Genomic DNA, 55631 nt, shown 5'->3' with positions numbered 1-55631 from the left:
CAGCGCGCCGCCGAGCGGGCCGCACAGGCACGCCGGCTGCGGGATCTCGCAGGCCTCGGCGAGTAGCCGCGGACGGGGCTCAGGCCGCCGTCACCAGTACCGCCACCGTCGGGTGACCGGGCAGCGCCCCGGACACCACCGCACGGACCTCCAGGGCCACCTCCAGCGCCCGGTGGTCCGTGCGCACGGCGATCTCCACGCGCACGTGGCGGTGCGCCAGCGCTCCTTCTCCCGGCCGCTCCTCGATGTGCACCGCCCGGCCCAGGCCCCGCGTCAGCCGGACCACGCCCGCGACGGCCAAGGCGGCCGCGGCCACCCGTTCCTCGTCGCCGCCCGAGGGTTCAGGTGCCGCCGGTACGGACGGTTCCGGCGCCGGCGCGGGCTCCGGATCCTCGTCCAGCAGGGCCGTGACCCGCAGATCCACCTCCGCGACCGTCAGACCGAGCCGCTGCGTCGCCGCGGTCGTCAGCGCCTCCCGCAGGCGGTCCGCCGCCGTCGGCAGCGCCTCGGCCGCCGTGGCCGCGAACTCCGCCGTCACCCGCAGCGGACCGGGCGGCAGCGCGCTCGGCGGCGCCGGTACGGCACTGTCGTACGCCTGGTCCGGATCGGCGAGCGCGATCCGCAGCCCCTCAAGGCGTACCCCGCGCAGACCGCCGGCCGCGTGTCGCAGCACCGACCCGGCCGCCTCCTCCGTGATCCACGCGCCGTCGCGCGGGCCGCCGAGGGGCAGCAGTCTGCCGAGCCCGAGCCGATGCCGTACCGCGTGCGCCCACTGATCCGCCGTCATTGCCCCAGCCTGCCGCATCCCCGGGGCGCGGTGGGGCAACCCCACATACGGTGGTTCAAGGACGATGACCGGAAGGGACGTACGGCCATGACCGACATGACGGAGCAGGCCCGGGTGCAGGCCGGGGAGAACTCGGGCCAGGTGCAGACCCGTAAGCCCACCAAGCGTGGTGGCGGGGATCCGGGCTCGCGCGGGCGGACGACGATCGCCGACGGCGTGGTGGAGAAGATCGCCGGGCTCGCCGCGCGGGACGTCCTGGGCGTCCACGCGATGGGCAGCGGGCTCAGCCGGACCTTCGGGGCGGTGCGCGACCGGGTGCCCGGTGGTTCCAAATCGGTGAGCCGCGGGGTGAAGGCCGAGGTCGGCGAGGTGCAGACCGCGCTCGACCTGGAGATCGTCGTCGAGTACGGCGTGTCGATCGCGGACGTCGCGCGGGCCGTGCGGGAGAACGTGGTCGCCGCGGTGGAGCGGATGACCGGTCTAGAGGTCGTCGAGGTCAACATCGCCGTGAGCGACGTGAAGCTGCCGGACGAAGAGGACGACGAGCCGGAGCCCCGGATCCAGTGACGGGGGCGAATGAGCGGAGGAGAACACCATGAGCATGGCCGTGGTGGGCATGATCGCCGGGATGGCACTGGGATTCGCCGGGTACTTCGGCGGTTTCGGGGCCTTCCTCCTGGTGGCCGCCTTGGGCGCGATCGGTTTCGTCGTCGGCCGGTTCCTGGAGGGGGACCTGGAGATCGGGGACTTCTTCCGCACGCGTGACGACCGGCGGCGGTGACGTCCATGGGCGCGGGGACCGAGTCCGTCGGCAGCGGACGGGCGGCCGTCCCGCCCGGTGAGCGTGGGGCGACCCGGATCGCCGACCGGGTGGTCTCGAAGATCGCCGCCCAGGCGGCCCGCGAGGCCCTCGGCCCGCTGCCGCCCGACGCCGTGTCCCCGCACGCCACCGTCGTGGTCCGCCAGAACGTCGCCCACGTACGCGTGCACGTCGAACTCGACTATCCGAGCGACATCGGGACCCGGTGCGCGGATGTGCGTCACAACGTGGTCGAGCGGGTAGTCGCGTTGGTGGACATGGAGGTGCCCGAGGTCGCCGTGCACGTGGAACGGCTGCATCCGACACCCCACGGCGTGGGACAGGGGAGGACGCGATGAGCGAGCCTCAGGGCTCCGAGGGCGAAGGAACCACACAGCGGCTGCCGGTGATCGAGAAGGCACCCGGTACCGAGGGCGACGGTTCGGCGGCCGAGCACTGGCCACCACCCCTGCCCGAGGGCGAGGACACGGGCAAGGAGGTCGACGTCAAGGGCGGCGGACAGGGCCGCTTCTGGTCGGCGCGGCGCGTTCCCGCGACGCTTGTCGCCCTGCTCCTCCTCGCCGTGACCGGCCTCTTCCTCTACGACGTCGCGGCCGTGCGCGCGGACCGGCCCGCCATGCACTGGCGCCGCGAACTCGCCCGCCAGCTCGCCGAACGGCCGCTGGACGACACCGCGGTGCTCGTCGGCGCCGGCGTCGCCGCGGCCCTCGGCCTCTGGCTGATCGTCCTCGCCTGCACGCCCGGCCTGCGCGCGGTGCTGCCTATGCGGCGCGTGCACACCGACGTGAGCGCCGGCCTGCACCGCAACGCCGCCGCCCTGGTGCTGCGCGATCGCGCCATGGAGGTCTCCGGCGTCCAGTCGGCACGCGTGCGTGTGCGCCGTACCCGCGCGGACGTCCACGCCGTCTCCCACTTCCGTGAACTGGACGAGGTGCAGGACGACCTGGACACCGCCCTCGACGAGGCGGTCAAGGGTCTGGGGCTGGCCCGCCCGCCGCTCCTGTCGGTCCATGTCCGGCGCCCCGGGAAGAAGGGATGACCGCGATGCTCAGGATCGTCAACCGCGTACTCGTCGGCCTGGTCGGTCTCGTCCTGGTCGTCCTCGGCGGCTCCGTGCTCGCCGTCGGACTGGGCGTGCGGCCGCCGTCCTGGTGGATCCACGACGGCCGGCACGACGTGCTGCTCAGCGACGCCGACCGCATCCGCTGGCGGGACTCCGGCTGGTGGTGGCCGACCGTCATCGCCGTGCTCGCCGTCCTCGTGCTGCTGGCCCTGTGGTGGATCACCGCCAACCTGCGCCGCCACCGGCTCGCCGAGGTCCTCGTCGACACCGGCGACGGCGAGGGCGCGCTGCTGCGCGGCCGGGCCCTGGAGGGCGTGCTCGCGGGCGACGCGGGCGCCCCGGACGGCGTGGCCCACGCCCATGTCCACCTCACGGGCACCCGGACGGCGCCCCAGGCCCGCGTACAGCTCCTCCTGGAGCCGCACGTGGACCCGGCGACCGCCCTGCACCACCTCACGGACGAGGCCCTGACCCACGCCCGCACCTCGGCGGGACTGGCGAAACTGCCGGCCGAGGTCCGCCTCAGCGCGGTCAAGCACCGGGCGGAACGGGTCAGTTGAGGCAGCCGGGGGCCGGCCGGCCACGCCACCGACGACCGGGCACCGCCTACGCCACCGAGCCGCGCCCCGCACCGCCTTCACGCGGGCTCGCGGGGTGTGCGGCACTCGAAAGCCGTGCCGCAGCCCCCGTCCACCGACGGCGGGCGCTGCCCACGCTCTTGGCGATCGTGCACCGACCCACGCCCCCGCACCGGCCTCACGCGGACTCGCGGGGCGGGCGTGCGGTGTTCAGAAGCCGTGCCGCGGGGCGTGACCCGGTCCACCGGCGGCGTGGCGCGGCGGGCGCTGCCCACGCCCTTGGCCACCGTGCACCGACCCACGCCTCCGCACCGGCCTCACGCGGACTCGCAGGGCGGGCGTGCGGTGTTCAGAAGCCGTGCCGCATGCCCCCGTCCACCGGCAGCATGACGCCGGTCAGATAGGAAGCGGCCGGCGACAGGAAGAACGCGGCGGCCCGCCCGAACTCCTCGGGGCGTCCGTACCGGCGCAGCGGAATCCGCGACTCGTTGGCGGCCCTGGTCGCCACCGGGTCCGCCGACAGGCCGTCCAGCTCGCGCACGCGGTCCGTGTCGATACGGGCCGGCAGCAGCCCCACGACCCGGATGCCCCGCGGCCCCAGCTCGTCCGCGAGCGACTTCGCGAAACCGGCGAGGCCCGGCCGCAGCGCGTTGGAGATCGTCAGTCCCGGAATCGGCTCGTGCACCGACGTGGACAGCACGAACCCGATGACACCGCCCTCCGGCAGCTCCGCGGCGGCGGCCCGGGCCAGCCGGACCGCGCCCAGGAACACCGACTCGAACGCCGACTGCCACTGCTCGTCCGTGGTGTCGGCGACGAAGCCGGCCGGCGGTCCGCCCACGCTGATGAGGATTCCGTCGAAGCGTCCGAACCGCTCCCGCGCGAACGCGATCAGGCGTTCGGCCGCGTCCGGCTCCGAGTTGTCGACGCCCACCCCGGCCGCATCGGGCCCCAGTTCGGCCGCCGCGTCGGCGGCCCGCTTCTCGTCCCGCCCGGTGACGACCACCTTCGCGCCGTCCGCGACGAGCTCGCGCGCGGTCGCGTTGCCGAGGCCGCGGGTGGCCCCGGTGACGACGTACACCCGGTCCTTCAGTCCAAGATCCATGACCCCTATCCTGCCCCCTCCGCCCCGAACAGAGCGAGGGCGGTGCTCACCAGACCGATGTGACTGAAGGCCTGCGGGAAGTTGCCGAGCAGGCGGCCGGAGGCGGGGTCGTACTCCTCGGCCAGCAGCCCCACGTCGTTGGCGAGCCCCACCAGCCGTTCGAACAGCTCGCGCGCCTCCTTCGTACGGCCCGTCAGATGCAGCGCGTCCGCGAGCCAGAACGAGCAGACCAGGAAGGTGCCCTCGCCGCCCGGCAGGCCGTCGACCGGGGACTCCTCGGCGCTGTAACGGCGCATGAAGCCGTCGTGGCCCAGCTCCGCGCGGACCGCGTCCACGGTGCCGATCACGCGCGGGTCGTCGGGCGGCAGGAAGCCGACGCGGGGAATGAGTAGCAGCGAGGCGTCGAGTTCGACCGAGCCGTAGGACTGCGTGAACGTGTTCCGCGCCGGGTCGTAGCCCTTCTCGCACACCTCGCGGTGGACCTCGTCCCGCATCGCGCGCCAGCCGTCCAGGTCGCCGGGGAGGTCCGGGTTCTCCTCCAGCGTGCGCACGGCGCGGTCGGCGGCCACCCACACCATCACCTTGGAGTGCACGAAGTGGCGCCGCCCGCCGCGCACCTCCCACAGCCCCTCGTCGGGCTGGCGCCACGCGGTCTCCAGGAACTCCATCAGGGTGCGCTGGAGCGCCCACATGTGCGGCTTCGTGTTCAGGCCCGCGTGCCGGGCCAGCCACAGCGAGTCCATCACCTCGCCGTACACGTCCAACTGGAGCTGGTCGACCGCCCCGTTGCCGATGCGTACGGGTGCCGAGGCGCCGAACCCGGACAGCCACGGCAGTTCGAACTCGGGCAGCCGGCGCTCGCCCGCCAGGCCGTACATGATCTGAAGGTCCGCCGGGTCGCCCGCGACCGCCCGCAGCAGCCACTTCCGCCAGGCCTCGGCCTCCTCCTGGTAGCCGGCCGACAGCAGCGCGCCCAGGGTGAGCGTGGAGTCACGCAGCCAGCAGAACCGGTAGTCCCAGTTGCGGACCCCGCCCAGCTCCTCGGGCAGGGAGGTGGTCGGGGCGGCGACGATGCCGCCGGTCGGCCGGTACGTCAGGGCCTTGAGGGTGATCAGGGAGCGCAGTACGACGTCCCGGTGGGGGCCGTCGTAGCGGCAGCGGTCGGCCCAGGCCTGCCAGTCCTCGACGCTGACGCGCAGCGCCTCGTACGGGTCGACAAGGTCCGGGCGGCGCTCGTGCGAGGGGTGCCAGGTGAGGACGAACGCCACCTTCTCACCCTCCTCGACGGTGAACTCCGACACCGTGCTGAAGTCCTCGCCCCAGGTCCGCACCGGCGGTTCGCTGCGCAGCCACGCCGAGTCCGGCCCCGCGACGGCCACCCGATGGCCGTGCACCTTGCGCACCCACGGCATGACCGAGCCGTAGTCGAAGCGCAGCCGCAGGGTGCTGCGCATGGTCACACGTCCGTTGACGCCCTCGACGATGCGTACGAGGTCGGGGGCGCGGTCGCGCTGCGGCATCAGGTCGGTGACGCGGACCGTCCCCTCGGCGGTCTCCCACTCGGTGTCCAGGACGAGCGTGCCGGGACGGTAGGCGCGCCGGGCGCAGGGGCCGTCGGCGTCCTTGGGGGCGACGCGCCAGTGCCCGTTGTCCTCGTCGCCGAGCAGTCTGGCGAAACAGGCGGCCGAGTCGAAGCGGGGCAGACACAGCCAGTCGACCGAGCCGTCCCTGCCGATGAGGGCGGCGGTCTGCTCGTCGCCGATGAGCGCGTAATCCTCGATACGGGGGTGCACGGGGTGCGGGTTCCCGGCCGGAGGGTGCGGCAATCAAGGTGGAGGGCCGGGGGAGTGACACATCCCGCGGCTGCACCACAGCAGGCGGCTACACCGCTGCGGGCTCCGCCTCCGGCACGCTCTCCTTGGCCGCCGCCTCCGCACGGTCACGGACCTCGCGGCGGACCAGGAACCACCAGCCCACCGGGACGGCCGCGGCGAACAGCCACCACTGGATCATGTACGCGTAGTTCAGCGGGGCGTCCTCGCTGCCCGGGTCGGAGATCTGCTCCGGGCTGCCGCCCTTCGGCGCGGGCCCGGTCTGCTGGATGTAGCCGCCGAGCACCACCTTGCCGAGCCGCCGGGCCTGTTCCTCGCTGTTGATCAGCATGATCTGCCGGTCCGGCAGACCCTTGAGGTCCTTGATGCCACTGGCCGCGGTCGTCTCGTCGGCCATCAGCCGCCCCTTGACGGTGACCTGGCCCTTGGGCGGCGATGGCACCTTGGGGTAGGCGGTCTGGCTCGCGGTCGCCGGGATCCAGCCGCGGTTGACCAGCAGCACCTTGCCGTCGGTGAGGACGAACGGGGTCAGGACGTGGAAGCCGACCTCGTCGTCGGAGTTGGTGCGCCGCCGCACGACGACCTCGTCCGCGGTGTCGAAGGTGCCGGTCGCGGTGACGGTGCGGTACTTCTCGTCGCGGGTCACCGCGTGGCCGGCGGTGGTCACCCTCTCCACCGGGACCGGTTCGGCGTGCAGGGCGTGCGAGACGAGGTCGTTGCGGGCGGTGCGCATCTCGTAGCGGTGCATCTGCCAGATGCCCAGCCTGATCATCGTGGGGATCAGGAGCAGGGCGATCAGGGTGAGGATCACCCACTGCCGGGTCATCAGGAAGCGGTACACCCCACGACCGTACAACTCGGGCCGCGGGGTGCTTTCGCAGGGGTGTGGTCAGACCTTGTCGACGATGCCGGCCCTCCCCTCGGCGCGGGCGCAGTGGCCGCCGCAGTACCAGTGCCCCTCGACCTCGACGCCCTGCCCGATGATCTGCACCCGACAGTGCTCGCAGATCGGCGCCATGCGATGGATCGCACAGGAGAAGCAGTCGAAGACGTGGATCGCGCCCTGCGCGTGCACCTCGAAGGACATGCCGTAGTCATTGCCGCACACTTCACATCTCGCCATGCGCCACAGGGTGAGCCGTCACCGCCCCACGGGCGAGCGGGCGCCGGGCGCGTCGCACGGCAATCACCCGTCCGTACGGCTCACCCGTCGGCGTCCTCGACGTCCCGCAGCAGCTGCCCGAACGCCGCCTCGTCGACGACCGGGGTGCCGAACTGCCGGGCCTTGACCACCTTCGAGGTGCCCGAGTCCGGGTCGTTCGTGACGAGCAGGCTGGTCAGCCGGGACAGGCTCGTGGCGACGTGCAGCCCCGCCTCGACCGCGCGGTCCTCCAACAGGTCGCGCTCGACCGACGTGTCCCCGGAGAACGCCACCCGCATGCCCTGCTTGAGCGGCTTGCCGTCCTCGTAGCGACCGGGGTTGGGATACGGGCACGCGGGCCGCCTGCGCGCGGGGCGCCAACTGGTCGGCCGATAGCTGCCGTACCCGCCGCCGCCCGACTGCTGCCCGATCACCGCCGCGGGCCGGTCCGTCCACTCGGTCAGCGGACGGCACTCGTGCAACGGCAGCCGTACGCCCTCCGCCGCCGCGGCCAGCAGACTCGGCCGGAACGCCTCCGCCAGCACGCGCGCGTCGTCCAGCGCGTGGTGCGCCCGCCGCTGCACGACGCCGAAGTGCTCGGCCAGCGTCGCCAGCTTGTGGTTGGGCAGCGGCAGCCGCAGCTCCTTGGAGAGCACGATCGTGCACAGCCGCTGCCGCACCGGCGCCTCGCGCCGGGCACGCGCGTACTCCCGGGCGATCATCTGCCAGTCGAAGACCGCGTTGTGCGCGACGAGCACCCGGCCCTCCAGGCGGGTCGAGAACTCCTCGGCGATGTCCTCGAAGAGGGGCGCGCCCTCCAGTACGTCACTCGTCAGACCGTGGATCCACACCGGGCCCGGGTCGCGCTCCGGATTGACCAGCGTGTACCAGTGGTCCTCGACTTCGCCGCGCGCGTCCAGCCGGTAGACGGCCGCCGAGATTATCCGGTCGTCCCGGGCGAGGCCCGTGGTCTCCACGTCGACCACCGCGTACCCCTGGGGATACGAGGACGGCCACGAAGTGGGAGAGGACACTGCGGTCGTCTGGTCATCGAGCATGGTCCCTGAGGATACGGGCCGCGACTGACACTCCCGTCCGGCCCCCTGTCCGTCAGCTCCCGTGCCGGGCCCACGTGTTCGAGCACGGCCGGCGTCCCGAACGTCTGCGCACACGGCTATGGACCTTTTCGCCGCCCGGTGCAAGCGTGCTGCCCGCCCGGCGTGTGACGGTCGACGGAAGGGCGGTACGGCGGATGGCACGCGTACGGTACGGCGCACGGACCGAGGCGGAGATCGCCGCCGCGCGCACGGCGAGCGCGAAGCTCCCCGACATCTGGTCCACCGGAGTGGTGGCTCTCTGGGAGAGCGACCCGGACGCGGTCGCCGCGGTGCTGCCACCGCCGCTGAAACCCACCGGGCGGCCCCTGGTCCGGGTGAACATCAGCAAGGTCCAGCTGCCCGGATACCCGCTGGGCGCGGGCTCGTTCGCGGTCGCGGCGGCCCACGACGGCGTCGAGGGCTGGTACCCGCTCGTCATGCCGATGACCCACGAGCGGGCCCTCACCGGCGGCCGTGAGGTCTTCGGCGAACCCAAGAAGCTCGGCGAGGTCGTCGTCGACCGCGAGGGCCTCATGGTGCGCGCCTCGCTGGCCCGGCACGGCATCGCCTTCGTGGAGGTGCGCGGCGCGGTCACCGAGCGACTGCCCCTGCCCGAGCCCAGCCGGAAGACCGACTTCTACTTCAAGTTCCTTCCGGCGGTGGACGGTTCGGGCTTCGACACCGAGCCGGTGCTCGTGCACTGCGTGCGCCACGAGAAGGTGCGCAAGCTGGAGCGGATCACCGGGGACGTCGTCCTGCGCGAGTCGATGTACGACCCGGTGGCCGACCTGCCCGTGCGCCGGCTCGTCGAGATCACCCTCGGCGAGAAGACCAGCGACCAGCGCGGAAAGGTCGTCGAACGGGTCGACGCGCAGGCCCTGTTGCCGTACATCCACCAGCGCTACGACGACCCCCGGCAGATCCTGGACGGCCCGCCCGAGGGGAGCGTCTGATGGAGCTGCGGGCCGGACAGGTCGCCGTCGTCACCGGGGCGGCGAGCGGGATCGGACTGGCGATGGCGCGACGGTTCGCCGCCGAGGGGCTCAAGGTGGTCCTCGCCGACGTCGAACAGGGCGCCCTCGACAAGGCGGCGGCGCTGCTGCGGGACGAGGGCGCCGAGGTGCACGCACGCGTGGTGGACGTCGGCGAGCGCCAACAGGTGCTGGATCTGGCCGAGTCGGCGTTCGAGACGTACGGCGCCGTCCATGTGCTGTGCAACAACGCCGGGGTCGGCTCGGGGGCCGAGGGCCGGATGTGGGAGCACGAACCGAACGACTGGCAGTGGGCCTTCGCCGTCAATGTGTGGGGCGTCTTCCACGGCGTCCAGGCGTTCGTGCCCAGGATGATCAAGTCGGGTCAACCCGGTCATGTCGTCAACACGTCCTCTGGCGACGGTGGCATCGCCCCCCTGCCCACCGCCTCCGTGTACGCCGTCACCAAGGCGGCCGTCGTGACGCTGACCGAGTCCCTGTACGCCCATCTCAGGGCGGAGCACGCGCGCGTGGGCGCCTCCGTCCTCTTCCCGGGACCGCACATGCTGCGCACCGGCCTGTGGGAGTCGCACCGCAACCGGCCCGCCCGGTACGCCAAGGAGCGGCCTCGTCGGACGCCTTACCGCAGCCTCGACCAGTGGGAGACCGCGATGAAGGCGGCGGGCAAGGAGGTCGCCTTCACGCCCGTCGAGGAGGTCGCCGAGCTGGTCGTCGACGGCATCCGCGCGGACCGGTTCTGGCTGCTTCCTGTGAGTGAGCGCAGTGACGCCCAGATCCGGGCGCGGGCTCAGTCGATGCTCGACCGGGTCAACCCGTCGTACCTCGAAAGCTTCATCCTGGACTGAGGGGGCTGTTGTGACCGACCAGGACCCGTACCTGATCATCTCCTCCGACTGCCACGCCGGACTGCCCACCGAGGAGTACCGGCCCTATCTGGACGCCCGCTTCCACCGGGACTTCGACGGCTTCCTCGCCGGGCGCGAGCGGCGCCGGGAGGAGATGACCCGGCTCGGCATCCGCAACGAGGCCTTCGCGACGAAGTGGTTTCAGGACAACGAGGAGGGCCTGCGCGGGGGTTGGGACAGCGCGCAGCGGCTCAAGGAACTGGACGGGGACGGGGTGGCCGCCGAGGTCGTCTTCCCGGACGCCGACGCCGTGGACAGCCGGACGGCCGCGCCCTTCGGGGTCGGTCTCGGCCTCTCCGGCGACCACGACCCCGAGTTGGGGATGGCGGGCGCCCAGGCGCACAACCGCTGGCTCGCCGACTTCGTGTCGCAGAACCCCGAACGGCACTGCGGCGTCGCCCTGTTGCCGGTGACGGCTCCCACGGAGAAGGTCGTCGCGGAGATCCACCGCGCCAAGGAGTCCGGCCTCGGCGCCCTGATGATCCCGTCCATGTGGGTCGACAAGGAGCCCTACCACGACCGCCGTTACGACCCGGTGTGGGCGGCCGCCGCCGAGTGCGCGATGCCGGTCCTGACGCACTCCGGGGCGGCCCCGCGGCACGAGTACGGCGACCACCTCGGGATCTACGTCTCCGAGGTCACCTGGTGGCCCGCCAGGCCGCTGTGGTTCCTGCTCTGGTCGGGCGTCTTCGAACGCCACCCGGGCCTCAGGTTCGGTGTGGCGGAGTCGGGTTGCTGGTGGCTGCCCAACCTCCTCTGGTTCATGGACCGCCTCTACCTGGGCGCGCACGGCGGCAAGAAGCTGTCGCCCTTCGGGGAGCTGAAACGGCCGCCGCACGAGTACCTCGACCGGCAGGTCTTCATCTGCGCCACCAACACCAAGCGCCGTGAACTGGCCCAGCGCTACGAGATCGGCGTCGACAACATCCTCTGGGGCAGCGACTTCCCGCACCCCGAGGGCACCTGGCCCGACACGCGCGCGTGGCTGACGCGCACCTTCCACGACATCCCGGTCGACGAGACCCGCCGCATGCTGGGCCTGGCCGCGGCCGACGTCTTCGGCTTCGACGTGGCCAGGTTGACCCCGCTGGCCCACCGCATCGGCCCCACGCCGGCCGACCTCGGCCAGCCCGCCGACCAGACGGCCGTGGCGGCCTCCTGGGCGCGCTCGCGCGAGGTGGGCCGACACTGGCTGACCGACCACGACTTCCCGGTGCTGGGGGTGACGCCGTGACCTCCACGGGCTCCCCGGGCTCGACGAGCGAGGACCGGTACACGGTCATCTCGGCGGACTGCCACGCGGGCGCCGATCTCCTCGACTACCGGCCCTACTTGGAGCAGCGCTTCCACGACGAGTTCGACGCCTGGGCGGCCACCTACGTCAACCCGTACGAGGACCTGCTCGCCGACACGGCCGACAAGAACTGGAACTCCGCACGCCGGACAGCGGAGTTGGAGGAGGACGGCATCGTCGCCGAGGTCGTCTTCCCGAACACCATCCCGCCGTTCTTCCCGTCCGGCTCCCTGATGGCGCCCGCGCCGACCGCCGAGGACCTCGACCGGCGCTGGGCCGGACTGCGCGCCCACAACCGCTGGCTGGCCGACTTCTGCGCGGCGGCACCGGGCCGCCGGGCGGGCGTCTTCCAGGTGCTCCTCAACGACCCGGAGGAGGCGGTGCGCGAGATCCGGTGGGCGGTCGAAGCGGGCCTCAAGGGCGGCCTGTTGCTCCCGGGCACCCCACCGGGCTCCGGCCTGCCCGAGCTGTACTCCTCGGCGTACGACCCGATCTGGGCCGTCTGCGCCGAACTCGGCGTCCCCGTCAACCACCACGCGGGCTCGGCCTCCCCGCCGCTGGGCGACGAGCCGGCGGCCCGCGCGGTCTTCATGGTGGAGACGACGTGGTTCTCGCATCGCGCGCTGTGGCACCTGGTCTTCGGCGGTGCCTTCCGCCGCCACCCGGACCTCAGGCTGGTCCTCACCGAGCAGGGCTCCGGTTGGATCCCCGGAGTCCTCGACATGCTGGACTACTACCACGGGCGGCTGGTCACGGCCGCGACGAGGGCGGCCACCGCGGAGTCCAAGTTCGGTGCCGGACTCGCCGCCCGCATGGGCAAGGCGCCCTCCGAGGTGTGGCGCGACAACTGCTTCGTCGGCGCCAGTTTCATGCGGCCCCACGAGGTGCCGCTCCGGGACCGGATCGGCGTCGAGAAGATCATGTGGGGCAGCGACTACCCGCACGACGAGGGCACCTACCCGTACTCCCGCGAAGGCCTGCGCTGCGCCTACGCGCGCGTGCCCCGTGAGGAGGTCGCCGCGATGGTGGGCGGCAACGCGGCCCGCGTGTACGGCTTCGACCTCGACCGACTGGATCCGATCGCGGCGAAGGTGGGACCGACGGTCGAGGAACTCGCGCAGCCGCTCGCCGAACCGCCCGCGGACGCGACGAGCCCGGTGTTCGCCAAGGGAGCGTCGGTGCGGGTGTGGTGACGCGTACGGCGTGATCCAGAGTGGCATCCTCCCCGTGTGACGGAACCGACGAACGGCACGGACGGCCAAGGGCAGGACGAGGCGGACCGGGAAGCGCGGGACGAGGCGCACGGCGAGGCGCACAGCGAGGCGCACGACGGGGCAGACGGGGAAACGCAGGGCGAGACGCACGACGAGGCGCACGGCGGTGCGCTCGGCTCGCGGCTCAACTGGCTGCGGGCCGCGGTCCTCGGGGCCAACGACGGCATCGTGTCCACCGCGGGTCTCGTCGTCGGCGTGGCCGGCGCCACCGACGACCGCTCCACGCTGCTCACGGCAGGGCTCGCGGGCCTGCTCGCCGGGTCGATGTCGATGGCCGCGGGCGAGTACGTGTCCGTCTCCACCCAGCGCGACTCGGAGATGGCCGCCCTGGCCTACGAGAAACGCGAACTGCGCGAGCAGCCGGAGGCCGAGCTGGAGGAGCTGACGGAACTGCTGGAGGGCCGCGGCCTGACCCGGGAGGTGGCCCGTGAGGCCGCCGTCCAGCTCACGGAACGCGACGCGCTCAACGCGCACGCACGCGTGGAGCTCGGCATCGACCCCGACGAGCTGACCAACCCCTGGCACGCGGCGTGGGCGAGCTTCCTGGCGTTCACCGTGGGGGCGCTGCTGCCGCTCCTCGCGATCGTGCTCCCGCCGGCGGGGTGGCGGCTCCCGGTCACCGTGGTGTCCGTCCTGGCGGCCCTCGTCCTCACCGGCTGGAGCAGCGCGCGCACGGGCGGCGCCGACCCCGGCCGGGCCGTGCTGCGCAACGTCCTGGGCGGGGCGCTGGCGATGGGCGTCACCTACGCGGTCGGGACGCTGCTCGGGGCGGCGGGAGTCTGACCACCGGCGCGGCCACGAGGGGTAACCGCTGGTCGGGGGCCCTCGATGCGCGACGTGCCGCCCGGTCGGCGTACCGTGAAGTGCGCCCGACCACCCCCCGGGCGCACGCACCGCACACCCGCACGAGAGGGACCCTCGCCATGCGCGCCACCACCATCCACGCCCCGTTCGACATGCGCGTGGAGGACGTGCCCGAGCCGATCGTGCAGCTGCCCACGGACGCCGTGGTGCGGGTGCTGCGCGCCTGTATCTGCGGCAGCGACCTGTGGGCCTACCGCGGCGAGTCGGTCCGGCAGCCGGGGCAGCGGATCGGGCACGAGTTCCTCGGCGTGGTCGAGGCGACCGGCTCCGAGGTGGGCACCGTCCGGGTCGGTGACCTCGTCGTCGCGCCCTTCATGTGGTCCGACGGCGTCTGCGACTACTGCCGCGAGGGTCTGACCACCTCCTGCGAGCACGGCGGCTTCTGGGGCGCGGTCGGCCACGACGGCGGCCAGGGCGAGGCCGTGCGCGTGCCCTTCGCCGACGGCACCCTGGTCCAACTGCCCAAGGAGGCCGCCTCCGACGACCACCTGCTGTCCGCCCTGCTGACCCTCTCCGACGTCCTGGGCACCGGCCACCACGCGGCGCTCGGCGCGGGCGTCCGCCCGGGAGCCACCGTCGCCGTCGTCGGCGACGGAGCCGTCGGCCTGTGCGCGGTGCTCGCCGCCAAGCGGCTCGGCGCGGAGCGGATCATCGCGCTCGGCCGGCACGAGGTCCGCACCGACATCGCGCGCGGCTTCGGCGCCACCGACGTCGTCGCGGAGCGCGGTGAGGCGGCCGTCGAGGCCGTACGCCGGCTCACGCGCGGACAGGGCGCGCACGCGGTCATCGAGGCCGTCGGCACGGAGCAGTCCATGCGTACGGCGGTCGGCATCACGCGGGACGGCGGTGCGATCGGCTACGTCGGTGTGCCGCACGGCAGCGGCACCGGTCTCGACCTCGGCGTCATGTTCGACCGGAACATCGCGCTGCGCGGCGGTGTCGCGCCGGTCCGCGCGTACATCCCCGAGCTGCTGCCCGACGTCCTGGACGGCACGGTCGACGCCTCGCCCGTCTTCGACCTGACGGTCGGGATCGAGGGCGTTCCCGACGGCTACAAGGCGATGGACGAGCGGACGGCGCTGAAGGTGCTCGTCGTCAACGACTGAAGGTCCTTGCCGTCAACAGTTGATCGGCCCTGTCACCTTGATCGGCCCTGTCAACCCATCAACATCGTCACGACCAGCGGATCGGCAACGGCAGCGCCGTGAGCAGCCCCGACAGGGCGACCACCACCCCCAGGGCGACGACCTCCGCCCGCGCGGGCGAACACGCGGTCAGCGGATCGGCGGCGCGGCGCAGCCGGTACCGCGCCCACAGGGCGAGCACGGCGACGGCGGCCACGAGGATCACCTTGGCGAGCAGGGTGCGCCCGTACGCCGTCGTCGTCAGCTGATCCAGGATCGTGTGCGAGGGCATGCGCCGCAGCGAACTCCACACCCCGGTCGCCGTGATGGCGGCGAGCAGCACGGCCGCCACCCGCGCGTAGAGCCCCAGCAGGGCCGCGCCCGGTGCACCGGGTCCCCATCGCCGCAGCGTCCGCAGCGCGTGCAGCAGGCCGCCCACCCACAGCGTCGCGCACGTGAGATGCACCAGTGTCAGTCCCGACCCGAGCAAGGGGTTGTGCTCGGTCGTGGGGTGGGCGCGCAGGGCCTCCGCCACGACCACCGCGGCCAGCGGCCACAGCTGGGTCGCCGGACGGAGCGAACGGGCGCACAGGGCGGCCACCAGGAAGGCGTTGACCTCGACCAGGGCGAGCTTGCCGTCGCGTGAGTCGTAGAGGCCGCCGACGTCGATCTCGGCGAGGCCGTGCGGCACCAGGTTGCCCGTGGCCACGACCGAGGCCAGACCCAGCGCGGCGACGAAACCGGCGCCGGCCGCGTACGGCGCCCAGCTGCGGGGCGCGTCGGCGGGGGCGCCGGGCAGCCGCCGGGCCAGTCGGTTCACGAACACCTCGCCCACCTGCACGCACAGCGCGGCGAACAGCACCGCCCGCAGCAGCCCGATGCCTTCGGTGCCGGGCGCGCGGGCCTCGCCGGTGCCGTGCAGCGCGGCGGACGGGCCGAGCAGCGGTATGAGCGCGGCGAGCGTCACGAGGACGAGCACGGCGACGGCCCGGCCGGCACCGGGACGCCGTACCGGCCCGCTCGCGTCGGCCACCTCGGACGTAGGTCGTATCAAGGTCACCTCAAGATCTTCACCAGCCGTCGCAGAACCGGGCAACTGCAGTAAAACAACTGGCGGTACGGCTTTCGCCCGATGGGTACGTTTTCGGTCGCCCCGGGACTCATGGCCTCCGGTCGTCCAAGAGCCGCCCGTGCCTCACACCCAGCGCGCGGGATCCGTCCCCCAGGGCGCCGGCGGCCGGGCCCAGTCGGTCGGCCCGCCCGCGAAGGACACCGGCGACCGCGCGTACCGCAGCCGCCCGAGCGCGCTGTCGGTCTCGGCGAGCCAGGGTCCCGGATCGTCGTACGGGAGGCCATCCCTCGTGCGGACGCCCCTGGCACCCTGTGCGTCACCCGCGTCATCCGCCCCGACGCCGTTCACGAGCCACTCGGCCGTTCGCGCGAGCGACAGCCGCACGCACCGGCTGCCGCCCTCGTACGACTGCTCGGTCAGCGCCCGCAGCACGGCCGCCGCCAGCAGATAGCCCGTCCCGTGGTCCAACGCCTGCGCGGGCAGCGCGCCCGGCCGCTCCGTCGAACCCTCCAGCGCGGCGATCCCCGTGGCCACCTGCACGAGGCTGTCGAAGCCCCGCCGCCCGCGCCAGGGCCCGTACGCGCCCCACGCCGACAACTGCGCCACGACCACCCCGGGCCGCCGCTCGGCGAGCGCCTCGGGAGACAGTCCGAACCGGTCGAGGGCGCCCGGCCGGTACCCGGTGACCACCACGTCCGCCGCCGCGAGCAGCTCCTCGAAGGTGCGCCGGTCGGTGGCCAGGTCCAGCCGGGCCGACCGCTTCCCGAAGCCTGTGTCGGTGTGCTGGTCGGGGAGTTCGGGCAGCTGCGGGGCGTCCACGCGCAGCACGTCGGCGCCGAGCAGGGCGAGCGTGCGGGTGGCCACGGGGCCGGCGATGACCCGGGTCAGGTCGAGGACACGCAGTCCTGCGGCGGGCAGCAGGGGAGCGCCCGCGACCGGAGCGGTTCCTGTGATCGGGTCGAGCACGCGCGCGTGGGCGGTGTCGAGTCGCTCGCGCTCGACCAGCGGGCGCGCGGCCACCGCGACCGCCTGCTTGTGCGCGGCCCACTCCTTCGCCGTGCGCAGGGCGACGGCCAGGCCGCCCGCCGCGTACACGGTCTCCTCGACCTCGGCCGAGGAGCGTTCGGCGAGCGCCGCCGCCACGGCGTCGACATCCTCCGGCACGCCCAGCGCGGCCAGCAGCCGGGCCTGGTGGTGCGGGTAGTTGGCGTGCGTGCGGACCCAGCCGTCCGAGGTCCGCCAGAAGCGGGACAGCGGTGCGAAGGTCTGCGGTGCGCGGCCGTCGACGAGGAGATGCCGTTCACTGACGAACGCCGTCGCGACGGCCCCGTCGTCCACGCGTACCTCGGGCACCTCGGGTACGTCCGTCGTCCCGGTCCGCCGTGCCGTCAGCTCGGCCGCGGCCAGCGCGCACGCTCCGACGCAGGCCCGCGCCAACTCCCGTACGGGAAGGCGCCCTTGGAGAGCGCCCTCCCGCGTCACGGTCGTCACCCGCGGGAGCAGGGCGGGATCGCCGCCCAGCGCGGACCATGCGAACGTCAATCCAGTCATGACTGCACTATGCAGTATTGACTGAATCAATATGGATGCGTGCTACCTCAATTACCTCGTGACCGCGTCCAGTGCGTCCACAGTGCCCCAGCCGTAGAAACCGTTGCGGTTCTTCGACCCCTCGCACACCGCGTCGACCTTGCCGTCGCCGTTGATGTCGTACGGGTCCGTGCACGCCGTGGCGTCGGCCTCGGCGTACAGGAGGGCCTTGACCAGGGCGGCGGAGGCGTGCGGATGGGTTGACTTGATCAATGCGGCCACCGCGGCCACGTGCGGTGACGCCATCGACGTACCGGACATGTAGCCCCACCTGCCGCCGGGCAGCGTGCCCAGGATCGAGCCGCTGGTGGCCGGCGGGGCCGGGGGCTGGTAGGCGGTCGCGTCGCCGCCGGGTGCGGCGACGTCGATGACACCGCGGCCGTAGTTGGAGAAGGACGACTTGAGGCCCTTCGCGCCCGTGGCCGCGACCGTCACGACACCCGGCAGCTGCGTCGGTATGTCGAAGCACTCGGACGGGTCGATCACCCGGTCCGAGGGCGTGCCGTCGTTCGGGGAGACCGGGTCGGTGATCTCGTCGGCGGCGAGGTCGTAGTTCTCGTTGCCGGCCGCGGCGACGTTGACCGTGCCCTTCTTCTCCGCGTACCGCGAGGCCCGGGTGATGGCGTCGACGAGCGCCTTCTGGTCCGGGTCGTCGGTGCAGTTGAAGTACCACGGGTCGGTGTAATAGCTGTTGTTCGTGACGTCGACGCCGTGCTCGGCCGCCCACACGAAGCCGCAGACCACGGCCTCCGTGTAGAAGTAGCCGGCGGTCGTGGACACCTTGATGCCGGCGACCTTCACGCCGGGCGCGACGCCCGTCATGCCGACGCCGTTCTTCGCGGCGGCGATCTCGCCCGCCACGTGCGTGCCGTGCGGGCTCTCCGCGGCGGTCGGCCGCCAGGCGCCGTCGGCCGTGTCCGGCTTGCCCGTCACACAGTTGACCGAGGCCTGGCGGTCGAAGTTCGGCGCGATGTCGGGGTGGGTGTCGTCGACGCCGGTGTCGATCACGGCGACGGTGACCTTCTTGCTGCCCAGCGTCTTCTCGTGCGCCTTGTCGGCCTTGATGGCCGGCAGGTCCCACTGCAGGGGCTCCAGCGGGTCCTGCCCGTCGACGGCCTGGACACTCGCCAGCTCGTCGGCGGTGAGCGCCTTGGGCGTGCCCTCGTCGTTCGTCGACTGGGCGGGCAGCGGCGCGTTGCGGGTGTTGCCGGCCGACTGGACCCCGCGCACCTCGCGGATGGTCTTCGCGAAGTCGGCGTTCGAGGAGTGGACGACGATCACGCCGATCCGGTCGTACGACGTCACGATCGTGCCGCCGGCCGCGGCGATCGCCTTCCTCAGGTGGGCCGAAGGGCCGTGTCCGGGACGGATGTTGACGACGTAGCTGAGTGCGGTCGCGTCGGCCGCGACGGTGGCCGACGGGGTGTCCGTGGCGGCCGTCGCGGCGCTGGCGGTGACGTTCGGCAGGAACGCGAGGCCCGTCGCCATGGCCATCCCGAGCGGGATCGCGAGGGCGCGACGGAAGCGCGGGTGAGGCGCTGTCATGTGTCAGGTTCTCCAGTTCGTTCGCGGTTCGCGCGGACTGTGCGGGGAGCCGGGAGGCACGGTGTCCTGTCCTCCGGGCGGGCGGGCCGCGATCACGAGCACCACTTCACCGTGATCGCGGCACCGCCACTACTCGACTGTCAGTGCTCGACCGTCACTACTTGACCGCGCGCAGCGCGTTGACGATGCCGGCGCCGAAGAACCCGTTGACGCGCTTGCCGCCGACGCAGGTGGCGTCCACGATGCCGTCGCCGTCGCCGTCGTAGGGCTCGGTCGGGCAGCCCGGGTTGTTCGCCTGCGCCTTGAGGAGCGCCTGCAGCTGGGCCGGGGAGGCGTGCGGGTGGGTCGACTTCAGGAGCGCGGCGACGGCGGCCACGTGCGGCGAGGCCATCGAGGTGCCCTGAAGGAAGCCGTACTGGTTGTTCGGCAGGGTGGAGAGGATGCGGCCGTTGGCCGACGGCGTGTCCGGGATCTGGAACTTGTCGCCGCCCGGCGCCGCGACGTCGACCACGCCCTTGCCGTAGCTGGAGTAGTACGACTTGGTGCCCTTGACGCCCGTCGCGCTGACCGTCACGACGCCCGGCAGCTGGGTCGGCACGTCGAAGCACTCGTGCGGATCGACCGTACGGGTGACGGGGGTCGAGTCGTCGGGGCTGGAGTCGTCGACCAGGGCGTCCGAGTCGAGGTCGTCGTTGGAGTTGCCCGCCGAGGCGACATTGAGCGTGCCCTTGTGCTGTGCGTACAGCTGGGCCCTGTTGACCGAATCAACGATGGCACGTTGATCGGGGTCGTCCATGCAGTTGTACAGCCAGGGATCAACGTAGTAGCTGTTGTTCGTGACCTCGACGCCGTGGTCGGCGGCGAACACGAAGGCGCACACGACGCTCTCCGGGAAGAACAGCGAGTTCACGTCCGGCTGGGCCACTGTGATGCTCGCGACCTTCACGCCGGGCGCCACGCCCGCGACACCGATGCCGTTGCGGGCCGCGGCGATCTCGCCGGCCACGTGCGTGCCGTGGTAGTGGTCGGCGTCCACCGGCCGCCAGGCGCCGTACGTCGTGTCCGGCTTGCCGCTCACGCAGTTCGCGGACTGCGAGGCGGAGAAGTTCGGCGCGATGTCGGGGTGGGTGTCGTCGACGCCGGTGTCGATGACGGCGACCGTCACCTTCTTGCTGCCCGGGTTGATCTTCGCGGCCTTGTCGGCGCCGATCGCTTCGAGGTCCCACTGGTCGGCCTCGAGCGGCTCCTCCCCGGCCGCCGAACCCTTGGCGGCCTTCGCCGCCTGGGCCTTTGAGAGGTACTGCACCGCACCCTCGTCGGTCGTGCCCGCCGCGGTCACCGGCGAGGTGCGCGAGGCGCCCGCCGACTGCACTCCGCGCACCTTGCGTATCAGGGTGGCGAAGTCGGGGTTGGCGGAGTGCGCGACGATCACACCGATCTTGTCGTACGTCACGACAACGCTGCCGCCGGCCTTGGCGATCGCCTTCTCGACCGACTTGATCGTGTGACGGTCCGTCCTGGTGTTGACGAGATACGCGAAGCTGTCCGCACTGGCCGCCTGGGCCGTGGGCTCCGTGTAGGGGGCGGCCTGCGCAGCCGCCGGCAGGAAGCCGAGCGAGGCGGTCAGCGACAGCGCTACCGGCACGGCGAGGGCGAGCCGACGTCTGGAACGCAGATGAGCCATGGGGTCTCCACATCATCCGGATAAGAATCCGCCCGAGGCACAGGTGCTGCTCGGGCAGGTACATGACGGGTGGTGCAGCCCGAAGCTATCTCCCGAAGTCGCTGGCCAGCAATGACCTACCGGAGCCGACTTCGGAAAGAGGGCAGGGGAGTTGAACCCGCCCTCGCGTGGCGCCGTGACCTTGGACAGGGAGCACGAGCACGATCGAGCCCCCCACATCGATGAGGAACCGAGCAGCCATGTCCGCCGTACCCAACCCGTCCCCGCCCCCCGAGCAGAGCCCGTCAACCGTCGCAACAGCACCCGCAACGCGAGGAGACTCCGTGGCCACCGAGACACCGCCCCCCTCGAAGACCCCAGCCCAACTCCCCTCCACCGAGGAGTTCGTCGCGGTGCAGGAGAGTGCGGAGTTCGGCGAACTGCGCCGCTCCTACCGCGGCTTCGCCTTTCCGCTGACCGTCGCCTTCATCGCCTGGTACCTGCTGTTCGTCCTGCTGTCCAACTACGCGGGCGACTTCATGGGCACCAAGCTGTTCGGCAACATCAATGTCGCGCTCGTGCTGGGCCTGGCCCAGTTCCTGACCACGTTCCTCATCGCCTGGTGGTACGCGCGTACCGCCGCCGCCAAGTTCGACCCCAAGGCCGAGGCGATCAAGTCCCGGATGGAGGGCGGCGAATGAGCCCCGCGATCAACACCGCGATCAACCCCACGGTCACGCTCGCGGCAGGTGAGGCCAGCGAGCACCGGACGCTGATCATCATCTTGTTCTCGATCTTCGTCGCCGCGACCCTCGTCATCACCGTCTGGGCGGGCCGCCAGACCAAGGACGCCGCCGACTTCTACGCCGGCGGCCGGCAGTTCACCGGCTTCCAGAACGGCCTCGCCGTCTCCGGCGACTACATGTCCGCCGCGTCCTTCCTCGGCATCGCGGGCGCCATCGCCCTCTTCGGCTACGACGGCTTCCTGTACTCCATCGGCTTCCTGGTCGCCTGGTTGGTCGCCCTGCTCCTGGTCGCCGAACCGCTGCGCAACTCCGGCCGCTACACCATGGGTGACGTGCTCGCGTACCGCATGCGCCAGCGCCCGGTCCGCACGGCGGCCGGCACCTCCACCATCGTCGTGTCGATCTTCTACCTGCTGGCCCAGATGGCGGGCGCGGGCGTCCTGGTCTCCCTGCTGCTGGGCATCACCAGCGACGCGGGCAAGATCAGCATCGTCGCCCTGGTCGGCGTCCTGATGATCGTCTACGTCACCATCGGCGGCATGAAGGGCACCACCTGGGTCCAGATGGTCAAGGCCGTGCTGCTGATCGCGGGCGCCCTGCTGCTGACCTTCCTGGTGCTGCTGAAGTTCAACTTCAACGTCTCCGACCTGCTCGGCACGGCCGCAAGCAACAGCGGCAAGGGCTCGGCCTTCCTGGAGCCCGGCCTCAAGTACGGCGCCACCGGCACCACCAAGCTGGACTTCATCTCCCTGGGCATCGCCCTGGTCCTCGGCACCGCGGGCCTGCCGCACATCCTGATCCGCTTCTACACGGTGCCCACCGCCAAGGCCGCCCGTAAGTCGGTCCTCTGGGCCATCGGCCTGATCGGCGCCTTCTACCTGATGACCCTCGCCCTCGGCTTCGGCGCGGCGGCACTGATCAAGCCCGACGAGATCATCGCCTCCAACAAGGCGGGCAACACGGCCGCGCCACTGCTGGCCCTGCATCTGGGCGGTGTCGACTCCAACTGGGGCGCCATCCTCCTGGCCACCATCTCGGCCGTCGCCTTCGCCACGATCCTCGCGGTCGTCGCGGGCCTGACCCTGGCGTCGTCCTCGTCCTTCGCGCACGACATCTACGCCAACGTCATCAAGAGGGGCACCGCCACCGAGAAGCAGGAGATGTCCGCGGCCCGCTACGCCACGGTCGGCATCGGCGCCGTCTCCATCCTCCTGGGCGCCCTCGCCCGCGACCTGAACGTGGCCGGACTGGTCGCGCTGGCCTTCGCGGTCGCCGCCTCCGCCAACCTGCCCACGATCCTCTACAGCCTCTTCTGGAAGCGGTTCACCACCTCCGGAGCGCTCTGGTCGATCTACGGCGGCCTGGTCACCGCGGTCGGCCTGGTGCTGTTCTCGCCGGTCGTCTCGGGCAAGCCCACGTCGATGTTCCCCGACGTCGACTTCCACTGGTTCCCGCTGGAGAACCCCGGCATCATCTCGATCCCGGTCGGCTTCCTGCTGGGCATCGTGGGCACCTACCTGTCCAAGGAGGAGCCGGACACCGGCAAGTACGCGGAGCTGGAGGTCAGGTCCCTGACCGGCACCGGAGCCCACTGACGGCCCCTGTACCGACCCCTGCAAGACCCCCGTACCGCCCCCTGGAACGCGGCCGCGTCGTAGGTCCCTACGACGCGGCCGCGTCGTACCTCGTCGGATCGGGACCTGTCGATGTCAGTGCGGTCGCGTAGGCTCGCAAGTGACGGAAAACGATTCATCGACACGCGAGGGAGGGGCCCCACGTGCTCATCGACACCTATGGCCGGGTGGCCACCGACCTGAGAGTCTCCCTGACCGACCGGTGCAATCTCCGGTGCACGTACTGCATGCCCGAAGAGGGCCTGCAGTGGCTCGGCAAGCCCGACCTGCTCACGGACGACGAGATCGTCCGCCTGATCGACATCGCCGTCACGTCCCTGGGCATCACCGAGGTCCGCTTCACCGGCGGGGAGCCTCTGTTGCGTCCGGGCGTGGTCGGCATCGTGGAGCGGGTCGCCGCCCTGGCCCCGCGGCCCCGGATGTCCATCACCACCAACGGCATCGGTCTCAAGCGCACGGCGGCGGCCCTGAAGGCGGCCGGCCTGGACCGGGTCAACGTCTCCCTGGACACCCTGCGCCCCGACGTCTTCAAGACCCTCACCCGCCGGGACCGCCACAAAGACGTCATCGACGGCCTCGCGGCCGCCTCGGCCGCCGGTCTGGTCCCGGTCAAGGTCAACGCGGTCCTGATGCCGGGCCTGAACGAGGACGAGGCCCCGGACCTGCTCGCGTGGGCCGTGGAGCACGACTACGAGCTGCGCTTCATCGAGCAGATGCCCCTGGACGCCCAGCACGGCTGGAAGCGCGAGGGCATGGTCACCGCCGGCGACATCCTGGCCTCGCTGCGCACCCGCTTCGACCTCACCCCCGAGCAGGCCGACGAGCGAGGCTCGGCGCCCGCCGAGCGCTGGCTGGTCGACGGCGGCCCGCACCGCGTCGGCGTCATCGCCTCCGTCACCCGCCCGTTCTGCGCGGCCTGCGACCGCACCCGGCTCACCGCCGACGGTCAGATACGGACCTGTCTGTTCGCCCGCGAGGAGACCGATCTGCGCGCCGCCCTGCGCGCGGACGCCCCGGACGAGGAGATCGCCCGCATCTGGCGCCTGGCGATGTGGGGAAAGAAGGCCGGTTCCGGTCTGGACGACCCGAGCTTCCTTCAGCCGGAGCGGCCGATGTCCGCGATCGGCGGCTGAACCCGGGTGACGACGGCGAGGAGCGAGAGCCGCTCAGGACTCCTGGGCTTCCCACTCCGTCAGCGGCACGACGTCCTTCAGGAACCCTCGTACTCCGAGGAACTGCGACAGGTGCTCCCGGTGCTCCTCGCACGCCACCCACGTCTTGCGCCGGTCCGGCGTATGGACCTTCGGGTTGTTCCACACGAGCACCCACACGGCGTCGTCGCGGCAGCCCTTGGCGGAGCAGATGGGGGTCTCGTCACTCACAGGTTCATCTCGCAAAGGGGCTGAACAAGGCGGCTCATCAAGGCACTGCGGCCCGCAAACAAGGCGACGCCGAGCAGCCACGGGGGGAGCTGCCCGGCGTCGGTCTGTCGCTCCGACGGGGGATGCGGAGCGCCTACGAAGTATGTCACGGGTACGCCGCCGCCCGGCACTGGAACAACATGATTGATCTGAGCTTTTCTTGAGCTTGGCGCGGAGCGGAATTCCGCTTAGGGCCCGCTCACCGAGGTCATGACCGGTCGTGCGGCTCGCTTCGTGCGCCCGGTGCGGACTCGGTCGTGACATCTTCCGGGACGGGTTCCGCGAAACCGTCATTCGTCCGCGGAGAGGCAATCATCGGACGCGTCGGCACGGTCACGAACGTCGTCGGCAGCGAGGTCGCGTTCTCCCGTCCGGCGTTCGCGATCACCACCGCGACATAGGGCAGCGCCACGCCGAGCACCAACGCCACGATCGCGACGTGCCGTTCGACGTTCCACAGCGTGGCCGCGAGGATCACCGCGACCGTACGGATGGACATCGAGATGACATAACGGCGTTGCCGGCCGCGCACGTCCTCTTCGAGGCCGGTCCGAGCTCCGGTGATCCGGAACACCTGGCCGTTGCCACCGGCATGCTGCTTCCGCATCCCATTCCACCATCCGCCCGCATCGGACTCTCCCCGGCCCCGGTCCGGTGCACCCCGCTCGGGAGGCGGCACCCGGACTCGTCCCACGTTACGCCCCGCCTGCGTCGGCTACGAGAGCGGGGCACCTCCGGCCTGGGCGACCGGGCTCAGCCGTAGCACGTACGGGCGTACCCGACGTGCGCCGTACGGCGCACGGGCCGACACTCGACGTAATGCTCACGTAGAGCCGTACTAGGAGGCAGCCATGGGCTGGTTGTGGGCGATCATCGTCGGATTCGTGCTGGGGCTGATCGCCAAGGCGATCCTTCCGGGCAAGCAGCACAGTCCGCTCTGGCTGACCACCATCTTCGGCATGCTGGGTGCGATCGCGGGCAATGCCATCGCCCGTGCGGCGGGCGTCGACGAGACGTCGGGCATCGACTGGAGCCGGCACGCGTTCCAGCTGGTCGCAGCGATCATCATCGTGGCCGTGGGCGACATGCTGTACATGGCGACCCTGGGCAAGCGCAAGCAACGGGCGTAAACAGCAGCGCCCGTAAGGGGCGCGGGGAACTGCGCGATCAGCCACGACGAACTCGCGGCCCGCAACGAACCCCACGCCCCTACGGCGCTTACGCTCCGGTCACCTCAACTGCGGCAAGGTTCTTCTTGCCCCGCCGCAGCACCAGCCAGCGCCCGTGCAGCAGTTCCTCCGTCGCCGGGACGGTGTCCTCGGAGGCGACCTTCACGTTGTTCACGTAGGCCCCGCCCTCCTTCACCGTCCGCCGCGCAGCGGACTTGCTGGCGACCAGGCCGACCTCGGCGAGCAGGTCCACGACCGGAGCCAGCTCGGTGACCTGGATGTGCGGCACCTCGGAGAGCGACGCGGCCAGCGTCTTCTCGTCCAGCTCCGCCAACTCGCCCTGGCCGAACAGCGCCTTGGACGCGGCGGTCACGGCGGCCGTCTGGTCCGCCCCGTGCACCATGGTCGTCAGCTCCTCGGCCAGCGCCCGCTGCGCGGCCCGCGCCTGCGGCCGCTCCTCGGTCTGCTTCTCCAACTCCTCGATCTCCGCACGGGACTTGAAGGAGAAGATGCGCAGGAACTTGGAGACGTCCCGGTCGTCCGCGTTCAGCCAGAACTGGTAGAAGGCGTACGGCGTCGTCATCTCCGGGTCGAGCCAGATCGTGCCGGACTCCGTCTTGCCGAACTTGGTGCCGTCGGCCTTGGTGATCAGCGGCGTGCCCAACGCGTGCACCGCGGCCTCGGGCTCGACCCGGTGGATCAGGTCCGTGCCCGAGGTGAGGTTGCCCCACTGGTCGCTGCCACCGGTCTGCAGCGTGCAGCCGTACCGCCGGTACAGCTCCAGGAAGTCCATGCCCTGGAGGATCTGGTAGCTGAACTCGGTGTAGCTGATGCCCTCCTGGGACTCCAGGCGCCGGGAGACGGCCTCCTTCGCGATCATCTTGTTCACGCGGAAGTGCTTGCCGACGTCCCGCAGGAACTCGATGGCCGACAGACCCTGGGTCCAGTCCAGGTTGTTGACCATGACCGCCGCGTGCGGCCCCTCGAAGTCCAGCAGCGGGGCGATCTGCTCGCGCAGCCGCTCGACCCACTGGGCGACGACCTCCGGCGCGTTCAGCGTGCGCTCCGCGTTCGGCTTCGGGTCGCCGATCAGGCCCGTGGCGCCCCCGACCAGGCCCAGCGGGCGGTTGCCCGCCTGCTGGATCCGGCGCATCGTCAGGATCTGCACCAGGTTGCCGAGGTGCAGGCTGGGCGCGGTCGGGTCGAAACCGCAATAGAACGTGACGGGACCGTCCGCGAACGCCTTGCGCAATGCGTCCTCGTCAGTGGAGAGGGCGATCAGCCCACGCCACTGCAGTTCGTCGACGATGTCCGTCACGGTTCTCGTATCTCCTTGGATGATCTTCGAGCGGTCGAGCGACCACGGCTACGAGGTTATACGCCCTGACTGACAGAGCTCATATTGAAGTCGGGCACCCGCAGCGCGGGCATCGCAGCCCTAGTGAACCAGTCGCTCCACTCCCTCGGCAGCGTCTTTTCCGTGCGCCCGGCCTCGGTCGCCCGGCCCAGCAGACCGACCGGTGACTCGTTGAACCGGAAGTTGTTGACCTCGCCGCTCACCTCGCCGTTCTCCACCAGGTAGACGCCGTCCCGGGTCAGACCGGTGAGCAGCAGCGTCGCCGGGTCGACCTCGCGGATGTACCAGAGGCAGGTCAGCAGCAGCCCGCGCTCGGTGTTCGCGACCATCTCCTCGAGCGAGGTGTCGTCGCCGCCGTCCAGGATGAGGTTGTCGATCGTGGGAGCCACCGCGAGCCCGGTCCGGGCCGCGGTGTTCCGGCTGGTCGTCAGCCGGGCCAGCTCGCCCTGGCGCACCCACTCGGTGGCCGTGAGCGGCAGACCGTTGTCGAAGACCGACTGGTCGCCGTCGGAGGAGTGCGCGATCACGAACGGCGCCGACTCCAGGCCCGGTTCGTTCGGGTCGCTGCGCAGGGTCAGCGGCAACTCGGTGAGCCGCTCGCCCACGCGCGTGCCACCGCCCGGCTGGGAGAACACCGTCCGCCCCTCGACCGCGTCCCGGCCCGACGCCGACCACATCTGGTAGATCAGCAGGTCCGCGACCGCGGTCGGCGGCAGCAGCGTCTCGAACCGCCCGGCGGGCAGCTCGATCCGCCGCTGCGCCCAGCCGAGGCGTACGGCGAGTTCGGCGTCCAGTGCGGCCGGGTCGACGTCCTTGAAGTCACGCGTGGAGCGGCCCGCCCACGCCGAGCGCGTGCGGTCGGGCGACTTGGCGTTCAGCTCCAGCGTCCCGTTGGGCTGGTCGTGCCGCAGGCGCAGCCCCGTCGACGTACCGAGGTAGCTCGACACCAGCTCGTGGTTGGCGAAGCCGTACAGCTCGCGTCCGCCGGCACGCGCGCGTGCGAAGGCCTCGCCGAGGGCCGGCGCGAAGTCGGCGAACACGGCGGAGGTGGTCTCGGCGGGCGCGTCCGTGAAGTCGGGCGCCTGCGTCACGCCGGTGACCAGCGGCTGCGCGTCCTCGGCGGGACCCGCGCCGCGCGCGGCGGCCTCCGCGGCCCGTACCAGGGGCTCCAGCTCGTCCAGGGTGACGGCCGAGCGGGAGACGACACCGGAGGCGGTGCCCTCCTTGCCGTCGACGGTCGCGACGACGGTGAGCGTGCGCCCGCGCGTGACGCCGTTCGTGGTGAGCGCGTTCCCGGCCCAGCGCAGGTTGGCGGTCGAGTGCTCGTCGGCGATCACCACGCACCCGTCGGCGGTCGACAGCTCAAGGGCCCGCTCGACGATCTCGTGCGGCTTGCTCGTACGCGCGCTCATCGCCCGGCCTCCTGCGTGGTGTTGAGGATGTTGACGCCCTTGAAGAGCGCGGAGGGGCAGCCGTGCGAGACGGCGGCGACCTGGCCCGGCTGTGCCTTGCCGCAGTTGAAGGCGCCCCCGAGGACGTACGTCTGCGGACCGCCCACCGCGGCCATGGAGCCCCAGAAGTCGGTGGTCGTCGCCTGGTAGGCGACGTCCCGCAGCTGCCCGGTGATCCGTCCGTTCTCGATCCGGAAGAACCGCTGGCCGGTGAACTGGAAGTTGTAGCGCTGCATGTCGATCGACCAGGACCGGTCCCCGACGACGTAGATCCCGCGGTCGACCCCGCCGATCAGGTCCTCGGTACCCATCCCCGCGGGGTCCGGCTGCAGCGACACGTTGGCCATGCGCTGCACGGGCACGTGCCCGGGGGAGTCGGCGTACGCGCAGCCGTTGGAGCGCTCGAAGCCGGTCAGCTTCGCGATCCTGCGGTCCAGCTGGTAGCCGACGAGCGTGCCGTCCTTCACCAGGTCCCAGGACTGGCCCGCGACACCCTCGTCGTCGTAGCCGATGGTCGCCAGGCCGTGCTCCGCGGTGCGGTCACCGGTGACGTTCATCAGCTCGGAGCCGTACCGCAGCTTGCCCAGCTGGTCGAAGGTGGCGAACGAGGTGCCAGCGTACGCGGCCTCGTAGCCGAGCGCGCGGTCCAGCTCGGTGGCGTGGCCGATCGACTCGTGGATGGTCAGCCACAGGTTGGAGGGGTCGACGACGAGGTCGTACAGGCCCGGCTCGACGCTCGGCGCGCGCATCTTCTCGGCGAGCAGCTCCGGGATCCGCTCCAGCTCGGAGTCCCAGTCCCAGCCGGTGCCCGTCAGGTACTCCCAGCCGCGTCCGACCGGCGGCGCGATTGTGCGCATCGAGTCGAACTCGCCGCTCGACTCGTCGACCGACACCGCGTTCAGCTGCGGGTGCAGCCGCACACGCTGCTGCGTGGTCACGGTCCCCGCGGTGTCGGCGTAGAACTTGTTCTCGTGCACGGTGAGCAGCGAGGCGTCGACGTGGTTGACCCCGTTCGCCGCCAGCAGCCGCGCGCTCCAGTCGCCCAGCAGCGCCGACTTCTCCTCGTCGGGCACGGAGAAGGGATCGATCTCGTACGACGAGATCCAGGTCCGCTCCTCGTGTACGGGCTCGTCGGCCAGCTCCACGCGCTCGTCCGACCCCGCGGCCTTGATCACCTGGGCGGACAGCTTGGCCATCGCGATCGCCTGCGAGGCGACCTTGGCGGCCGCGTCCATGGTCAGGTCCACGCCCGACGCGAAGCCCCAGGTGCCGCCGTGCACGACCCGCACCGCGTACCCGAGGTCGGTGGTGTCCGACGAGCCGGCGGGCTTGGCGTCCCGGAACCGCCAGGACGCGCTGCGCACCCGCTCGAACCGGAAGTCCGCGTGCTCCGCCCCCAGCGCTCGCGCGCGGGCCAGCGCGGCGTCGGCGAGGGCGCGTAGAGGCAGTGCTGTGAAGGCTTCGTCGATGGTATGAGGCACCGAGGTCTCTCCTTGATTCTCCGTTGACCGGTTGCCCGGCTGACGTGACGCGTGGTCGAAGCGGCGGCTGCTCCGATCATGTCGCGCGGTCGGGCCCGTGGACCACAGGTTTCGGTCCGGTGCGAGGAACTTTCTGTAGGGATCCGACAGTGAGTCCCCTGAGCCACTGTCGGTGCCCGATTGTCCGCGCACCGGACGAGACCGATAGGTTTCAGAGGAAGCCGCCTGTCATCCAGGTGTTCGGGCGGGGGTACCAAGACCGCTATCGAAAGGGTGATCCGTTGAGCCGCTCGGTTCTCGTCACCGGAGGCAACCGGGGCATCGGCCTCGCCATCGCCCGTGCGTTCGCCGACGCCGGCGACAAGGTCGCCATCACCTACCGCTCGGGAGAGCCGCCGGCCGGCTTCCTCGCGGTCAAGTGCGACATCACCGACACCGAGCAGGTGGAGCAGGCCTACAAGGAGATCGAGGCCGAGCACGGCCCGGTCGAGGTCCTGATCGCCAACGCCGGCGTCACCAAGGACCAGCTCCTGATGCGCATGTCCGAGGACGACTTCACCTCGGTCATCGACACCAACCTCACCGGCACCTTCCGTGTGGTCAAGCGCGCCAACCGCGCCATGCTGCGCGCCAAGAAGGGCCGCGTCATCCTGATCTCGTCGGTCGTCGGCCTCATGGGCGGACCCGGCCAGGCCAACTACGCCGCCTCCAAGGCCGCCCTGGTCGGCTTCGCGCGCTCCCTCGCGCGTGAGCTGGGCTCCCGCAACATCACCTTCAACGTCGTCTCGCCCGGCTTCGTCGACACCGACATGACCAAGGTGCTCACCGACGAGCAGCGCGCGGGCATCGTCAAGCAGGTGCCGCTGGGCCGGTACGCGCAGCCCGAGGAGGTCGCCGCGACGGTGCGGTTCCTCGCCTCGGACGACGCCTCGTACATCACTGGAGCCGTCATCCCTGTTGACGGCGGACTGGGAATGGGTCACTGAACACCATGAGCGGAATTCTCGAGGGCAAGCGCGTCCTGATCAGCGGGGTGCTGCTGGAGTCCTCCATCGCCTTCCACGCCGCCAAGCAGGCCCAGGAGCAGGGTGCGGAGATCATCCTGACCGCGTTCCCGCGGCCCACGCTGACCGAGCGCATCGCCAAGAAGCTGCCCAAGCCCACCAAGGTCATCGAGCTCGACGTGACCAACGACGAGCACCTCGCGCGCCTCGCCGACGTCGTGGGCGAGGAACTGGGCGGCCTGGACGGCGTCGTGCACTCCATCGGGTTCGCGCCGCCGGACGCGCTCGGCGGCAACTTCCTCAACACGCCGTTCGAGTCGGTCGCCACGGCCATGCACGTCTCGGCGTTCTCCCTGAAGTCGCTGACCATGGCCTGCCTGCCGCTGATGCAGAACGGCGGCTCGGTCGTCGGCCTCACCTTCGACGCGTCCTTCGCCTGGCCGCAGTACGACTGGATGGGCCCGGCCAAGGCCGCCCTGGAGGCCACCAGCCGCTACCTCGCCCGCGACCTGGGCAAGCAGAACATCCGCTGCAACCTGGTCTCCGCGGGCCCGCTCGGCTCGATGGCCGCCAAGTCCATCCCGGGCTTCGACGAGCTGGCCGCCGTGTGGGACGACCGCTCCCCGCTGGAGTGGGACCTCAAGGACCCGGAACCGGCCGGCAAGGCCATCGTCGCACTGCTGAGCGACTGGTTCCCGAAGACCACCGGCGAGATCGTCCACGTGGACGGCGGCCTGCACGCCATCGGCGCCTGACGCCGCCGCTGAGGCTCGACCTCTTCAAACACCGGGCTCAGCCTCTCCACGCTGAAGCTCGGCCTCTTAAAGAGGGCCCGCATCCCCTGGACGCGGGCCCTCTTCGCGTCACCCGTTCGGCCCCGTTGGCCGGGCAGGGACGGGCCCCAACCGCGCACCCTGGATTACGGGTTCACCACGCCATTCCCTCCCGAGCTCGGCCGAGGAGGTCTGCCTTGTGCGTCTGTCCCGAAGCCTGGCCTCAGTGACCGTCGCCGTCGCGCTCGTACTCTCCCTGCCCTACGAGGCGGTGCCCCACGCGCGCGTGCACAAGCCCGCTCCCGCGCAGCCGTTCGGCGCCGAGTGCCGCACCAAGGTGACCGGCTCCCATGTGACCGCGTACTGCCACAACCCCTATCCGGGGACCGACCGGGTCCGCCTGCACGTCGAGTGCGACCGGTGGTGGGACCTCGACACCGACGGCGCGCCCGTCGACACCGGACCGGCGATGACCGTACGGCTCACCGGGCGGTGCTGGAAGGACGTCGGGTCGGCCTGGGTCAGCCACCAGAAGCGGTGAAGCGCCCCGGGCGGCACAGGAACGGATAGCTCGCCGCCTCCGTGCCCGCCGCCTCGGCGTCCCCCGCGCGGATCGCGTCGACCAGGCGCGCGTGGTCCATGTGCGTCTCCGGCGTCAGCTCCTGGCCGACGTCCTCGCGCAGCCAGTCCCGCAGCACCTCGCCGAGGTCCGCGTACATCGCCGTCATCACGTCGTTGTGGGACGCGGCCACCACGGCCAGGTGGAAGGTCGCGTCGGCGGTCACGAAGGCCTCGATGTCACCGGACTCCCAGATCTCCTCGCGCCGCACCAGCAGCGCGTCGAGCTGCTTGAGGTCCTTCTCGGTGCGCCGCTCGGCGGCCAGCTTCGCGGCGGACGACTCAAGGGCGGCGCGCAGTTCGGCGATGTGCTGCGGATCGGCGCCGGCGAAGCGCCGCTGCATCACGCCGGCCAGCTCGCTGGTCGCCACCACGTAGGTGCCGGAGCCCTGGCGGATGTCCAGCAGGCCGTTGTGCGCGAGGGCGCGGACGGCCTCGCGGACCGTGTTGCGGGCCACACCGAGCTGCTCGACCAGCTCCGGTTCCGTCGGGATGCGCGAGCCGACCGCCCACTCGCCCGAAGTGATCTGGTTCCGCAGCGCGGCGATGACCTGCTCGGACAGCGCCGAACGGCGGGGATGGCTCAGGGGCATGGCACACCTTCGCACGGGACGGGCGGGGAGGACGAGCGGGACGGGCGGGCCGAGCGGGACCGACCGGCACGACAGGTGCGACCCGGGGATGGACAACCAATCATCCCATGATTCTATGATGGTGGCATGGCAAGCGAGGAGACCCGGACACTGAAGTCCACGACGAACATCGGCGACCCGACAGCGAGCGACTCCCCGGAGCCGCCCGTGGGAGCCGCCACGCGCGCGTGGACGATGCGGCTGGTCGTCGTCGGCATCGTGCTGTCGGCCCTGAACCTCCGCCCCGCCATCACCAGCCTCGGCGCCCTCCTCGAAGACGTCCGCGACGGCCTCGGCATGAGCGGCAGCGTCGCCGGACTGCTCACCTCCGTGCCCCCGCTGTGCTTCGCCGTCTTCGGCGTCATGGCCCCGCGCCTGGCCCGCCGCTTCGGCCCGAGCGCCGTCGTCTGCGCGGGCATGGTCGCGATCACCACAGGCCTGCTCATCCGGCCCTACATCGGCGGTACGCCCGGCTTCCTGGCCGGCAGCGCGCTCGCCCTCATGGGCATCGCGGTCAGCAACGTCCTCATGCCGGTGATCGTCAAGCGCTGGTTCCCGGACCGCGTCGGCTCCATGACCGGCCTCTACTCCATGGGCCTCGCCCTGGGCACCGCCGCCGCGGCCGCCGTCACCGTGCCCATGGCCGCGACGCTGGGCGACAGTTGGCGCTCCGGCCTGGCCGCCTGGGCGGTCCTGGCCGCCGCGGCGATCGTGCCGTGGATCGCACTCGTACGACACCGGGAGGCGCCCGACGGCGAAGCGGCACCCGCGCGCGAGGCGCCCGAGCGGGAGACCGAGCCGAAGCCCGAACTGCGCATCACCCGCAGCCGTACCGCCTGGGCGCTCGCCGTCTTCTTCGGGCTCCAGGCCACCGCCGCCTACATCACGATGGGCTGGATGGCACAGATCTTCCGGGACGCGGGCGTGAGCGCCGGCACCGCCGGACTGCTGCTCGCCGTGACGATGGTGATGGGCGTGCCGCTGGCCTTCGTCATCCCGCGCCTGGCCACCCGGCTCCCGCACCAGGGGCCGATCGTGATCGCGCTCGGTCTGTGCGGCCTCGCCGGTTACGCCGGCCTGTACCTCGCGCCGGCCGCCGGCGCCTGGGCCTGGGCGCTGCTGCTCGGCATCGCCAACTGCGCCTTCCCGCTGGCCCTGACGATGGTCGGCATGCGGTCCAGGACCGGCGCGGGCGTGGCCCAGCTGTCAGCCTTCGCGCAGAGCACCGGCTACCTGATCTCCATCCCGGGACCGCTCCTGGTGGGCGTCCTCTACGAGAGCAGCGGCGGCTGGGGTCTGCCGATCGCCCTCATGGCGGGGCTGATGATCCCGCAGATGGTGGTCGGCGTGCTGGCGGGACGCGACCGCACGGTGGAGGACGAGGCGGCGGCGCACTGACCCCGACGCCGGGCCGACCTCACCCCGACGGCTTCGGCGCGGGGGAGGAGTGCGAGACTTGCGGCATGCCAGTTCTCGATCCGAACCCCCAGAACGGCCAGAAGAAGATGCTGATCGTCTTCGGCTCCTTCTTCGCCATCTTCGTGATCATCGCCGTCATCGCGACGATCGCCTCGCCGTGAGGCGATGAGCCCTTCACCGTGATCCCGTGACGGGTTCTCCGGGACCCCGCGACCGAGTTTCCCGGACCCCGTGACCCGGTTTCCGGGTCGATGGTGGGGCTAGCACCACCATCCCCTAGGGGGTGGGTGTCAGGGTCAAGTGGGTGGATCTCCGGATGGGTTGAGGGCGCCGGGTTCCGTACCTTCGAAGTGTGACCGCGAGGGGCGGATCACGGAGGACTCGAAGACCACGGAGGAAGCCATGTCGGCCACCACGCACACCCCGCCCCGCCCGGCGACCTCCGGTGGCGTCGACAGCCGTCTGCCCTGGTGGGCCCTCGCCCTGCCGGCCCTCGCCTTCATCGTGCTGCTGGCCCTGATGCTCAACCCGACGGACGCGCACGCGGCGGCGAGCGACCCCGTGATCGCCCACCTCTTCGAGCGGGCGCAGGAGTTCATAGCGGGCTGAGCACCGGTCCGGTCACAGCGTGCCGGACACCGCTCCGGCCACCCGTCAACTCCCCCTCCTCATGGCCTGTTTTCATGCGAAGCTGGGTTCCATGAGCGTCGCAGAACCCCGCAGGATCGTCCTTTTCCGGCATGCGAAAGCCGACTGGCCGGAGGTGACCGACCACGAGCGCCCACTCGCTGAGCGGGGCCGCACGGACGCCGCCGTCGCCGGACGCAGGCTGGCCGACACCGGCATCCCCTTCGATCTGGCCCTGTGCTCCACGGCGACCCGGACCCGCGAGACCTGGAAGCTGGCCGTCCACGAACTCCCGCACCGGCCGAAAACCGTCTACGAGGAGCGGATCTACGACGCCTCTCCCGGCGAGTTGATCGCGCTCCTGAACGAGACCCCCGACGACGCGCGCGACGTCGTCCTGATCGGCCACAACCCCGGTATCCAGGGCCTGGCCGACGTGCTCGCCGGCACGGCCGAGGGCGACGCCCGCGAGCGGATGAACCGGCGCGGCTTTCCCGCCGCAGCCTTCGCGGTCCTGTCCTTCGACGGCTCCTGGAAAAGCCTGGAGCCGAGCGTCGCCAAGCTGACCGACTACTGGGCCCCGTCCGAATAACCCGCGCAGCCCGAGCAATTCGCGCAGCCCGAGCAATCCGCGTAACCCGAGTGATCCGCTTGGCCCGCGTAGCCCGCGCCGCCCGTCCGTCGGCTGCGGACGCTCACTCCTCGTCGTGCGTGTCCGCAGCCTCGACCTCTTCGCGGGTCACGCCCAGCAGATACAGCACCGTGTCCAGGAACGGCACGTTCACCGCCGTGTGCGCCGCCTCCCGGACGACCGGCTTGGCGTTGAAGGCGACACCGAGACCGGCCGCGTTGAGCATGTCCAGGTCGTTGGCACCGTCGCCGATCGCGACGGTCTGGGCGAGCGGTACGCCCGCCTCGGCGGCGAAGCGACGCAGCAGCCGCGCCTTGCCGGCCCGGTCCACGATCTCGCCGGTGACCTTGCCGGTCAGCTTCCCGTCGACGATCTCCAGCGTGTTGGCCTGCGCGAAGTCCAGCCCGAGGCGGTCGCGCAGATCATCGGTGACCTGGGTGAACCCGCCGGAGACGACGCCGACTTGGTAACCGAGCCGCTTCAGCGTGCGGATCAGGGTGCGCGCGCCCGGCGTCAGCCGGACCTCGCTGCGTACCTTGTCCACCACCGAGGCGTCGAGGCCCGCCAGCAGTGCCACGCGCGCGTGCAGGGACTGCTCGAAGTCCAGCTCTCCGCGCATCGCGGACGCCGTCACCTCGGCGACCTTGTCCTCGCAGCCGGCGTGCGCGGCGAACAGCTCGATGACCTCGTCCTGGATGAGCGTCGAGTCGACGTCCATGACGACCAGCCGCTGGGCCCGTCGGTGCAACCCGGCCGCCACGACGGCGACGTCGACACCGAGTGCCGCCGCCTCGGTCACCAGGGCGGTGCGCAGTGGCCCGGTCTCCACGCCGGACACCGCGAACTCGACCGCCGTCACGGGGTACTTGGCGAGCCGGAAGATACGGTCGATGTTGCCGCCGGCCTTGGTGATCCGGGCGGCGACGGCGGCCGTGGCCTCCGCGGTGAGCGGGTGTCCGAGCACGGTCACGAGGGAACGGCCGAGGCCACGGGGGCGGTTGTCGCCGAGGCCGGAGATGATCTCCGCCTGCATCTTCATCGACTCCGCCCAACTGTGGACGGTGGAGCGCAACTCCCCCTCCAGCCCACGCTCCGGCTCGGTCACCAGCGCGCACAGCACCATTCGGCCACGCGTGACGACCTGCTCGATGTCGACCACGTCGACGGAGAAGGCGGCGAGGGTGTCGAAGAGGCCCGCGGTGATGCCGGGCCGGTCCTTGCCGAAGATCTTGACGAGGAGAGTGGGGCGGTCGGCGGGGACGTCGAAGGACGAGGTCTGCTCAGCGCTCATGGTGCACCCACCGTATCCGGCACGCAGTGTCGTCCGCCGCCGCGGTCCGTCTAGCGGACATGGAACAGTGGATGGCGGGTGGGTTGCGTGTGCCTTACCTGTCGACCACGGGTTTCCTCCGGAGGTCTGCGGGAAGTGCTTGACGCCGGTTGCCGCGCGGGCCGTGTCCTGCGTCGGCCGGAGGGGCCGGCTGCGCCTTGCTTCGGGGGTCCGCGGGCGCCTTGCGCCGAGTGGAGAGAGCAGCCGCGCGCCCTACTTCCGTAGGTCTACGGGCATCCTGCGTCAGCTGAGGAACTCGGCCGGGGCCGGCCTGTCGGGCCCGCGGGCGCTCGCGCCGGTGAACCTGAGGACACTCACGTTGCTTGCGCAGGCCGAAGGACAGGCCGAAGGAACCGCCGCCCTGTCTGCGGAGTCTGCGGACACCTCACTGCCCGCCCGAGGGCCTCCTCGGCGGCGCCGGTGGTGGAGGCGGCGGTGGCGGGGGAGGGCCGTCGTCCGGTGGCGGGGACTGGGGCCGGTTCCCGGACGGCGGCCGGGGAGGCCGGCGCGGCGACTGCGGCGGCGGGCCCCCGATGGGCCTGACCACAGTGGGTGCGCCGTACACGTCACGGTTGCCGGGACCGGGTGGCGGCGAACTGCTGGGCTCGCGCGCGTCGTCGGGCGGCGGGGTGCCCGCCGGACCACCGGATCGCCGTGCCCGCTCGTCCGGCGGCGCGCCCTCGGCCCCGGGCCGCGCTCGGTCCTGAGGCCGTGCGCCTTCGTTCCCGCGCCGGCCCCGGTCTTGGGGCTCCGCGCTTCCACCTCCGGACCGGCCTCGGTCTTGAGGTGCCGCGCCCCCGCTGCCGGACCGGCCCCGGTCCTGAGGCCGGTTGCCTTCGGCGCCCGGGCGCTGCTGGTCCTGCGACCCTGCGTTTCCGCTCCCGTAGCGCGCCCGGTCTTGTGGCTGTCCGCCTTGACCGCCAGAGCGGCCCTGACCTTGCGACCGTGGGCCTTCGCCACCGGGGCGTGCTTGGCCCTGAGACTGCCCGCTTCCGCCCCCGGGCCGCGCTCGGTTCTGCGGCGGGGCACCTTGTCCGCCGGGGCGACCTCGGTCCTGTGGAGGTGCGCCTTCGGCGCTGGGGCGGCCTCGGTCCTGTGGTGGTGCGCCTTCGGCGCCAGGTTTCCCCCGGTCCGGCGGGCGCGTGCCGTCGCCTCCAGGCCGGCCACGGTCCGACGGCCGCGCGTCCTCCGGCTCCCGCACCTCGTCCGGCACCCGTAGATACGGGTTCGTGGCGGGGTTCGGCGGCCGATACGGCGATCCCGGCACGTACGGCCCGGACTCGCCGGATTGCGCGGCCGGTTCACCGGCGTAAGGCCTCTGCCCAGGAGTCCGCGGCCCCGGTTCGCCCGCGTAGGGCCCCGATCCCTGAGGATGCGCCCCGGGTTCACCGGGATACGGTCCCGCCCCCTGCGCCTGCCTCCCCGGTTCGCTTGCGTACGGGTCGCCGCCCTGCGGGTATGTCCCCGCTTCACCGGGATACGGTCCCGCCCCTTGCGCCCGAGCCCCCGATTCGCCCGCGTACGGTCCGGCGCCCTGCGGAAATGCCCCCGGTTCGCTCGGATACGGTCCGGCCTCCTGCGCCTGAGCCCCCGGCTCGCCCGCATACGGCCCAGCCCCTTGCGCATACGTCCCCGGCTCGCCCGCGTAAGGCCCAACCCCATGCCCATACGCCCCCGACTCACCGGCGTACGGCCCAGCCCCGGCCCCCGCCTCCCGCGCGTACTGCGGATACCCGGTCCCCACCGCCCCCGCGCCCGGCGTACCGACCACCCCCATGCTCCCCAGCGCCAGCGGTGCCGCCCGTCGTCCTGCCGCGCCCGTCGCCCACGCGAGCAGTGCCCCGACGGCGCCCGCGCCCGCGCCCCACAGGGCACCGAGCACCAGGGCCATCCCCAGGTGCGCGTGCAGCACGATGCCGGCGCCGAACGCGTCGAAGCCCAGTACCGACAGCGAGGCGTCCACCGACACCTCCGTCAGCCACCCCAGTAACGGCAACGCCAACGCCGTCGCGATCCCGAGGCGCAGCGCACATCGCCCGGCGAAGCCGAGGGCACCTGGCTTCCGTATCGCACCCGGCCCCGAAGCATCGCCACCCGCACCCCCCGCAACGCCTCCCTGACCAGCCACCGGAATCCCCACCGGCGTCCGCGACGCCATGAGTACCCCCGCCAGCAGCATCATCAAAGCCGCCGCCACCCCGAGCAGCCATACCCGGCCGTCCAGGTCGGCGAGGCGGCTGAGGGTCACCGACTGGTCGGTGTTGGCGGTGAGGAGGTCGTCCAGGGGGTCGGGGAGGAGTTTGGCCAGTTCACCCGTGGCGCGGCCGTCGTAGGGGACGAAGAGGCCGATCGGGATGCCGAGCCACGTGCCGTTGGGGGCGCCGAGCAGCGCCGCGCCGAAGATCCGCTTGGGGTGGTCGTCGCCGATCGCCGCGTACACGGCCGCCGCCAGCCCCGCCGCCACCGTCACCAGCATCACCGTCACGACCGCGGACACGGCCGGGCGGACGATCCGGTGCACGGCGTCCCAGCCGCGCGGCAGTGGCGTGCGGCGCGAGGCCAGCAGGGCGATCAGCAGGATCCCGGCCGACCAGGCGAGGCCGCCGAGCAGGGTGGGCGCCGTGTCGACGGTGAAGCCGACCGCCGCCTTGGCGTCGATGAGGTTGCCGACGTTGTCCGGCAGCAGCCCGCCGATGTCCCCGAGGTCACCGAGCCCGGGCACGCTGACCCCGCCGCCGCCCGAGCCGCCGGGCAGCTGGTCGAGGCCCAGTGAGCCGCCGTCGATCGTGATGACGTCGTGACCCGCCCAGGCAAGCCCGCCCAGCACGGCCACGAAGAGGACGATCACGGCACCCGCGCGGGCGAGGAGTTCGGCCGGTGAGATCACAACTCCGGCCGCCCGCAAGGACCGTAGGAAGAACCACGACAGGAGCAGCGCGCCCACCAGGCTCACGCCCAACGGCGTGATCGTCACGGCCGTGGTCGCCTCGGCGCCGGTCAGGCCGAACGCGGACACATCGCCGGACGGAGTGATCGAACCGCCTGCTCCGAGGGCCACGACAGCCGCTGTCATCGGGCCCAGCGAGCTCGCCGAGTCCGCCTCCAGGAGGTGGAGACCCAGCGCCGCCGTGCCCGCCATGCCGATCAACGCCCAGCTCACGGCGGCGATCGCGGACAACAGGACGTCTCCCCACGGCAGCCTCGGTCCGGCCTTCGTGGCCTCGACGGTCAACGACGCGCTCATGGCAGACCCCCCGATCCGCAGCGCACGGCACAGCAGCCGCGCCCTGTCCCCCTCGCGTGGATTACCACTCTCCGGGTCGGTTTCAACCCCGTCAACGGAACCGGACGATGCATGCGCGCGTGGTCTTCACGACGCCCGACTTTCGGTCAGGGGGGTGAGCCTGAAATAGTTCCCGACGATGTTCGACATCCCTAGACTCCCTGTGATGGGGGTAATTCGGGGGACTACTCAGTGGGGCTTGGAGTGCCGGAACTCGTACTGGAATTGAACGGACGTACCTGGACGCTAGAGGAGTCCAGGCCATACACCCTCGGACGTGATCCGCAGGGCGACATCGTGCTCGACGACGCCAGGGTGTCCTGGCGTCACGCCACGATCAGCTGGGGGGGCCGCAGTTGGGTCATCGAGGACCACGGCTCCACCAACGGCACCTTCGTGCAGGGCCAGCGGATCCATCAGATGGAGATCGGCCCGGGCTCGGCCGTGCACCTCGGCAACGCGACCGACGGACCGCTGCTCAGCGCGTCCGGCGCCGCGGCCGCGACGCCACAGGCCCAGCCGCAGCAGCAGCCGTACGCGGCCCAGGGCGCGAGCCCCGGCTGGGCGCAGCAGGCGCCGCCGCAGCAGGCACCGCAGGCCGGCTGGCAGCAGCCGCAGCAGGCCACACCGCAGCAGCCGGCCGCGCACATCCCGCCGCAGCAGAACTCCGGTGGTGTCGCGGGGGCACCTCCGGTCTACGGCGACCGCAGCCCGACCACGTTCCACCAGTTCTCGATCGGGCGCGTGATGCGCATCGGCCGTGCCCTGGAGAACGACCTGGTCGTCTCGGACCTGCAGGTCTCCCGCAACCACGCCGAGTTCCACTCGATGCCCGACGGGCGCATGGAGATCCGCGACCTCGGCTCGCACAACGGCACGTACGTCAACGGTCAGCCGATCGCCAAGGGCGGCTCGCAGCTGCTCGGCCCGACCGACATCGTCGGCGTCGGCCACTCGACGTTCCGCATCGTCGGCGACCGTCTCGAGGAGTTCGTCGACACCGGTGAGGTGTCCTTCTCCGCCCGCCACCTGACCGTCGAGGTCGACGGCGGCAAGCAGATCCTCAAGGACGTCTCCTTCGGCGTACCGGAGAAGTCGCTGATCGCCGTCATCGGCCCGTCGGGATCGGGCAAGTCGACCCTGCTCAAGGCGCTCACCGGCTACCGGCCCGCCAACCAGGGCGATGTCCTCTACGACAACCGGAACCTGTACAAGCAGTTCGCCGAGCTGCGCCAGCGCATCGGTCTGGTCCCGCAGGACGACATCCTGCACAAGGAACTGACCGTCAAGAAGGCCCTCAAGTACGCGGCCAAGCTCCGCTTCCCCGCCGACACCACCGGCGAGGAGCGCGAGAACCGCATCAACGAGGTGCTGCGCGAGCTGAAGCTGGACATCCACAAGGAGAAGAAGGTCACCTCCCTCTCCGGTGGCCAGCGCAAGCGCGTCTCGGTGGCTCTGGAGCTGCTCACCAAGCCGTCGCTGATCTTCCTGGACGAGCCGACCTCCGGCCTCGACCCGGGCATGGACCGCGATGTCATGCAGCTGCTGCGCGGCCTCGCCGACGACGGCCGCACGGTCCTCGTCGTCACCCACTCGGTGGCCGAACTCGCCATCTGCGACAAGCTCCTGGTGATGGCGCCGGGCGGCTCGGTCGCCTACTTCGGACCGCCCGAGGAGGCCCTGAACTTCTTCGGTTACGACACCTGGGCCGACGTCTTCTCCGCCTTCGAGAACTACCGCGACTACGACTGGGCGGGACGCTGGAAGGGCTCGCAGCACTACCAGATGTACGCCGCGGACATCGACGCGATTGCTCCGCAGTCCGTACAGATGCCGCCGGCGCAGGCGATGAAGCCGCCCAAGCCGCAGGGCTGGATGTCCCAGTTCCTCACGCTGGTGCGCCGCTACGTCTCGGTGATCAGCTCCGACAAGGGCTTCCTGGCCCTGATGGTGATCCTGCCGGGCGTCCTGGGCGCGGTGAGCCTGCTCATCGACTCGGGCAACAGCCTGCTGCCCAACCCGCCGAAGGCGAACGGCCAGATCATCCCCAACGGCACGGCGACCACGGTCCTGCTGATTCTCGCGGTCGGCGCCTGCTTCGCGGGCGCGGCCAACTCGGTCCGCGAGCTGATCAAGGAACGGGTCATCTACGAACGGGAGCGGGCGACCGGCCTGTCCCGCTCCGCGTACCTGATGTCCAAGGTGTTCGTGCTCGGCGTGATCACCGCGCTGCAGGGGCTGATGGTCGGCGTCATCGGGTTCTCCAGCCGGGAGATCCCGGCGCAGGGCGTGGTCCTGGGCAGCCAGACCATGCTCGAACTCTGCATCCCGATCATGGGTCTGGGCTTCACCGCGATGATGTTCGGCCTGATCATCTCCTCGTTGGTGAAGACGGCCGAGAAGACCATGCCGCTGCTGGTCATGTTCGCGATCATCCAGGTCGTGTTCACCGGCTGCCTGTTCACGCTGAACGGCGCGATCGGCGTCAACCAGTTCTCGTACCTGATGCCGTCGCGCTGGGCGGTCGGTGCCGCGGGTGCCACGCTGGACTTCAACAAGATCAGCCCGCCCAAGCCCGGCGACAGCACGGACCCGCTGTGGGAGCACACCGCGGGCGCCTGGGGCATGGACATGGTGGCCCTGATCGCCCTCGGCGTGATCTGCGGCTTCTTCGTGGCCCGCTTCCTGCGCCGCCATGAGCCCGAGGTCATGCGCAAGTAGTTCGGTCTCGTACGACGCCGAAGGGCGGCACCCGTCAGGGGGTGCCGCCCTTCGGCGTTCGGTACCGAGGTCCGCGCCGACCTCAGTACGCGCTGTTGACGTTGTCGATCGAGCCGTACCGGTGGGCCGCGTAGTTGGCGGCGGCGGTGATGTTGGCGACCGGGTCGTAGATGTTCGTCGACGTACCGGAGACGTGGTACGCGCTGAACGTCGGCTGGATGACCTGGAGCAGACCGATCGACGGGGTGCCGTTGACCGCGTTGACGTCCCAGCCGTTGATGGCGCTGGGGTTGCCCGAGGACTCCCGCATGATGTTCTTGTACAGGCCGTTGTACGAGCCCGGGATGCCCTTCTGCTTCATGATCGCCAGGGCGTGGTCGATCCAGCCGTCCAGGTTGTTGGCGTAGGTCTTCGCGGCCGGCTTGATCGCGGCGCGCTTCGCGGAGCGGCTCGCGGTCTTCGCCTTGCGCTCGGCGGCGGCCTTCTTCTTCGCCGCGGCCCGGGCGGCCGCCTTCTTCTTGGCGACCTCGGCGGCGGCCTTCTTCGCGGCCGTCTTCTTCGCGTCGGCCTTGGCCTGGATCTGCTCGGCCTTCAGGCTGGCACCGGCGAGCTGGTCGGTGACGCTGGCCTTGACGCCCTTGATCGGCTCGGAGCTGTAGGCGATCTGCGCCTGCGCCGAGGAAGCGGCCTCGCTCGTGGTCGTCTCCGCGTTGCCGGGCACGGCGGAGAACGCGAGGGAGGCGGCGCCCAGGGTGGCGACACCGGCGATCGCGATCTTGTGGCGACGGGTCAGGGCAAGACGTCGCCCACGAGCACTGAAGTTCTTCGGCATGAAAGACGGACCTCTTCGAATAGCGCGGAGGTCGCTCTGCGTCCGGCGGGGGACTCCGGTCCAGCCCGCACGAACGCCCCGGGGGAACCCGAGGCGCTGAGCGACGGCTGCCATTGTTAGCGGCCGCAAAATGCCGAGGCAAAGGTGTGACGTACGATCCCGGGTAGTGGACCCGGGAAGGGCAAAACGGGGCAGACTGGACTGTCTGCCCCGCTCATAAGGGGAGTGTTTATCTCCTATCGACCTTCGTACGTGATCTGCGTCCTATGCGCGGGCTCACATCGGGCGGGTAACAGTCTCACCGCTAGTTGCTGCAGCAATGCACCGAGTGAGGGTTCTCCTCCGGGAGGATGAGATGGACGTCCCCGAACTCGTGCCATAGGTAGAGCCCGCGCAACGCCTCCTCATAACTGCGGCCGATCGCCGCCCGCCCGACGATCGCCTCCAGCATCAGCAGATGCGAGGCCTCCGGCTCGTGCAGCCCGGTCAGCAGCCCGTCCACCACCCGCACCCCGCGCTCCGGGGTGACCACGAGATCCGTCCACCCGGCACGCGCGCGTACGACCCCGTCCGCCCCGGCGGCCGACTCCACCGCCCGCACGGCCGTCGTCCCCACCGCGACGACCCGCCCGCCCCCGGCCCGCGCCGCGTTGATCAGCCGCGCCGACGCCTCCGGCACCGAGAACCGCTCGGGATACGGCGACTCGTGCGCCTCCGCCGAGGCCACCCCGGTGTGCAGCGTGATCGGCGCGAACTGCACACCCCGGCTCACCAGCTCCGCCACCAGCGCCGCCGTGAAGGGCCGCGCGGCACTCGGCATCTCCGCACTCCCGCTGCCGTCGGCCGACGGCAGCGCGAACACCGTCTGATACACGGACAACGGCTGATCCCGCTCCGTATAGGAGTAACGAATGGGCCGCCCGTACTCCCGGAGCATCGCGAGGACGCCCGCTCCCGACGTCTGCGCTTCGGTCCCCGACACCCGCGCCCACCACAACCGGTCGCTGTCCGGTCCCAGCGGCTCGGTGAGCGTCAGCCGGAGACCCCCGGGCAGCCGTACCTCCGTCCCCGCCGGGCCGCCCGCACGCGCACGTGTGGTGCCGTCCCCGGCGGGATCCCGCAGCTCGACCGCCCATCGCCCGTCGTCCCCGCGCGTGGAGAAGTGCACCACCACGCACGCGTGCCCGATCCGGCCGTCCGCGGCGGCCGCCAGCGTCGGCGAGGTGTTCACCACCAGCAGATCCCCGGCCCGCAGCAGCCGGGGCAGCTCCACGAACGCGTGGTGCGACACCTCGGTGCCGTGCGACACCAGCAGTCGTACGGAGTCCCGGCCCCGTCCCGGCCCGCGCTGCTCCGCCGGAATCCTGGCCGACAGCTCCTCCGGTACCCTCCCCCACTCTCGGCTGCGCTCGTGCGGGGGGACCCCCATCGCCAGCGTCATCGCCCCTCCACCAGCAGCGACGGAGCCGCGTAGCGACCGCTCACCGGCCGTTCGTCCAGCAGCCGCAGGAAGGCCGGCACCACATCGACCGGCGCGGGCCGCGGATCGTGGTCGTCCGGTACGGCCGCCGCGTACAGGTCCGTCGCCATGTCCCCGGGGTCCACCGCCCACACCCGCAACCCCGACTCCTCCGCCCCGAGCACCGCCATGAGCTGGTCCAGGGCCGCCTTGGACGCCCCGTACCCGCCCCACGTCTCGTACGCCTCGGCCGCCGCGTCCGAGCTGACGGCGATCACCGCGCCGCCCGTCGTGGACGCCCGCAGCAGCGGCAGCGCCTCCTGGACCAGGCCCAGCGCGGCGACCACGTTCACCTCCAGCGCCCGCCGCAGTCCCGCCAGGGGCAGCGTCTCCAGCCGTACCAGCGGCTCCGCGCCCAGCGCGCTGGCATTGCTCACCAGCAGGTCGGCCCCGCCGAGCCGCCACGCGGCCGCCACCAGCTCGGACCGGTGCCCGGCGTCCGTGACGTCCCCCGCAACCGCCGTCACGCGCGTGCCGTACGCCGACACGGCCGCCGCCGTCTCCGACAGGACCCCCTCGCTCCTGGCATCCAGCACCAGATCCCAGCCCCGCGCGGCCAGCGCCTCGGCGAGCGCCCGCCCCAGTCCTTTCGAAGCTCCCGTGATGATCGCCACCGGCATGACACACGTCCCCTCGTAAAGTCCGCCCGTTGATCGGCGTGCCTTCAACGTAGGAACGGGATCACCCGCCCCGCGTCGGACGCGGGGCCCAGAACGCCGGGGTCCTTCGACCTACGCCTGCCGTTCCGGGGACTTTCGGCCTAGGTCCACCGACCCGGTCCGGGCCGCCACTGGTCCGATCCGCAGTGTCACACCCCGCCGGTACCGTGAGGACATGAGTCAAGGACCCCGGTCCGGCCTCGCCGCGGTGAGCTCCGCGCTGCTGGCCATGAGCAGGCACCTAGAGGTGCGCGACGTCCTCAAGACGATCGTCGCCTCCGCCCGTGAGCTGCTCGGCGCGCAGTACGCGGCACTCGGCGTCCCCGACGACCACGGGGGCTTCGCCCAGTTCGTGGTCGACGGCGTCAGCGACGCGCAGTGGAAGGCCATCGGCCCGCTCCCGCGCCAGCACGGCATCCTCGCCGCGATGCTGCACGAGGCGAAGGCGGAGCGCCTGGCCGACGTGCGCAAGGACCCCCGCTTCGAGGGCTGGCCGTCCGCCCACCCCAACATGTCCGACTTCCTGGGCCTGCCGATCAAGGACGGCGACGAGGTCATCGGCGCGCTGTTCCTCGCCAACAAGCTGCGCCCGGCGACGGAGAAGGCTTCGGCGGCGGAAAGGGGTTCGGCGACCGAGGAGTCCTCGGCCACGGAGAGGCATCCGCGTCCCAGGCGGGACGGAAGCTGCGCCTTCACGCAGGAGGACGAGGAACTGCTGGACATCCTCGCCCAGCACGCCGCGATCGCCCTCACCAACGCCCGCCTGTACGAACGCAGTCGGGAGCTGACCATCGTCGAGGAGCGCTCCCGCCTCGCCCACGAACTGCACGACGCGGTCAGCCAGAAGCTCTTCTCCCTGCGCCTGACCGCACAGGCCGCCGCCGCCCTGGTGGACCGCGACCCGGCGCGCGCCAAGGGCGAGTTGCAGCAGGTGGCCGCGCTCGCCGCCGAAGCCGCGGACGAACTGCGTGACGCCGTCGTCGAGTTGCGCCCCGCGGCCCTCGACGAGGACGGTCTCGTCGCCACCCTGCGCACCCAGGCGCACGTCCTCGACCGTGCCCACTCCGCGCGCGTGACCTTCGAGAGCCGCGGTGTGCGCGCCCTGCCGGCCGCCCAGGAGGAAGCCGTCCTGCGGGTCGCCCAGGAGGCCCTGCACAACGCACTGCGCCACTCCGGCGCCGAGCACGTAGAGGTGACCCTGGCCCGACGCGCCGGCGGAGTCGTCCTGCGGGTGACCGACGACGGAGCCGGCTTCGACCCGCACACCACCCGCCGCGCCGGACGCCATCTCGGCCTGGTCTCCATGCGCGACCGGACGAGCGGTGTCGGCGGCACACTGACCGTGCAATCGGCGCCCGGCAAGGGCACCACGATCGAGATGGAGGTCCCCGGTGGCTGACGCAATCAAGGTGCTGCTCGTCGACGACCACCAGGTGGTCCGCCGCGGCCTGCGCACCTTCCTGGAGGTGCAGGACGACATCGAGGTCGTGGGCGAGGCTGCCGACGGCGCCGAAGGAGTCGCCCGCGCCGAGGAGTTGAAGCCCGACGTCGTCCTCATGGACGTCAAGATGCCGGGCATGGACGGCGTCGACGCCCTCCGCAAGCTCCGCGAACTGGCCAACCCCGCGCGCGTGTTGATCGTCACCAGCTTCACCGAACAGCGCACGGTGATCCCGGCCCTGCGCGCCGGAGCCGCCGGATACGTCTACAAGGACGTGGACCCGGACGCGCTCGCCGGCGCCATCCGCTCGGTGCACGCGGGGCACATCCTGCTCCAGCCCGAGGTGGCCGGCGCGCTGCTCTCCCAGGAGGAGGCCAACTCGGGCCAGGGGAGGGCGGGTTCACTCACCGAGCGGGAGCGCGAGGTGCTGGGCCTGATAGCGGACGGCCGCTCCAACCGAGAGATCGCAAGGGCTCTCGTCCTCTCCGAGAAGACGGTCAAGACCCACGTCTCGAACATCCTGATGAAGCTCGACCTGGCGGACCGCACCCAGGCCGCGCTCTGGGCGGTTCGTCACGGAGTGGCCGGTTGATCCACGGCGCATCAAGGGGCGCACGGCAATGCGGAGCGTCCAGCTCCGGACTGAGATTCATACCGTCGTGGGAATGTCCCCCGGATGGCGCATCCTTCGTGGATCTACGCCGTTCTCCAGTGCGTGCTGCGGCGACTGCCGCGGCCATCGCTAGGAGGACTCAGAAGTGAAGAACCTGAAGAAGGCAGCGGCCGTGACGATGGTGGCCGGCGGGCTGGTCGCCGCCGGGGCGGGAATGGCCTCTGCCACCGGTGGTTCGCAGGCCGACGGCCAGGCCGTCGGCTCGCCGGGCGTCGCCTCGGGCAACCTCGTCCAGGTCCCGGTCCACGTCCCCGTGAACGCGGTCGGCAACAGCGTGAACGTCATCGGTGTGCTGAACCCCGCCTTCGGCAACCTCGGCCTCAACCGCTGACTCCGCCGCACGACGGGCGGTGACCTCCGGCCTCCCGGGACGCCCCGGGAGGCCGGTCAGCTAGTCGTTCGAATGATCCGAAAGGGCGGTTCATGTCCGGCTCGCGTACCGCCCTCGTTCCCTTCCTCGTTGATCAGCGCACGACCCGCGGCCGGGTCGGATACGCAAACGCAGGAGGAACGCTTCTCATGAACATCGCCAAGAAGGCCGCCGTAGCCCTCACCGTGGCCGGCATCGCCGCCGGCGCGGGTGCCGGCGCCGCTGTCGCCGACGCGGGTGCCGACGGCGCGGCCGTGAAGTCGCCGGGCGTCGGCTCGGGCAACCTGGTCCAGGTCCCCGTCCACGTCCCCGTCAACGTCGTCGGTGACAGCGTCAACGTCATCGGCCTGCTGAACCCGGCGTTCGGCAACCAGGGCGTGAACGACTGACGCCAGCACAATCAAGAAGGGCCCCACCGGTCAACGGAGACCGGCGGGGCCCTTCTTGGCTTTTGCTTTTCAGCGGGGGCCTGGGGGCGGCGGCCCCCAGACGCTCACTCACCCCACAGCAACCAACGAACCGAGCCTCACCACCGCTCCCGCTCCTCCACAACGGAGTTGTACGCCGCGACCTGCGCCCGCCGAGCCGTCCGCTCAACCGGCCGCAACGCCAACACCCGCGCCGCCATCTCCCCGGAAGTCACCGCCCCGCCATGCCCGTTGGACTCGGCCAGCGCGACGAGCATCCCCACCCGCTCGGCCAGCTCGAGCACCCGCGCCGCCCGCGGCGGATACCCCGGCGCGAGCACCTCCCGCCCCCGGTCCGCCCGCGCCCGATACGCCTCGATCGCCGCGTCCGCCACCGGCCCCGACGCGGCGACGTCCAACCGGGACAGCATCTCCGTGGCGTCCCGAAGAGCCTCCGCCAACTCCCGCTCCGCCTCACCGAGCGAGGGCACGTCCGCCGGCGGAGCCTCCCGCACCGGCAGGCAGTGCCAGACGACCTCGACATGGACGTCGCCGTCGGGCCCGGCCTCGTACACCTCGGGCACCAACCCGAGCGCGGCCCCGTAGCAGACCACCGCCTCCTCGGCCTCTATGGCCCGCGCGTTGAACTCCGGCGGTCCGCTCAACCCCAGCGGATGCCCCGGCGCCGGCAGCGCGACGCGCAAGCCCGTCGCCCCGAGCGTCCGCAGCCGCCCCAGCGCGAGCGTGAGCCCGACCGGCCCCGACTCCCCGGGCAGCCCCTCCATCCGATGCACCGCGTCGTCCCCGACGATCGCGAGCACCGCGTCGTCCGGCGAGACAAGACCGGCCAAAAGGGCATTTCCCCATGCCGCGAGGCGCCCTGAACGTGGTTCCGAGAACATGACCCCCAGCCTAAGGACCGGACCGATGGAATGGAGCGGGCGGCCGGTGGCGTAGATTTCATCGAGGGCTGCGCACACCAGCGCGCACGCGACAGCCGAGACGCCGAGACCTGGCCACACTGCAAGGGGAGACAACGCGCTCATGAGCGATGTTCTGGAGCTTCAGGACGTATCTGTGGTCCGGGAGGGCCGGGCTCTGGTGGACCAGGTCTCCTGGTCGGTCAAGGAGGGCGAGCGCTGGGTCATCCTCGGTCCGAACGGCGCCGGCAAGACCACGCTCCTGAACGTCGCGTCCAGCTACCTCTACCCCAGCAAGGGCACCGCCACCATCCTCGGCGAGACGCTCGGCAAGCCCGGCACCGACGTCTTCGAACTGCGCCCCCGCATCGGCATCGCCGGTATCGCCATGGCCGACAAGCTCCCCAAGCGCCAGACCGTCCTGGAGACCGTACTGACCGCCGCGTACGGCATGACGGCCGGGTGGCAGGAAGAGTACGAGGAGATCGACGAGCAGCGCGCCCGCGCCTTCCTCGACCGGCTCGGCATGAGCGACTACCTGGAGCGGAAGTTCGGCACCCTCTCCGAGGGCGAACGCAAGCGCACCCTCATCGCCCGCGCGCTGATGACCGACCCCGAGCTGCTGCTCCTCGACGAGCCCGCCGCCGGCCTCGACCTCGGTGGCCGTGAGGACCTGGTCCGCCGCCTCGGCCGGCTCGCCCGCGACCCGATCGCCCCCTCGATGCTGATGGTCACCCACCACGTCGAGGAGATCGCCCCCGGCTTCACCCACGTCCTGATGATCCGTCAGGGCAAGGTGCTCGCCGCCGGCCCCCTCGAACTCGAACTCACCTCGCGCAACCTCTCCCTCTGCTTCGGCCTCCCCCTCGTCGTCGAGCAGCTCGGCGAACGCTGGACCGCGCAGGGTCTTCCCATGTCCTGACCCCCTTTGCGCCCTGTCCGCGGCGCGACTTGCAGTCATACCATTGACCTTGTGAACGACATCGACGCATGGGTGTGGTGGCTCGTCGGCGCGGCCGCGCTCGGAATCCCCCTGGTGATCACGGCCATGCCGGAGTTCGGCATGTTCGCCGTGGGTGCTCTCGTCGCCGCCGGCGCCGCCGGACTGGGCTTCGGTGTGGTGGTCCAGGTCCTCACCTTCGTCGTTATCTCGGTCGCCCTCATCGCCGTCGTCCGGCCCATCGCGACCCGGCACAGCACGCAACGCCCCCAACTGCGCACCGGCATCGACGCGTTGAAGGGCAAGCAGGCCCTCGTACTGGAACGGGTGGACAGCTCGGGCGGCCGGATCAAGCTCGCCGGAGAGGTCTGGTCGGCCCGCTCGCTCGACACCGACCGCGCCTACGAAGTGGGACAGGAAGTGGATGTCGTGGAGATCGAGGGAGCGACCGCGATCGTCATCTGACCTCGCACGACTCAACTGAACCGAACAGGCCACGAGTTGGGCGACGGTCTGTCATGCTCGACCAGCAAGATCTTCAACAACCATAAGATCTTCCGAAAGAGCCGAGGCGGAGAAGGGTACGGGGAACGACGATGGAACCGGTCATCATCGTCCTGATCATCCTGGTGGTGTTGGTCTTCATCGCCCTGATCAGGACAATCCAAGTCATCCCGCAGGCCAGCGCCGCCATCGTCGAGCGGTTCGGTCGTTACACGCGGACACTCAACGCGGGCCTCAACATCGTCGTCCCGTTCATCGACACCATCCGCAACCGCATCGACCTGCGCGAACAGGTCGTACCGTTCCCGCCGCAGCCGGTGATCACCCAGGACAACCTGGTCGTCAACATCGACACGGTCATCTACTACCAGGTGACGGACGCGCGGGCCGCGACCTACGAAGTGGCCAGCTACATCCAGGCAATCGAGCAGCTCACGGTCACCACGCTCCGCAACATCATCGGTGGCATGGACCTGGAGCGGACCCTGACCTCCCGCGAGGAGATCAACGCGGCCCTGCGCGGCGTCCTCGACGAGGCGACGGGCAAGTGGGGCATCCGCGTAAACCGCGTGGAGCTCAAGGCAATTGAGCCCCCCACCTCCATCCAGGACTCGATGGAGAAGCAGATGCGCGCCGACCGTGACAAGCGCGCCGCGATCCTCACCGCGGAAGGCACGCGCCAGGCCGCCATCCTCACCGCCGAGGGCGAGAAGCAGTCCCAGATCCTGCGCGCCGAAGGTGAGGCCAAGGCCGCGGCCCTGCGCGCCGAGGGCGAGGCCCAGGCGGTCCGTACGGTCTTCGAGGCCATCCACGCCGGCGACGCCGACCAGAAGCTGCTCAGCTACCAGTACCTCCAGATGCTCCCGAAGATCGCCGAGGGAGACGCCAACAAGCTCTGGATCGTCCCCAGCGAGATCGGCGACGCCCTCAAGGGCCTGTCCGGCGCGATGGGCAACATGGGCCCGTTCGGCGGCGGTTCGAGCGACTCGGGCTCCGACCGCGACCGGGCCCCGGAACGACGCGAGAAGCCGTCCATCGACTGACGACGATCGCGCGCATACGACACCGGGGCCCGCCTCCTTCAGGAGGCGGGCCCCGGCTCTCTCACGAACTTCCGTCCGCCTAGGCCGCAGGCGCGGGCTGCGAAAGCCAGTCCGGCAGGGCCGCGAAGTCGTCGTTACCCAGCGACAACAGCATCGCGTCCGCGGGCGTCGGCTCGAACGGCGGCCGCAGCAGCGGCATCTGCGCCTGCTCCGGAGTCCGGTTCGCCTTGCGGTGGTTGTCCTCCGCGCACGAGGCCACCGTGTTCAACCAGGTGTCCTGTCCGCCCTGCGACCGCGGCACCACGTGGTCCACGGTCGTCGCGCGCCTGCCGCAGTAGGCGCACCTGTGCCGGTCCCTGACCAGCACACCCCGCCTCGACCACGGAGCTTGTCTTCGGAACGGGACCCTCACATACCTGCACAGCCGGATCACCCGGGGGGCCGGTATGTCAACCGCCGCTCCGCGCATGCGCAGTTCGGGGTGGGCCTGCTCGACGACGGCCTTGTCCTGGAGCACCAGAACGACGGCTCGGTTCAACGTCACCGTGGACAGCGGCTCGAAGCTCGCGTTCAGCACCAGCGTGTCCCTCATCCAGCCCACCTCCTTCGGGCACCGGCCCGCCACCTGGCGGGCTTGGATCAACTTTGGACGGGCGCGCCGAGATGGACAACGCAATAAAAAATGCCCGCCTCTGATCACTTCCAAGACCAGAGGCGGGCAAACGTTCAGTGAATCTCAGACTTCGGCGGGCACCTCGTACTCACCGATCAGCTGGGCACGCGCGAGCGCGTGGAACCGCAGATTGAAACCGACGTAAGCGGGGGAGGCATCGGCGTCCGGGCCGAGCTTCTCCTGATCCACGGCGTACACCGTGAACACATACCGGTGCGGCCCGTCCCCGGGCGGCGGAGCGGCACCGCCGAAGTCCCTGCTCCCGTAGTCGTTGCGCGCCTGCACGGCGCCCTCGGGAAGTCCCTCGAACTTGCCGCTGCCCGCACCTACCGGAAGCTCGGTGACCGAGGCCGGGATGTCGAACACCACCCAGTGCCAGAACCCGCTGCCCGTCGGGGCGTCCGGGTCGTAGCAGGTCACGGCGAAGCTCTTGGTCCCGTCCGGGAAGCCCTCCCACCGCAACTGCGGCGAGATGTTGCCGGCCGCGTAGACCTGGGCGTCCTTGAGCGTCCCGCCCTCCGCGACATCCTCGCTCGTCACGTCGAACGACGGAACGGGCGGGTGGAAGTCATGGGGGAGCGGCCGCCGCTTGAGCTCGGTCACCTCGGTACCTCCTGCATCGATTACTGGAATCAGCAGTTCCGAGCCTAGAACCAGTTGCGCTTGCTGCCGACCTCGGACAACCACTGGTTGAGGTACGCGACCCAGTCGGTGCCGTGGAAGTCGTGCAGACCCACCTGGAAAGACCGGAACGTGTCACTGCCCTCACTGAACAGTCCCGGCTTCTTGTCCATTTCCAGGATGACGTCCATGGCCTGCGCGTCCGCCACGAAGGTCAGCTCGACCTGGTTCAGGCCGCGGTACTGCGACGGCGGGAAGAACTCGATCTCCTGGTAGAACGGCAGCGATTGCCGCGTACCCCGGATGTGCCCGCGCTCCATGTCCGCGTTCTTGAAGCGGAAGCCCAGCTGGATGAAGGCGTCCAGAATCGCCTTCTGCGCCGGCAGCGGGTGCACGCTGATCGGGTCCAGATCACCGGAGTCGATGGCCCGCGCGATCGCCAGCTCGGTCGTCACACCGATGTTCATCCCGCGCAGCGGCTGACCGTCGATCGTCGTGATCGGCGTCTCCCACGGGATCTCCAGACCGAACGGCACCGCGTGCACGGCCCCGGCCTGCAGCTCGAAGGCCCCACCGAGCCGCACCTTGGTGAACTCGATGTTCTGCTTGTACTCCTCGTCGCCGCTCTCGACCTCGACCTTGGCCTGCAGCCCCACGGACAGACCCTCGATGTTCTGGTTCACGGACCCGCCCTGGATCCGCACCTCACCCTGGACGACGCCGCCCGGCACGACGTTGACCTCGGTCAGCACCGTCTCGACCGAAGCTCCGCCGGCCCCCAGGCTCGCGAGCAGCTTCTTGAACGCCATGTCTCTCCCTTAATACGTGTGGGCCTTTGATCCCTACAAACGCGATCCGGCCCCGACCGGTTCCGCGCCCACACCCTGGCAAGCGGACGAACCCTTGACCACCCCTTGGCCAAGACCGGTCTGGACTACCCTCGGACGCCATGATCGCGCCACCGGACGCTACGCCACTGCCCCGACACTTCTTCGACCGCCCCGTTCTCGAGATTGCCCCCGACCTCCTGGGCCGCGTCCTCGTCCGTACGACCCCGGACGGCCCGATCCACGTCCGCCTGACGGAGGTCGAGGCGTACGACGGTCCGAACGACCCCGGCTCCCACGCCTATCGCGGTCGTACGCCCCGCAATGACGTGATGTTCGGTCCGCCCGGCCACGTGTACGTCTACTTCACCTACGGCATGTGGTTCTGCATGAACCTGGTCTGCGGCCCCGAGGGCAACCCGAGCGCGGTCCTGCTGCGCGCCGGCGAGGTCGTCGAGGGCGCCGAGCTCGCGCGTAAACGTCGACTCTCGGCCCGAAATGACAAGGAACTGGCCAAAGGGCCCGCACGCCTGGCCACGGCCCTGGACGTGACCCGCGACCTGAACGGCACGGACGCATGCGCGGCCGGTGACACCCCGCTCCGCATCCTGACGGGCACCCCGGTACCCCCCGACCAGGTACGCAACGGTCCCCGCACCGGAGTCTCCGGCGACGGAGCCGTCCAGCCCTGGCGCTACTGGGTCGCCAACGACCCTACGGTGAGCCCGTATCGGGCCCATGCCCCAAGGCGTCGCTCAAGTTGACTCGTTCTTGGAACGTGCGTAACGTAGCTCCAGCCGCTTGAACCGGGTACGGCAATCGCCAGCAGCCGGAAGTGGCCAACCACTACTACGACTTCCCCTGGCGGGGACGAATTTGGCGTGCCTGCATGCCTGAATTCGAACTCGCGGAACTCGATTATGAGTTGCTGAGGGAATCGGTTAATGTAGTGAATGTCGAAAGGCCCCGCCGACCGGGAAACAGACGCTGAAAAGCTCTGATAGAGTCGGAAACGCAAGACCGAAGGGAAGCGCCCGGAGGAAAGCCCCAGAAAAGTGTTCTGTGGGTGAGTACAAAGGAAGCGGCCGTTCCTTGAGAACTCAACAGCGTGCCAAAAGTCAACGCCAGATATGTTGATACCCCGTCTCCGACCGCATCT

The 55631-nt window shown here is 71.0% G+C and carries 57 protein-coding genes (1 of these 57 running past the window's edge); 32 read left to right on the top strand and 25 right to left on the bottom strand.

Features of this window, described 5'->3' with window-relative positions; genetic code table 11:
• Positions 1 to 66 carry the 3' portion of an enoyl-CoA hydratase/isomerase family protein gene (locus ACIP6U_RS41315; RefSeq protein ID WP_401727910.1) on the top strand. The gene continues 738 nt to the left of window position 1, outside the view, so only the last 66 of its 804 coding nucleotides appear in the window; its start codon lies off the left edge, out of view; it ends in the stop codon at positions 64 to 66.
• Between the two features lie 13 nt (positions 67 to 79).
• On the opposite strand, the gene ACIP6U_RS41310 is transcribed toward ACIP6U_RS41315, so the two are convergent.
• The gene (locus tag ACIP6U_RS41310) at positions 80 to 787 is read right to left on the bottom strand and encodes a nucleopolyhedrovirus P10 family protein (RefSeq protein ID WP_401727909.1); all 708 of its coding nucleotides are present in this window, start codon (positions 785 to 787) and stop codon (positions 80 to 82) included.
• An 87-nt stretch (positions 788 to 874) separates the two neighbouring features.
• Here ACIP6U_RS41310 and ACIP6U_RS41305 point away from each other — a divergent pair, with 87 nt between their 5' ends.
• The 5 genes from ACIP6U_RS41305 to amaP are packed head-to-tail and all read left to right on the top strand — an operon-like array spanning position 875 to position 3230.
• Positions 875 to 1354 (top strand): Asp23/Gls24 family envelope stress response protein, encoded by a 480-nt coding sequence (locus tag ACIP6U_RS41305; protein ID WP_124002411.1) that lies wholly within the window; start codon positions 875 to 877, stop codon positions 1352 to 1354.
• Positions 1355 to 1382: 28 nt separating this feature from the next.
• Entirely contained in the window at positions 1383 to 1568 is a 186-nt protein-coding gene (locus tag ACIP6U_RS41300; protein ID WP_124002412.1) for a hypothetical protein, read from the top strand.
• Positions 1569 to 1573: 5 nt separating this feature from the next.
• Positions 1574 to 1945: an Asp23/Gls24 family envelope stress response protein gene (locus ACIP6U_RS41295; protein ID WP_124002413.1), complete on the top strand. Its 372-nt coding sequence runs from the start codon at positions 1574 to 1576 to the stop codon at positions 1943 to 1945.
• Positions 1942 to 2646 carry a DUF6286 domain-containing protein gene (locus tag ACIP6U_RS41290; protein WP_401727908.1) on the top strand — a complete coding sequence of 235 codons (705 nt, stop codon included), beginning with the start codon at positions 1942 to 1944 and terminating at the stop codon, positions 2644 to 2646. Before ACIP6U_RS41295 ends, ACIP6U_RS41290 begins: the two co-directional genes overlap by 4 nt.
• 5 nt (positions 2647 to 2651) lie before the next feature.
• Positions 2652 to 3230 carry an alkaline shock response membrane anchor protein AmaP gene (amaP, locus tag ACIP6U_RS41285; RefSeq protein WP_401728092.1) on the top strand — a complete coding sequence of 193 codons (579 nt, stop codon included), beginning with the start codon at positions 2652 to 2654 and terminating at the stop codon, positions 3228 to 3230.
• Between the two features lie 367 nt (positions 3231 to 3597).
• Here the strand turns inward: amaP and ACIP6U_RS41280 are convergent, their stop codons facing one another.
• From ACIP6U_RS41280 to ACIP6U_RS41260, 5 genes are all read right to left on the bottom strand, one after another.
• On the bottom strand, positions 3598 to 4353 hold the full coding sequence (locus tag ACIP6U_RS41280; protein ID WP_401727907.1) for an SDR family oxidoreductase: 756 nt from the start codon (positions 4351 to 4353) through the stop codon (positions 3598 to 3600).
• Between the two features lie 5 nt (positions 4354 to 4358).
• Positions 4359 to 6146: a glycoside hydrolase family 15 protein gene (locus ACIP6U_RS41275; RefSeq protein ID WP_401727906.1), complete on the bottom strand. Its 1788-nt coding sequence runs from the start codon at positions 6144 to 6146 to the stop codon at positions 4359 to 4361.
• An 88-nt stretch (positions 6147 to 6234) separates the two neighbouring features.
• Positions 6235 to 7026: an SURF1 family protein gene (locus tag ACIP6U_RS41270; RefSeq protein ID WP_401727905.1), complete on the bottom strand. Its 792-nt coding sequence runs from the start codon at positions 7024 to 7026 to the stop codon at positions 6235 to 6237.
• Between the two features lie 48 nt (positions 7027 to 7074).
• Positions 7075 to 7308, bottom strand: a complete 234-nt coding sequence (locus tag ACIP6U_RS41265) for a hypothetical protein (RefSeq protein ID WP_324973319.1) — start codon at positions 7306 to 7308, stop codon at positions 7075 to 7077.
• A gap of 80 nt (positions 7309 to 7388) precedes the next feature.
• Positions 7389 to 8384, bottom strand: a complete 996-nt coding sequence (locus ACIP6U_RS41260) for a DEDDh family exonuclease (protein WP_401727904.1) — start codon at positions 8382 to 8384, stop codon at positions 7389 to 7391.
• A gap of 194 nt (positions 8385 to 8578) precedes the next feature.
• On the opposite strand from ACIP6U_RS41260, the gene ACIP6U_RS41255 reads away from it, so the two are divergent.
• The 6 genes from ACIP6U_RS41255 to ACIP6U_RS41230 all read left to right on the top strand — a co-directional run bounded on the left by ACIP6U_RS41255 (position 8579) and on the right by ACIP6U_RS41230 (position 14858).
• Positions 8579 to 9376 carry an acetoacetate decarboxylase family protein gene (locus ACIP6U_RS41255; protein WP_401727903.1) on the top strand — a complete coding sequence of 266 codons (798 nt, stop codon included), beginning with the start codon at positions 8579 to 8581 and terminating at the stop codon, positions 9374 to 9376.
• Positions 9376 to 10260: an SDR family NAD(P)-dependent oxidoreductase gene (locus ACIP6U_RS41250; protein ID WP_401727902.1), complete on the top strand. Its 885-nt coding sequence runs from the start codon at positions 9376 to 9378 to the stop codon at positions 10258 to 10260. Before ACIP6U_RS41255 ends, ACIP6U_RS41250 begins: the two co-directional genes overlap by 1 nt.
• 10 nt (positions 10261 to 10270) lie before the next feature.
• Positions 10271 to 11554, top strand: coding sequence for an amidohydrolase family protein (locus ACIP6U_RS41245; protein WP_401727901.1), 1284 nt, complete (start codon positions 10271 to 10273; stop codon positions 11552 to 11554).
• Positions 11551 to 12807 (top strand): amidohydrolase family protein, encoded by a 1257-nt coding sequence (locus tag ACIP6U_RS41240; protein ID WP_401727900.1) that lies wholly within the window; start codon positions 11551 to 11553, stop codon positions 12805 to 12807. Before ACIP6U_RS41245 ends, ACIP6U_RS41240 begins: the two co-directional genes overlap by 4 nt.
• A gap of 213 nt (positions 12808 to 13020) precedes the next feature.
• Positions 13021 to 13671 carry a VIT family protein gene (locus tag ACIP6U_RS41235; protein WP_401728090.1) on the top strand — a complete coding sequence of 217 codons (651 nt, stop codon included), beginning with the start codon at positions 13021 to 13023 and terminating at the stop codon, positions 13669 to 13671.
• Between the two features lie 140 nt (positions 13672 to 13811).
• Positions 13812 to 14858, top strand: coding sequence for a zinc-dependent alcohol dehydrogenase family protein (locus tag ACIP6U_RS41230; RefSeq protein WP_401727899.1), 1047 nt, complete (start codon positions 13812 to 13814; stop codon positions 14856 to 14858).
• A gap of 67 nt (positions 14859 to 14925) precedes the next feature.
• Here the strand turns inward: ACIP6U_RS41230 and ACIP6U_RS41225 are convergent, their stop codons facing one another.
• From ACIP6U_RS41225 to ACIP6U_RS41210, 4 genes are all read right to left on the bottom strand, one after another.
• Entirely contained in the window at positions 14926 to 15936 is a 1011-nt protein-coding gene (locus tag ACIP6U_RS41225) for a CopD family protein (protein WP_401727898.1), read from the bottom strand.
• Between the two features lie 135 nt (positions 15937 to 16071).
• Positions 16072 to 17499 (bottom strand): CoA transferase, encoded by a 1428-nt coding sequence (locus ACIP6U_RS41220; RefSeq protein WP_401727897.1) that lies wholly within the window; start codon positions 17497 to 17499, stop codon positions 16072 to 16074.
• A 51-nt stretch (positions 17500 to 17550) separates the two neighbouring features.
• Complete coding sequence (locus ACIP6U_RS41215) at positions 17551 to 19083, bottom strand: S8 family peptidase (protein WP_401727896.1); 1533 nt, start codon at positions 19081 to 19083, stop codon at positions 17551 to 17553.
• Between the two features lie 157 nt (positions 19084 to 19240).
• On the bottom strand, positions 19241 to 20767 hold the full coding sequence (locus ACIP6U_RS41210; protein ID WP_401727895.1) for a S8 family serine peptidase: 1527 nt from the start codon (positions 20765 to 20767) through the stop codon (positions 19241 to 19243).
• A 323-nt stretch (positions 20768 to 21090) separates the two neighbouring features.
• On the opposite strand from ACIP6U_RS41210, the gene ACIP6U_RS41205 reads away from it, so the two are divergent.
• The 3 genes from ACIP6U_RS41205 (at position 21091) to moaA (ending at position 24259) form a co-directional block, all read left to right on the top strand.
• Positions 21091 to 21447, top strand: a complete 357-nt coding sequence (locus tag ACIP6U_RS41205) for a DUF485 domain-containing protein (protein ID WP_124002427.1) — start codon at positions 21091 to 21093, stop codon at positions 21445 to 21447.
• Positions 21444 to 23087, top strand: a complete 1644-nt coding sequence (locus tag ACIP6U_RS41200) for a cation acetate symporter (protein WP_401727894.1) — start codon at positions 21444 to 21446, stop codon at positions 23085 to 23087. The genes ACIP6U_RS41205 and ACIP6U_RS41200 overlap by 4 nt, the downstream gene beginning before the upstream one ends.
• A 182-nt stretch (positions 23088 to 23269) precedes the next feature.
• Positions 23270 to 24259 carry a GTP 3',8-cyclase MoaA gene (gene moaA, locus ACIP6U_RS41195; protein ID WP_401727893.1) on the top strand — a complete coding sequence of 330 codons (990 nt, stop codon included), beginning with the start codon at positions 23270 to 23272 and terminating at the stop codon, positions 24257 to 24259.
• Between the two features lie 33 nt (positions 24260 to 24292).
• Here the strand turns inward: moaA and ACIP6U_RS41190 are convergent, their stop codons facing one another.
• Complete coding sequence (locus ACIP6U_RS41190; protein ID WP_401727892.1) at positions 24293 to 24508, bottom strand: hypothetical protein; 216 nt, start codon at positions 24506 to 24508, stop codon at positions 24293 to 24295.
• A 247-nt stretch (positions 24509 to 24755) separates the two neighbouring features.
• Complete coding sequence (locus ACIP6U_RS41185) at positions 24756 to 25154, bottom strand: DUF3099 domain-containing protein (protein ID WP_401727891.1); 399 nt, start codon at positions 25152 to 25154, stop codon at positions 24756 to 24758.
• A gap of 244 nt (positions 25155 to 25398) precedes the next feature.
• Between ACIP6U_RS41185 and ACIP6U_RS41180 the strand changes: the two genes are divergently transcribed.
• Positions 25399 to 25677, top strand: a complete 279-nt coding sequence (locus ACIP6U_RS41180) for a GlsB/YeaQ/YmgE family stress response membrane protein (protein WP_124002431.1) — start codon at positions 25399 to 25401, stop codon at positions 25675 to 25677.
• 88 nt (positions 25678 to 25765) lie between these two features.
• On the opposite strand, the gene tyrS is transcribed toward ACIP6U_RS41180, so the two are convergent.
• From tyrS to ACIP6U_RS41165, 3 genes are read right to left on the bottom strand one after another with little or no spacing between them, the layout of a single operon-like run.
• On the bottom strand, positions 25766 to 27034 hold the full coding sequence (tyrS, locus tag ACIP6U_RS41175; protein ID WP_401727890.1) for a tyrosine--tRNA ligase: 1269 nt from the start codon (positions 27032 to 27034) through the stop codon (positions 25766 to 25768).
• 56 nt (positions 27035 to 27090) lie between these two features.
• Positions 27091 to 28485, bottom strand: coding sequence for a metallopeptidase TldD-related protein (locus ACIP6U_RS41170; protein ID WP_401727889.1), 1395 nt, complete (start codon positions 28483 to 28485; stop codon positions 27091 to 27093).
• Positions 28482 to 30005, bottom strand: a complete 1524-nt coding sequence (locus ACIP6U_RS41165; RefSeq protein WP_401727888.1) for a TldD/PmbA family protein — start codon at positions 30003 to 30005, stop codon at positions 28482 to 28484. Before ACIP6U_RS41165 ends, ACIP6U_RS41170 begins: the two co-directional genes overlap by 4 nt.
• Before the next feature lie 281 nt (positions 30006 to 30286).
• On the opposite strand from ACIP6U_RS41165, the gene fabG reads away from it, so the two are divergent.
• From fabG to ACIP6U_RS41150, 3 genes are all read left to right on the top strand, one after another.
• Entirely contained in the window at positions 30287 to 30991 is a 705-nt protein-coding gene (fabG, locus tag ACIP6U_RS41160) for a 3-oxoacyl-[acyl-carrier-protein] reductase (RefSeq protein WP_401727887.1), read from the top strand.
• A gap of 5 nt (positions 30992 to 30996) precedes the next feature.
• Positions 30997 to 31764, top strand: coding sequence for an enoyl-ACP reductase FabI (fabI, locus tag ACIP6U_RS41155; protein WP_401727886.1), 768 nt, complete (start codon positions 30997 to 30999; stop codon positions 31762 to 31764).
• A gap of 217 nt (positions 31765 to 31981) precedes the next feature.
• Positions 31982 to 32323, top strand: a complete 342-nt coding sequence (locus tag ACIP6U_RS41150; RefSeq protein WP_401727885.1) for a hypothetical protein — start codon at positions 31982 to 31984, stop codon at positions 32321 to 32323.
• On the opposite strand, the gene ACIP6U_RS41145 is transcribed toward ACIP6U_RS41150, so the two are convergent.
• Positions 32304 to 32993, bottom strand: a complete 690-nt coding sequence (locus ACIP6U_RS41145; protein WP_401727884.1) for a FadR/GntR family transcriptional regulator — start codon at positions 32991 to 32993, stop codon at positions 32304 to 32306. The genes ACIP6U_RS41150 and ACIP6U_RS41145 overlap by 20 nt on opposite strands.
• Positions 32994 to 33119: 126 nt before the next feature.
• Between ACIP6U_RS41145 and ACIP6U_RS41140 the strand changes: the two genes are divergently transcribed.
• From ACIP6U_RS41140 to ACIP6U_RS41125, 4 genes are all read left to right on the top strand, one after another.
• Positions 33120 to 34430, top strand: coding sequence for a CynX/NimT family MFS transporter (locus ACIP6U_RS41140; RefSeq protein WP_401727883.1), 1311 nt, complete (start codon positions 33120 to 33122; stop codon positions 34428 to 34430).
• 65 nt (positions 34431 to 34495) lie between these two features.
• Positions 34496 to 34612: an SGM_5486 family transporter-associated protein gene (locus ACIP6U_RS41135; protein WP_124002440.1), complete on the top strand. Its 117-nt coding sequence runs from the start codon at positions 34496 to 34498 to the stop codon at positions 34610 to 34612.
• 241 nt (positions 34613 to 34853) lie between these two features.
• Complete coding sequence (locus ACIP6U_RS41130) at positions 34854 to 35060, top strand: hypothetical protein (protein WP_401727882.1); 207 nt, start codon at positions 34854 to 34856, stop codon at positions 35058 to 35060.
• Positions 35061 to 35151: 91 nt separating this feature from the next.
• Entirely contained in the window at positions 35152 to 35670 is a 519-nt protein-coding gene (locus tag ACIP6U_RS41125) for a SixA phosphatase family protein (protein ID WP_401727881.1), read from the top strand.
• Between the two features lie 103 nt (positions 35671 to 35773).
• Here ACIP6U_RS41125 and serB read toward each other — a convergent pair whose 3' ends face one another.
• On the bottom strand, positions 35774 to 37000 hold the full coding sequence (gene serB, locus ACIP6U_RS41120) for a phosphoserine phosphatase SerB (protein WP_401727880.1): 1227 nt from the start codon (positions 36998 to 37000) through the stop codon (positions 35774 to 35776).
• A gap of 424 nt (positions 37001 to 37424) precedes the next feature.
• The gene (locus ACIP6U_RS41115) at positions 37425 to 40283 is read right to left on the bottom strand and encodes a streptophobe family protein (protein ID WP_401727879.1); all 2859 of its coding nucleotides are present in this window, start codon (positions 40281 to 40283) and stop codon (positions 37425 to 37427) included.
• Positions 40284 to 40526: 243 nt separating this feature from the next.
• Between ACIP6U_RS41115 and ACIP6U_RS41110 the strand changes: the two genes are divergently transcribed.
• Positions 40527 to 43043: an FHA domain-containing protein gene (locus ACIP6U_RS41110; RefSeq protein WP_401727878.1), complete on the top strand. Its 2517-nt coding sequence runs from the start codon at positions 40527 to 40529 to the stop codon at positions 43041 to 43043.
• Between the two features lie 82 nt (positions 43044 to 43125).
• On the opposite strand, the gene ACIP6U_RS41105 is transcribed toward ACIP6U_RS41110, so the two are convergent.
• The 3 genes from ACIP6U_RS41105 to ACIP6U_RS41095 form a co-directional block, all read right to left on the bottom strand.
• A complete protein-coding gene (locus ACIP6U_RS41105) occupies positions 43126 to 43875 on the bottom strand; it encodes a transglycosylase SLT domain-containing protein (protein WP_401727877.1) in 750 nt (249 codons plus the stop codon).
• Positions 43876 to 44179: 304 nt separating this feature from the next.
• Complete coding sequence (locus ACIP6U_RS41100) at positions 44180 to 45316, bottom strand: S-adenosylmethionine:tRNA ribosyltransferase-isomerase (RefSeq protein WP_401727876.1); 1137 nt, start codon at positions 45314 to 45316, stop codon at positions 44180 to 44182.
• Positions 45313 to 46014: an SDR family NAD(P)-dependent oxidoreductase gene (locus ACIP6U_RS41095; RefSeq protein ID WP_401727875.1), complete on the bottom strand. Its 702-nt coding sequence runs from the start codon at positions 46012 to 46014 to the stop codon at positions 45313 to 45315. Before ACIP6U_RS41095 ends, ACIP6U_RS41100 begins: the two co-directional genes overlap by 4 nt.
• Before the next feature lie 214 nt (positions 46015 to 46228).
• Between ACIP6U_RS41095 and ACIP6U_RS41090 the strand changes: the two genes are divergently transcribed.
• The 4 genes from ACIP6U_RS41090 to ACIP6U_RS41075 all read left to right on the top strand — a co-directional run bounded on the left by ACIP6U_RS41090 (position 46229) and on the right by ACIP6U_RS41075 (position 48926).
• Positions 46229 to 47452, top strand: coding sequence for a GAF domain-containing sensor histidine kinase (locus tag ACIP6U_RS41090; RefSeq protein WP_401727874.1), 1224 nt, complete (start codon positions 46229 to 46231; stop codon positions 47450 to 47452).
• Positions 47445 to 48086 carry a response regulator gene (locus ACIP6U_RS41085; RefSeq protein WP_401727873.1) on the top strand — a complete coding sequence of 214 codons (642 nt, stop codon included), beginning with the start codon at positions 47445 to 47447 and terminating at the stop codon, positions 48084 to 48086. Before ACIP6U_RS41090 ends, ACIP6U_RS41085 begins: the two co-directional genes overlap by 8 nt.
• Before the next feature lie 166 nt (positions 48087 to 48252).
• Entirely contained in the window at positions 48253 to 48498 is a 246-nt protein-coding gene (gene chpE / locus ACIP6U_RS41080; protein ID WP_401727872.1) for a chaplin ChpE, read from the top strand.
• Positions 48499 to 48686: 188 nt separating this feature from the next.
• Positions 48687 to 48926: a chaplin family protein gene (locus tag ACIP6U_RS41075; protein ID WP_401727871.1), complete on the top strand. Its 240-nt coding sequence runs from the start codon at positions 48687 to 48689 to the stop codon at positions 48924 to 48926.
• A gap of 137 nt (positions 48927 to 49063) precedes the next feature.
• Here ACIP6U_RS41075 and ACIP6U_RS41070 read toward each other — a convergent pair whose 3' ends face one another.
• On the bottom strand, positions 49064 to 49846 hold the full coding sequence (locus ACIP6U_RS41070; RefSeq protein ID WP_401727869.1) for a hypothetical protein: 783 nt from the start codon (positions 49844 to 49846) through the stop codon (positions 49064 to 49066).
• Positions 49847 to 49988: 142 nt separating this feature from the next.
• Between ACIP6U_RS41070 and ACIP6U_RS41065 the strand changes: the two genes are divergently transcribed.
• The 3 genes from ACIP6U_RS41065 (at position 49989) to ACIP6U_RS41055 (ending at position 52351) form a co-directional block, all read left to right on the top strand.
• A complete protein-coding gene (locus tag ACIP6U_RS41065) occupies positions 49989 to 50786 on the top strand; it encodes an ABC transporter ATP-binding protein (protein ID WP_280876995.1) in 798 nt (265 codons plus the stop codon).
• Positions 50787 to 50837: 51 nt separating this feature from the next.
• Entirely contained in the window at positions 50838 to 51269 is a 432-nt protein-coding gene (locus ACIP6U_RS41060; RefSeq protein ID WP_401727868.1) for an NfeD family protein, read from the top strand.
• Positions 51270 to 51400: 131 nt separating this feature from the next.
• Complete coding sequence (locus ACIP6U_RS41055) at positions 51401 to 52351, top strand: SPFH domain-containing protein (protein WP_124002455.1); 951 nt, start codon at positions 51401 to 51403, stop codon at positions 52349 to 52351.
• A 79-nt stretch (positions 52352 to 52430) separates the two neighbouring features.
• Here the strand turns inward: ACIP6U_RS41055 and ACIP6U_RS41050 are convergent, their stop codons facing one another.
• The 3 genes from ACIP6U_RS41050 to ACIP6U_RS41040 form a co-directional block, all read right to left on the bottom strand.
• A complete protein-coding gene (locus ACIP6U_RS41050; protein WP_124002456.1) occupies positions 52431 to 52943 on the bottom strand; it encodes an HNH endonuclease in 513 nt (170 codons plus the stop codon).
• 144 nt (positions 52944 to 53087) lie between these two features.
• Positions 53088 to 53627 (bottom strand): YbhB/YbcL family Raf kinase inhibitor-like protein, encoded by a 540-nt coding sequence (locus ACIP6U_RS41045; protein ID WP_401727867.1) that lies wholly within the window; start codon positions 53625 to 53627, stop codon positions 53088 to 53090.
• A gap of 44 nt (positions 53628 to 53671) precedes the next feature.
• The gene (locus ACIP6U_RS41040) at positions 53672 to 54454 is read right to left on the bottom strand and encodes a sporulation protein (protein WP_401727866.1); all 783 of its coding nucleotides are present in this window, start codon (positions 54452 to 54454) and stop codon (positions 53672 to 53674) included.
• A 140-nt stretch (positions 54455 to 54594) separates the two neighbouring features.
• Here ACIP6U_RS41040 and ACIP6U_RS41035 point away from each other — a divergent pair, with 140 nt between their 5' ends.
• Positions 54595 to 55236, top strand: a complete 642-nt coding sequence (locus ACIP6U_RS41035) for a DNA-3-methyladenine glycosylase (RefSeq protein WP_401727865.1) — start codon at positions 54595 to 54597, stop codon at positions 55234 to 55236.
• Positions 55237 to 55631 lie beyond the last annotated feature (395 nt).

The organism is Streptomyces sp. NPDC088794 (assembly GCF_044750545.1).
Taxonomy (GTDB): domain Bacteria; phylum Actinomycetota; class Actinomycetes; order Streptomycetales; family Streptomycetaceae; genus Streptomyces.
Note: the sequence above shows the minus strand (reverse complement) of the source record. Positions and strands in the feature narration are given on the sequence as shown.

Coding starts and splice junctions, on each gene's coding strand:
- ACIP6U_RS41035 (WP_401727865.1), top strand. CDS start 54,595: ATGATCGCGCCACCGGACGCTACGCCACTGCCCCGACACTTCTTCGAC.
- ACIP6U_RS41050 (WP_124002456.1), bottom strand. CDS start 52,943: ATGAGGGACACGCTGGTGCTGAACGCGAGCTTCGAGCCGCTGTCCACG.
- ACIP6U_RS41145 (WP_401727884.1), bottom strand. CDS start 32,993: ATGCCCCTGAGCCATCCCCGCCGTTCGGCGCTGTCCGAGCAGGTCATC.
- ACIP6U_RS41065 (WP_280876995.1), top strand. CDS start 49,989: ATGAGCGATGTTCTGGAGCTTCAGGACGTATCTGTGGTCCGGGAGGGC.
- ACIP6U_RS41280 (WP_401727907.1), bottom strand. CDS start 4,353: ATGGATCTTGGACTGAAGGACCGGGTGTACGTCGTCACCGGGGCCACC.
- ACIP6U_RS41210 (WP_401727895.1), bottom strand. CDS start 20,767: ATGGCTCATCTGCGTTCCAGACGTCGGCTCGCCCTCGCCGTGCCGGTA.
- ACIP6U_RS41075 (WP_401727871.1), top strand. CDS start 48,687: ATGAACATCGCCAAGAAGGCCGCCGTAGCCCTCACCGTGGCCGGCATC.
- ACIP6U_RS41200 (WP_401727894.1), top strand. CDS start 21,444: ATGAGCCCCGCGATCAACACCGCGATCAACCCCACGGTCACGCTCGCG.
- ACIP6U_RS41300 (WP_124002412.1), top strand. CDS start 1,383: ATGAGCATGGCCGTGGTGGGCATGATCGCCGGGATGGCACTGGGATTC.
- serB (WP_401727880.1), bottom strand. CDS start 37,000: ATGAGCGCTGAGCAGACCTCGTCCTTCGACGTCCCCGCCGACCGCCCC.
- ACIP6U_RS41090 (WP_401727874.1), top strand. CDS start 46,229: ATGAGTCAAGGACCCCGGTCCGGCCTCGCCGCGGTGAGCTCCGCGCTG.
- amaP (WP_401728092.1), top strand. CDS start 2,652: ATGCTCAGGATCGTCAACCGCGTACTCGTCGGCCTGGTCGGTCTCGTC.
- ACIP6U_RS41215 (WP_401727896.1), bottom strand. CDS start 19,083: ATGACAGCGCCTCACCCGCGCTTCCGTCGCGCCCTCGCGATCCCGCTC.
- ACIP6U_RS41220 (WP_401727897.1), bottom strand. CDS start 17,499: ATGACTGGATTGACGTTCGCATGGTCCGCGCTGGGCGGCGATCCCGCC.
- ACIP6U_RS41305 (WP_124002411.1), top strand. CDS start 875: ATGACCGACATGACGGAGCAGGCCCGGGTGCAGGCCGGGGAGAACTCG.
- ACIP6U_RS41290 (WP_401727908.1), top strand. CDS start 1,942: ATGAGCGAGCCTCAGGGCTCCGAGGGCGAAGGAACCACACAGCGGCTG.
- ACIP6U_RS41310 (WP_401727909.1), bottom strand. CDS start 787: ATGACGGCGGATCAGTGGGCGCACGCGGTACGGCATCGGCTCGGGCTC.
- ACIP6U_RS41105 (WP_401727877.1), bottom strand. CDS start 43,875: ATGCCGAAGAACTTCAGTGCTCGTGGGCGACGTCTTGCCCTGACCCGT.
- fabI (WP_401727886.1), top strand. CDS start 30,997: ATGAGCGGAATTCTCGAGGGCAAGCGCGTCCTGATCAGCGGGGTGCTG.
- ACIP6U_RS41115 (WP_401727879.1), bottom strand. CDS start 40,283: ATGAGCGCGTCGTTGACCGTCGAGGCCACGAAGGCCGGACCGAGGCTG.
- ACIP6U_RS41265 (WP_324973319.1), bottom strand. CDS start 7,308: ATGGCGAGATGTGAAGTGTGCGGCAATGACTACGGCATGTCCTTCGAG.
- ACIP6U_RS41250 (WP_401727902.1), top strand. CDS start 9,376: ATGGAGCTGCGGGCCGGACAGGTCGCCGTCGTCACCGGGGCGGCGAGC.
- ACIP6U_RS41230 (WP_401727899.1), top strand. CDS start 13,812: ATGCGCGCCACCACCATCCACGCCCCGTTCGACATGCGCGTGGAGGAC.
- ACIP6U_RS41260 (WP_401727904.1), bottom strand. CDS start 8,384: ATGCTCGATGACCAGACGACCGCAGTGTCCTCTCCCACTTCGTGGCCG.
- ACIP6U_RS41185 (WP_401727891.1), bottom strand. CDS start 25,154: ATGCGGAAGCAGCATGCCGGTGGCAACGGCCAGGTGTTCCGGATCACC.
- ACIP6U_RS41100 (WP_401727876.1), bottom strand. CDS start 45,316: ATGACGCTGGCGATGGGGGTCCCCCCGCACGAGCGCAGCCGAGAGTGG.
- ACIP6U_RS41070 (WP_401727869.1), bottom strand. CDS start 49,846: ATGTTCTCGGAACCACGTTCAGGGCGCCTCGCGGCATGGGGAAATGCC.
- ACIP6U_RS41140 (WP_401727883.1), top strand. CDS start 33,120: ATGGCAAGCGAGGAGACCCGGACACTGAAGTCCACGACGAACATCGGC.
- ACIP6U_RS41170 (WP_401727889.1), bottom strand. CDS start 28,485: ATGAGCGCGCGTACGAGCAAGCCGCACGAGATCGTCGAGCGGGCCCTT.
- ACIP6U_RS41135 (WP_124002440.1), top strand. CDS start 34,496: ATGCCAGTTCTCGATCCGAACCCCCAGAACGGCCAGAAGAAGATGCTG.
- ACIP6U_RS41125 (WP_401727881.1), top strand. CDS start 35,152: ATGAGCGTCGCAGAACCCCGCAGGATCGTCCTTTTCCGGCATGCGAAA.
- ACIP6U_RS41130 (WP_401727882.1), top strand. CDS start 34,854: ATGTCGGCCACCACGCACACCCCGCCCCGCCCGGCGACCTCCGGTGGC.
- ACIP6U_RS41040 (WP_401727866.1), bottom strand. CDS start 54,454: ATGGCGTTCAAGAAGCTGCTCGCGAGCCTGGGGGCCGGCGGAGCTTCG.
- ACIP6U_RS41095 (WP_401727875.1), bottom strand. CDS start 46,014: ATGCCGGTGGCGATCATCACGGGAGCTTCGAAAGGACTGGGGCGGGCG.
- ACIP6U_RS41255 (WP_401727903.1), top strand. CDS start 8,579: ATGGCACGCGTACGGTACGGCGCACGGACCGAGGCGGAGATCGCCGCC.
- ACIP6U_RS41055 (WP_124002455.1), top strand. CDS start 51,401: ATGGAACCGGTCATCATCGTCCTGATCATCCTGGTGGTGTTGGTCTTC.
- ACIP6U_RS41180 (WP_124002431.1), top strand. CDS start 25,399: ATGGGCTGGTTGTGGGCGATCATCGTCGGATTCGTGCTGGGGCTGATC.
- ACIP6U_RS41295 (WP_124002413.1), top strand. CDS start 1,574: ATGGGCGCGGGGACCGAGTCCGTCGGCAGCGGACGGGCGGCCGTCCCG.